The sequence below is a fragment of the Bacillus sp. NH11B genome (genome assembly GCF_001884205.1).
Lineage (GTDB): Bacteria > Bacillota > Bacilli > Bacillales > Bacillaceae_G > Bacillus_A > Bacillus_A proteolyticus.
In genome coordinates, this window is the sequence record NZ_MAOG01000125.1 from 1 (window position 1) to 40,799 (window position 40,799).

The 40,799-nt window shown below is 32.8% G+C and carries 28 protein-coding genes and 5 pseudogenes; 22 read left to right on the forward strand and 11 right to left on the reverse strand.

Features of this window, described 5'->3' with window-relative positions:
• A partial coding sequence (locus BAU27_RS22945; protein ID WP_139254677.1) for an IS4 family transposase occupies positions 1–732 on the reverse strand: 732 nt, incomplete at its 3' end.
• Positions 733–1,151: 419 nt separating this feature from the next.
• Between BAU27_RS22945 and BAU27_RS22950 the strand changes: the two genes are divergently transcribed.
• Positions 1,152–1,895: a siderophore biosynthesis protein gene (locus tag BAU27_RS22950; protein ID WP_071772050.1), complete on the forward strand. Its 744-nt coding sequence runs from the start codon at positions 1,152–1,154 to the stop codon at positions 1,893–1,895.
• Positions 1,896–2,398: 503 nt separating this feature from the next.
• Here the strand turns inward: BAU27_RS22950 and BAU27_RS22955 are convergent.
• From BAU27_RS22955 to BAU27_RS22980, 6 genes and pseudogenes are all read right to left on the reverse strand, one after another.
• Positions 2,399–3,382, reverse strand: a complete 984-nt coding sequence (locus BAU27_RS22955; protein ID WP_071772051.1) for a hypothetical protein — start codon at positions 3,380–3,382, stop codon at positions 2,399–2,401.
• 8 nt (positions 3,383–3,390) lie between these two features.
• Positions 3,391–3,588 (reverse strand): hypothetical protein, encoded by a 198-nt coding sequence (locus BAU27_RS31950; RefSeq protein WP_139254678.1) that lies wholly within the window; start codon positions 3,586–3,588, stop codon positions 3,391–3,393.
• A 227-nt stretch (positions 3,589–3,815) separates the two neighbouring features.
• Positions 3,816–4,712 carry a hypothetical protein gene (locus BAU27_RS22965; protein ID WP_071772053.1) on the reverse strand — a complete coding sequence of 299 codons (897 nt, stop codon included), beginning with the start codon at positions 4,710–4,712 and terminating at the stop codon, positions 3,816–3,818.
• Between the two features lie 16 nt (positions 4,713–4,728).
• A pseudogene (locus BAU27_RS32965) lies at positions 4,729–5,163 on the reverse strand (MerR family transcriptional regulator).
• A gap of 27 nt (positions 5,164–5,190) precedes the next feature.
• Positions 5,191–5,854: pseudogene (locus BAU27_RS22975) on the reverse strand (C40 family peptidase); the annotation flags it as partial.
• Positions 5,855–7,088: 1,234 nt separating this feature from the next.
• The gene (locus BAU27_RS22980; RefSeq protein ID WP_071772054.1) at positions 7,089–8,780 is read right to left on the reverse strand and encodes a hypothetical protein; all 1,692 of its coding nucleotides are present in this window, start codon (positions 8,778–8,780) and stop codon (positions 7,089–7,091) included.
• Positions 8,781–10,326: 1,546 nt separating this feature from the next.
• On the opposite strand from BAU27_RS22980, the gene BAU27_RS22985 reads away from it, so the two are divergent.
• The 5 genes from BAU27_RS22985 to BAU27_RS23010 all read left to right on the forward strand — a co-directional run bounded on the left by BAU27_RS22985 (position 10,327) and on the right by BAU27_RS23010 (position 17,170).
• The gene (locus tag BAU27_RS22985; RefSeq protein ID WP_071772055.1) at positions 10,327–12,024 is read left to right on the forward strand and encodes a helix-turn-helix domain-containing protein; all 1,698 of its coding nucleotides are present in this window, start codon (positions 10,327–10,329) and stop codon (positions 12,022–12,024) included.
• Between the two features lie 141 nt (positions 12,025–12,165).
• Entirely contained in the window at positions 12,166–12,849 is a 684-nt protein-coding gene (locus tag BAU27_RS22990) for a GntR family transcriptional regulator (protein WP_071772056.1), read from the forward strand.
• A 21-nt stretch (positions 12,850–12,870) separates the two neighbouring features.
• Entirely contained in the window at positions 12,871–13,503 is a 633-nt protein-coding gene (locus tag BAU27_RS22995; RefSeq protein ID WP_071772057.1) for a sterol desaturase family protein, read from the forward strand.
• 1,775 nt (positions 13,504–15,278) lie between these two features.
• Positions 15,279–15,692, forward strand: a complete 414-nt coding sequence (locus BAU27_RS23005; protein ID WP_071746641.1) for a hypothetical protein — start codon at positions 15,279–15,281, stop codon at positions 15,690–15,692.
• A 23-nt stretch (positions 15,693–15,715) separates the two neighbouring features.
• On the forward strand, positions 15,716–17,170 hold the full coding sequence (locus tag BAU27_RS23010; protein WP_071772058.1) for an FtsZ/tubulin family protein: 1,455 nt from the start codon (positions 15,716–15,718) through the stop codon (positions 17,168–17,170).
• 36 nt (positions 17,171–17,206) lie between these two features.
• On the opposite strand, the gene BAU27_RS23015 is transcribed toward BAU27_RS23010, so the two are convergent.
• Positions 17,207–17,944, reverse strand: coding sequence for a terminase gpP N-terminus-related DNA-binding protein (locus BAU27_RS23015; protein WP_071772059.1), 738 nt, complete (start codon positions 17,942–17,944; stop codon positions 17,207–17,209).
• Positions 17,945–19,949: 2,005 nt separating this feature from the next.
• Here BAU27_RS23015 and BAU27_RS23025 point away from each other — a divergent pair.
• The 8 genes from BAU27_RS23025 to BAU27_RS23060 all read left to right on the forward strand — a co-directional run bounded on the left by BAU27_RS23025 (position 19,950) and on the right by BAU27_RS23060 (position 30,775).
• Positions 19,950–22,349, forward strand: a complete 2,400-nt coding sequence (locus BAU27_RS23025) for a PAS domain S-box protein (RefSeq protein WP_071772060.1) — start codon at positions 19,950–19,952, stop codon at positions 22,347–22,349.
• 399 nt (positions 22,350–22,748) lie between these two features.
• Positions 22,749–24,965: a binary toxin-like calcium binding domain-containing protein gene (locus BAU27_RS23030; protein WP_071772061.1), complete on the forward strand. Its 2,217-nt coding sequence runs from the start codon at positions 22,749–22,751 to the stop codon at positions 24,963–24,965.
• A 373-nt stretch (positions 24,966–25,338) separates the two neighbouring features.
• Complete coding sequence (locus BAU27_RS23035) at positions 25,339–26,052, forward strand: response regulator transcription factor (RefSeq protein ID WP_071772062.1); 714 nt, start codon at positions 25,339–25,341, stop codon at positions 26,050–26,052.
• Positions 26,049–27,098, forward strand: a complete 1,050-nt coding sequence (locus tag BAU27_RS23040) for a sensor histidine kinase (RefSeq protein ID WP_071772063.1) — start codon at positions 26,049–26,051, stop codon at positions 27,096–27,098. The genes BAU27_RS23035 and BAU27_RS23040 overlap by 4 nt, the downstream gene beginning before the upstream one ends.
• A 106-nt stretch (positions 27,099–27,204) precedes the next feature.
• The gene (locus BAU27_RS23045) at positions 27,205–27,702 is read left to right on the forward strand and encodes a DM13 domain-containing protein (protein WP_071746654.1); all 498 of its coding nucleotides are present in this window, start codon (positions 27,205–27,207) and stop codon (positions 27,700–27,702) included.
• A 354-nt stretch (positions 27,703–28,056) separates the two neighbouring features.
• On the forward strand, positions 28,057–28,260 hold the full coding sequence (locus tag BAU27_RS23050; protein ID WP_071772064.1) for a hypothetical protein: 204 nt from the start codon (positions 28,057–28,059) through the stop codon (positions 28,258–28,260).
• Between the two features lie 38 nt (positions 28,261–28,298).
• Entirely contained in the window at positions 28,299–29,405 is a 1,107-nt protein-coding gene (locus BAU27_RS23055; RefSeq protein WP_071772065.1) for a hypothetical protein, read from the forward strand.
• 545 nt (positions 29,406–29,950) lie between these two features.
• Complete coding sequence (locus tag BAU27_RS23060) at positions 29,951–30,775, forward strand: alpha/beta fold hydrolase (RefSeq protein WP_071772066.1); 825 nt, start codon at positions 29,951–29,953, stop codon at positions 30,773–30,775.
• A 473-nt stretch (positions 30,776–31,248) separates the two neighbouring features.
• On the opposite strand, the gene BAU27_RS32970 is transcribed toward BAU27_RS23060, so the two are convergent.
• Both BAU27_RS32970 and BAU27_RS32425 read right to left on the reverse strand, forming a co-directional pair.
• Complete coding sequence (locus BAU27_RS32970; RefSeq protein WP_071772067.1) at positions 31,249–31,518, reverse strand: hypothetical protein; 270 nt, start codon at positions 31,516–31,518, stop codon at positions 31,249–31,251.
• A 518-nt stretch (positions 31,519–32,036) separates the two neighbouring features.
• A complete protein-coding gene (locus tag BAU27_RS32425; RefSeq protein WP_170961062.1) occupies positions 32,037–32,174 on the reverse strand; it encodes a hypothetical protein in 138 nt (45 codons plus the stop codon).
• 562 nt (positions 32,175–32,736) lie between these two features.
• On the opposite strand from BAU27_RS32425, the gene BAU27_RS23070 reads away from it, so the two are divergent.
• Together BAU27_RS23070 and BAU27_RS23075 are read left to right on the forward strand one after the other, a co-directional pair.
• Positions 32,737–32,916 (forward strand): hypothetical protein, encoded by a 180-nt coding sequence (locus BAU27_RS23070; RefSeq protein ID WP_071772068.1) that lies wholly within the window; start codon positions 32,737–32,739, stop codon positions 32,914–32,916.
• 69 nt (positions 32,917–32,985) lie between these two features.
• Positions 32,986–33,195: pseudogene (locus BAU27_RS23075) on the forward strand (protein kinase); the annotation flags it as partial.
• A gap of 430 nt (positions 33,196–33,625) precedes the next feature.
• On the opposite strand, the gene BAU27_RS23080 reads toward BAU27_RS23075, so the two are convergent.
• Positions 33,626–34,747: a PepSY-associated TM helix domain-containing protein gene (locus BAU27_RS23080; RefSeq protein ID WP_071772069.1), complete on the reverse strand. Its 1,122-nt coding sequence runs from the start codon at positions 34,745–34,747 to the stop codon at positions 33,626–33,628.
• Positions 34,748–34,826: 79 nt separating this feature from the next.
• Between BAU27_RS23080 and BAU27_RS23085 the strand changes: the two are divergent.
• From BAU27_RS23085 to BAU27_RS23115, 6 genes and pseudogenes are all read left to right on the forward strand, one after another.
• Positions 34,827–35,973: pseudogene (locus tag BAU27_RS23085) on the forward strand (recombinase family protein).
• A 313-nt stretch (positions 35,974–36,286) separates the two neighbouring features.
• Positions 36,287–37,777 (forward strand): FTR1 family iron permease, encoded by a 1,491-nt coding sequence (locus tag BAU27_RS23090; protein ID WP_071772070.1) that lies wholly within the window; start codon positions 36,287–36,289, stop codon positions 37,775–37,777.
• A gap of 14 nt (positions 37,778–37,791) precedes the next feature.
• A complete protein-coding gene (locus tag BAU27_RS23095) occupies positions 37,792–38,214 on the forward strand; it encodes a hypothetical protein (protein WP_071772071.1) in 423 nt (140 codons plus the stop codon).
• A 152-nt stretch (positions 38,215–38,366) separates the two neighbouring features.
• A pseudogene (locus BAU27_RS32975) lies at positions 38,367–38,609 on the forward strand (protein kinase); the annotation flags it as partial.
• A gap of 506 nt (positions 38,610–39,115) precedes the next feature.
• Positions 39,116–39,535: a VOC family protein gene (locus tag BAU27_RS23110; protein ID WP_071772073.1), complete on the forward strand. Its 420-nt coding sequence runs from the start codon at positions 39,116–39,118 to the stop codon at positions 39,533–39,535.
• A 302-nt stretch (positions 39,536–39,837) separates the two neighbouring features.
• A complete protein-coding gene (locus tag BAU27_RS23115; RefSeq protein WP_071772074.1) occupies positions 39,838–40,575 on the forward strand; it encodes a class I SAM-dependent methyltransferase in 738 nt (245 codons plus the stop codon).
• Positions 40,576–40,799 lie beyond the last annotated feature (224 nt).

Sequence of the window (40,799 nt, forward strand, 5' to 3'; positions counted from 1 at the left end):
CAATTGAGCGGGTTTTGTTTTAAATACCACTGTTTCGAACTCTTTTCTATATATTTTAGTTGGTAACTTAAGACGTGATAAATAATATCCCTGCTTGTCTTGAATAGACTTAAAGTCTTGTAGACGAAAATATCCTAAATCACGAATATATAGTTCATTCTTTTGTGCCATACCTGTTCGAGTCGCACCATACGCCTGATCACTTCGTTTTCCTGGTTCAATTTTCACATCAGAAAATTCTCCACTCAACAAGTCATACTCTAGTTGAATTTTTACACCAGCTTTATGACTACATCCTCCGGCACCAGGATAAGTAGATGCAAATCGATCCGGCACTTGAAATGTTGTAGAATCAAGGATAAGAATACGCTCAAAGTAAGCAGAAAGAGCATGAGAAATCTTAGATAATCCCCCAATTTTAGCTTGTAGAAGTGAAGTAAATACAGTTCGAAAGAAGGCTACAGAAGCCGAGTTAAATCGCCGATTAAGTCCCTCAGGACTTAATAAAATTCCTGTTGAAGTTTCTAATTGACTACAAAGTTGAGTAAGAGAGGTAGTAGCGATTTGTTGATTTAACCATACACACAAAGATAAAAAATGGTGCCCATGGCACTTACGTTTTCGTTTCATTCCGCCTGCGTCTATAGCTAATTGATTAAGTGTAGCGGGAGACAAATAGCGATATAACTCTTCGGCAAATAAAGACAACTCTTGTTTTTGATGGATATTCATAAAAAGCACGTCACCCTTTCTCATTAACATAAGAGAATAGTAACGTGCTTTCACCTTCAAGAATAGTCTAAATCCTTAAGTTGATGGATGTGTGGTGCTACCCCATCGCTATCAACCTAATAAAAAGAAAAGCCCCCTAAAATGAAAACATACGTTATTCTTTCTGTAGAATCATAGGTGTATAATTAAAAGAATGTTTTAGACTGAGTATCGCTGAATTATTGGGATTTCTCCATTCTTATTCTCCTGTTTTAATAAAATAAGGATTTAGACTGATGAATAGTTTTTATTTAGAGAAACGAGGTTTTATTAAAATAAAGTATTAGACTAGATAGCCAATTTATATAGAAAATTTGTGTTTACATTTCAGATAAAATGATAAAATTAAACAAAAACCTCATATAAAGGTGGGGAAAAAGATGAACATTTCTAAACAATTCATTAAACCGTTTCCTGCATATGAAGAAGTATTTTATGATAATTTGGAACAGCATAAAAAACACTTTTTACCCATTTGCTCCATAAACTTACAATGCATTGAACCTGAATTGAACGAATGGTTACATATTGTGTCAGCAAAGGAAATTCACGACGGGTGCGTTGGCGATTTTACCCAACCGTTTCACACGAATTTTACGAAAGAAGATACGTTAGGCTTTGATGTCGTTGAAGGAAAGTATAAATTTGAAGCAGATTGGAATTACTTTGAATTTGAGAAAAATCCTTCCGACATTGTAGAGAAAGCCTATGTACGTAATGAAAAAGACTATCAAATCCGTAAAGAATTTTTCCGACGTAATCAGAAAATTCATCCTTATTCTAGCTTTGAAAAAGAATTTACATCCGTAGAAGCATTAGAGCAAGAGTTTGTCGAAAAACAAACAAATGGTTGGGGATTAGATTATCCCAAGGTAAATGGAATCCTGGGTGATATACGTTTTATGACAGAAGAAGGGCAAGAATTATTGGAAGATTGCGTTAGCGAAGACGAAATTTTTGACTATACCAATCTACTGTATGTGCCAAAAGATGAAGATGGCCATCCATTTACATATGTTGGATTTGCTACAGGCTATTACTTTCAAGCTTATGGTGCGGATCGTATATACCTATTCTTTAATAAAGAATTAAGAAAAGCAGTAATTTGTTTTGAATATACATAAGGTACAAGAAGCAGGAGAGACGGGACAGGGTTGGCGGCAAGCATTTGATAGTAAATTAGGCAATATGCACGATTCTGGAACAACACATTAAAGGGATTAAAACAACTTACAGATCCTTAATCTACAGAAAATAAATTCAAAAAAGTCTAATTAAAACACATTTAGAATTCTTTAATCGAAAAGGAATAAAACAATGTAACTTTTTTGCAAGCGGTATTACTTTCTTTAAAACGGTACAACTAATCAATGGTGTTCAGAATTGATAAATTTTTGTTTCTAGAAATGAAGTAACCTCCTACTTTTTAGCTTGTTGGGAGGTTATTAAGATAAAATATACTTAACTTATTACTACTGATTTTAGCGAATCCATTAGAAAAAAAGAGCATATGCTAAAACATGCTCTTACACTCTTAAACAAATGATTTTTTTTACTAACTTATATTATGCTTTCACACCAAATAACAAACGTAAAAAGTGCTTTAGATTTATTCTTTAGGAGATTGTTATTTTATAAGTTCTTCGATGTTATTACTTTTTTTGATTGTTTCTGATGATAGCCAGAGTGAATATCTTGTTCCATCCTTGTTGGTTAAAAATATGTCAAATTTTTCATTATACAGTTCTTCTTTAAGGATAGTGACTACCTTTCTCAGATCCTCAACTACATAGGGATTGTTATAATATTGCATCGTACTGTCATTAAAAACTAAAGTCACCTTATACTTCGGACACTCCCCATCTTTCGGATCTGAACAAGTAATACCTTCAATTACAAAACGGTCGTTTTGAATTTCTTTTAACCTTTCACCTACTTTTGTTTGAGTTTGAATCAAATATGTCCAATAACTTCTTAAAGTGTTTTTCATTGTTAGTAGCAGTTCTTCTTTCGTTATAACTTTTTGCACATTATTGAAAGGTAAACCTATAGATTCTCCATTATGATCATTAATATCAAGTTCTGTTATCTTTCTATTACTCTTCTGAATGAGTTGAAATAGAGCATATAAACGATCTAATTCTGTTGATTCAAATTGACTATAATCAATCTTGTTACTCGATTTTAAAGTTAATAACAACTCATCAGTGGGTTTTCCTCCTGTATTATCATAAGCCAAAATATATTGAAGAACATTTTCATTTTCAGATTCCTCGTAACCTAACTTTTTAATTTCTTCTAGAATTGGTTTTAATTTCTTATATTCCTCATATGTGTTTTTTCCGTATTGGTATTCATCACCTTTTATTTTTGAATATAAGAAACCATCTACCTCTACTCTAAATTGAATATTTTTGTTGTTTTTTACTTGAACAGTATGGTATGTATGTCCCATATTCCCTTCATGCATAGCGCCCCAATCTGTTACAACAACATCGATTCCATGTTTTTCTTTTATATATTTTTTAACCTGATCTTCATTAGTATTAACACAGCCACTCAAAAATAAGAAACATAACACTAACAACATTACATTTTTCATTCTTTTCATATAACCCCTTAAACCCCTTCCTTACGTAAGAAACGTTCCCTGGTTGAACACTGTATAAAAAATTTAAAGGTAAAGCAATCTTTTGAATAGTGTGCTTCATTAGTATGGTCTTTCAAAAATTTCTGCCTGGATAATCCTTTCCTCTTTGCAATTTCATCTATTTTCTTTACGGCAATTGGATCTACTTCTCTAATTCTAATTTCCACTTTCCCCTCTCCTTTCTGCAATTTTGGGTAGAGATCAAAAAATAGTGAGAAGAGCATAAGGGGTTTTTGTTCCCACCTAGGGTGTGAAGCTAGGCGGAGCCTAGCAAAACGATGGGAACAAGGAAAGAAGTTGAATGTCCCCATTACGTCCCCATATTTTTCGTTAATGTCTCCATCACGTCCCTATATTTTTCCTCAATGTCCCTTCCGTGTCCCTATGTCTTTTTTCAATTTTTATTAATTTCTTGTGCCTTTTGCTCTAATTTTTTGATCTTATCTCGTGCAATTTTTTGTTCTCCTATAAACAATTCAACGTTCTTTTCTGATGATTTTATTTTGGATTCTAAGGATGCTATTTTTGATTGTGTTTCCGTTTTTTCCGCTTCAGTTTGGTACTTCATTTCATCTTTTAGTTCTTTTACTTTCTCATAAATTGTCTTTGCATTTTCTTCTTCAAGTTTGATTGCTTTTCCATAATTTTCGATCTTTGTTTCAATATCTTTTTTGTCTCTTTCTATAAAATCTAACTCATATGTTTTTTTATCTTCAGCTAACAATTCATCATTTGCTTTTGTTTTTCTTTGATCGGTAAAAATCGTCTGAACAAGTTTATTTGGACTCTTTGTACTTGTATTTTCATCTTCGTACTCGTTAACATCTTGTGTAAACTTCCGAATATCCATTTGTTCTTTTTCACTGTTTTTATTGTAAATATCTAAAGCTAAAGCTCCCCAATTTGGAGATAATTCTTTGACTTCTATCACGTAATTTCCGTTCTCTTCATACAACAAATTGACAGGTAATTGAACACCTGGCTTTCCTTTTTCTTGTGCCTTAAACGTAAAGCCAGTTTCCTCATATCCTTCTATCCAAAATCGAATTTCTATGAAGTTTTTATGTGGATTGTACTCCCTCTGTTCTACAATCAATTTCCCCATTCCCGACAACTTGATTACTTTGTGTGTTTCCGTATGGAATAGTTTTTCATCGTTCGGCATGTAAATTTTAGATGTCAAGAAAGCGAAAAAACCGCAAAATAGAAAGCCGATAATTGCTAGGTAGATCCACGACTTATTTCTTCTCAAATTAATTCTTTCACTCTTCTTACTGATTGCACCTATCACATCCTCACCTTTTTTGTTATAAAACTTTCATATTGAGCTCTTCTACACTTGTAACTCGCCATGTTTCCTTTTCTTTTTTATGATGATTCGTAACACATTGTTGACTTTTTCTTCTCGATTTTGTGTTGAATCAGTCGTGACATTTATAAATTCAGCTAACACATTTACTTCCTTTTGATCGGGTTCATTTTCTTGTAAATAAAACTTCATTTCGATTGGTTTCGGCTGTCGATAAATACGCTCTTTTCTGTTGTTCTTGTGCGGAGGCAAGCACCTTATTAAGTCGTCTTTTTAAGTCTTCATTTTGTTTTGTTAGTAATTCATTTGAGAGTTTTAACTGTTTTTCTTTTCCATCACTCATTGATTTTTTGCTCAAATAGATATTAAAAGCTGTCACACCTACAACTAAAATGACAAACACAATAAACAAAGATTTGCGTTTATCTTTCATTCTTTCAGTCTCCTATTCTTTAGGTTTTTAGAACCTTCTTACATAACCAGAAAAGACTTTTTTCAATACGGATTATTTAGATCTTCAATGGAAACACCTTTATTCGTTTGGCATCCAATGAAAGTATTTTTATCAATTACAATGCCAACGTGTCCGGCATGTTTGTAGGTATCAAAGAAAATAACGTCACTTGGTTTCATATCATATACCGATACTTTTGTACCGATTTTATTTAATGTTTCAGTACTTACAGCTCCCATCGGACTGGTATACATCCCTACTTGTTCGAACACCCAGCGCACAAAACTTGAACAATCAAAAATCCCTCTTGCAATGTCATTTGTGTTATGTCCTCCACCAAATACATACGTAGAACGCCCTATCCATTGGCACCTACATCGGCAACTTTTGAACCGCTACTTCCTCCACTTCCTGCATTTCCTCCACCAGAAACGACAGAACCCGGCTGATAATATTTTAAAACTACGTCAACGTACAAAATATCGCCTTAGCACGCTTGATACAGTACGGCTTCTGGTCTAAGACAATGATACATACCAGTATGTTTTACTTTTTGATACTGTTGTTGCGAAAATTAGATTGCTAATTCTTTCGTATACTTGCCACCATTTGCACCAATAAAGTCAAAAAATCCAGTCCCGAAATTGTAAGCTTGAATAGCTTGCTGTAGTAAGTATGAAAGGTCAAAAATTAATTCTAATGTTTTTATTTTTTTTAGGAAGCTTAGCATATTTTCAATATGTAAAAAGAATCCTGTAAATTACTAGTTTATAAAGCTAAACCAAACACCTTATGTATAAAGTATTTTCAATCTTAGGCAGACTTGTTCGACAAAATCAGTTGTCTTTTTACTCTAATATAGGTCTTATCGACTCCTCATGAGTTGTTTGTTCATTTAAGATGATATTGTATTGTCTCTTCCAATTAAGGTTTATATGGATAAACTCAGCGTATAATTGTTATCTGAGCAATTAATACATCTCTTCCCTTTAGTTCATACTGATAATGCTTCTATTTGAACTAATTTTCCTTTTCATACTGATTACACATCTTTTATAAAATAATACCATCAGTATCTTCAAGTATTTAAATTTATTTTTTACTTAGTGAAAGACTATTACCTTTTAGATAATCAAGAAATGCGCATTTTTCGGATAGTACTTTAAAACCTAATATAATATATATCTTTTATATAAAAAGAATATAAAGATAAAACTATTATACTCATGAAAAATGGCCTACAAACTCAGTAATAACAGTGTCTGCAGAGCTATAGAACCATAAAAAATCGAAAAAAACACTTATTGGAAATGTATTTATTGCGTTTTACGTCGCTCTAAATATACAAAATATCATAAAGTTGAATTAATTAACCTACATATAATCAGCATCATTTTGATGCGTAAAAGTGTATATAAGATTAATGATAGTCTAGCTTAAATTAATAATATGATTTCCACATACGTTATAAAATAACCCACATTTTATTAACATTTAGAAGTAAGTTATAGACATAATTCAGTAAATCAACATTATTAACAAAAAACATTCTGATTTTAAGTAGCTTTATATATAAAACGTTTATATATAAAGCTTTGAGCTATTTTATTGTACACATTTGGACAATATTATTAAGATATCCACTGAATTAATATATATATTTACGATTTTTAGTAGATTAAATGCCAGTAAGAGAACGAATGTTCAGAAAAAAGTAAAGTAAAATTGTGAATTACTGATTATATTTTAGGAATTTTGTATAGAAGTGTATAAAAAAAGAGAGGTATTCTAACTCAAATTTCAGAATCTCTCTCTTTTATGTTTGGATAGTACGAATATAATTTCTAATTTCAGCACGAATAGCCCTCCTTCTTTGATTTTTCAAAAAAGGAGAGCATGTGATTTTACATTGCAGGAAGCAGCTGATCTACCGTGCATGGTATTTCACTATTTTTACGGTAATAAGCTTCTAAGGAATGAAGAAAATCGATTAAATTAAAGTCTTTAGGAACTTCAATTACGCGGATTTTTTCCTTAGGCAATCTATCTATTTTTTCAATGAACAGTTCGCGAATATCACTTGGAATATGATGTTCTTTATGGCCATGAGATTTTAATAATTCACGAATTTTAATTTCTAATGCAATATATGCGTTAACATTTACGCCTTGCTCAAAAGCATACTTCCTAAATAGTGTTTCTTCTTGATACTGCATATAATTACGATGGTATGCTTCTTCAGTCACAGGAACCGCATATGTAGAATGAAGAAGGTCATGCGCTTTACAGAATAACTTCTTAACATTTTGTAATGAATAAATAGCAAAGTGAGTACCAAATTTAAATACCGCATCTTCTTGCTTTTCTTTCGATACATTATGTGTAATCAGAGAATAAATACCTGTTTTAGCAGCAGTATCTAATACGCGATATTGAGAAGACTGCTTTAATAATTTGCTTAGTGTATAAACAAGATTTTTAGGGAAACCCTCTTGTCTATCAATCATTTCTCGTAATCCACGAATCACTTGGCGGATTTGACGATGACAGGAATGTTTTAAGACATTTACAAATTGGTTTATATCTTTTGTAAATTCTGCAATATTCATTTCAACTAACGATTCTTCAATGAACTGAGCTTTACGTTTATATGTAAGTCTTGGTGTAAATGGATCACGATACTCTTCCCCTATTTCCTTATTACACAAGAAATCAGGGTGTACAGATAAATACAGTGTTGTATACTGTTTTTTATTCTTTTTCCCTTTTTCTAATTTGCAAATTTTAAAAAAAGAAGATCCAGTAGCAGTAGATTTAGTTGTTAATTCAGCCATTACAGAACGTATTTGATGTGGGTATTTCTTATGTAAGAAGCGATACATACCGCCAAAATGAGTCTGTTGTCCTTGTTCATCAAATTTGTATAGTGAACGTTTCAAAGTAGTTTCTCGTTTTTGCTGCATTGCGATATCAATAAATAGCTTTTTAGCAGCAATGGATAAATCGAAGAACTCTTTTGTAAATACAATTGGGCTGATAAACGTGTAAGGATTCGCTTTATTCGTTTCCTTGTTCATAAAATCAGTTAATGTAATTTTATATTTACCACTGTACTCATTCTCAATTTCAATGATGTTGTGTAAGCTAAGCTTTTTCAACGCAACATAGAATTGTGAATGATGAATATGTGAAAATGCTTCTTTATAGTTTTTGTAGTCCTCCCAAAGCATGTGAATGGAAACATGAGAAAGTTCACCATAGGTATTACATTTTTTATGTAGAAATAGAAATACTTCTAGATCTGCATTAGTAATACCATATAGCTTATGCTTTCTACCATTTGCTTTAGTGAAGAGATTTTTCATTTGAAGTGAAAAAGATGGTTTGGCTTTTTCAACAAACCCTTCTTCATCTGCAATTCGTTCCTCGTAAGACATTGAATTTACGATATCTTCTAGATATGTATCTTTAAAGCTATAGTATTTGCCTTCTAAAGCTTCCACTAATTTTTGCCATGCTTTAATTGTTACTAATACCGGAGTTGTTGTTTCACCATTTAAACTACGTTTGTTCTTTATAACGAAAGGTTTAGCCATCTTTTTCACCTCCTCTTATTATGAGTTTCAGTTTTTATCTAAATAGGATATAAAAATTCAATTTTGATTATATCAAATCGAATCTTGGTGAAATGTGTCTCTTTAAGAGGAAAATCAAAAATGTGAAACGCAGCCTCATCCTTAGAGGCACAAGGGATTCAGCGTTTCACAAAAAAAATATTTTGGCCACCATAAAGCTATAAGGTATTTTGAATATGAAACGTATCTGAAATTAATGAAACAGCACCTAAACCTTGATATACTAGGTTTTTTAGCACTTTGGGTTAAAAGTTGTTGCCACCATATAGCTATAACGTTTCAAGTTTTGAAATGACTAAATAATGTTTAGAATTCATTCATAAATATTGTGGTATAGCGTTTTCATGTTAATTTACGTCAAGGAAGTATTGCCATCATATAGCTATATGCGTTTCATGTTTTTTTTGGATTGTTGCCATCATAAAGCTATGCCGTTTCATGTTTGAAATCAATGTTTCATTGCGCTTGAAATGTACCTAAACCCTTGTTACATATGGATTTATAGGTTTTTTTTAAAAAAAGTTGTTGCCACCATATAGCTATAGCATTTCATTGGGGTTTTTTAGTTTTTTTAAAGAATGGCTTTATATCAATGTTTAGCACTAATTTAAATAAAAAATATTTTTTTTATATGAACAGATTTTAGTGCGTTAATGTTTCATATTTAAAGAGTTGTTGCCACCATAAAGCTATAACGTTTCAAGTTTTCAATAGTACCTGCCACAATGTAGCTATGATGTTTCATAAAAGTAAAGGTATTCGTGTCGCTATATGGAATAACGTTAATTCTTGTTAAATGAAATTCAACAATCTATTAGCATTTCTTGTTCAGAACATACTTGCCACCATAAAGCTAAATCGTTTCAAGTTTTCGATAGAACTTGCCAAAATGTAGCTATAGGGTTTCATAAAAGTAGAGGTATTTGTATCGAAGTATGAAATACCGTTAATTCTTGTTAGATAAAACCCGACAATCCATTTGCATTTTTGTTGAGAATATACTTGCCACCATAAAGCTAAACCATTTCAAGTTTTTAATAGAACTTGCCACAATGCAGCTATGGTGTTTCATAAAAGTAGAGGTGTTTGCATCATTGTATAGAGTGACTTTCAGAATTTTTTAGATGAAACCGACATTTCATCGATGTTTCTTGATCAGAAAGTAATTGTTATCATACAGTCATAATATTTCATTTCATTTGTAAGAAAAGGGACAATTACGTTTCACTTTAAAAGTATGATTTACACTATTTAATGCCAAATGGGTTTCCCGCATGGAGATTGTGGTGTAAAGTAGTAATTTTACAAATAAGTACAGTCTTATATAATACAAGTACAAGAATGTTTACTTGATAGGACAAATACTGTTCGATAAATCATTTCTCGATATAGATTATTCTGATAACGTTTCAACTTATATGCTATGTTGCCACCATATAGCTATAACGTATCAAGTTCTATAATTAATATTTCTAATTGGTGGGAATTTAGTAAGGAGGTTTTTAATATGGAGAAAGTATTAGTGTTGTTTAGCGATGCCCTTTTACTTGCTGCTCCAATGTATGAAAAGAACACGCAGCTATGGGAAAAGTGGAATAGATATTATGAGGAAGTACAAGGAAATCATGACAAAGTAGTAACTTCAGCTAATATATCCCCTTCATTTTCAGCACTTGTCTCTTGGTTAGGTCAGAGACAAGAACAAGGGATTTCATTATTGCATATATACGCAAATCTAGATAAATATAAAATTGAGATTCGGAATGTACTCGATAAAATAATAGAGCAAGAATTTGGAAGTACATCTGAAGAAGTTGAAACGGCTATAATATCTAATACAACAGATGAAAAGTTAAAAGAGCATTCAAGTGATCTACAAGAGGATTACTATCCTGTAAGTAATGATGCGGTATATTATCAACTACGAGATGGTATAGCCAAGAATCACTTTGAAGAAGATGAAGTAGGAGCAGTGCCTGTTTTACCATTAGAAACTAAAAATACAAGCGGAGTTGCTCAGCTATCATCACACAAGGATGAAGATTTAAGGCTAGTAAACACCAATGAAGCAGAAAGATGGTCAATACTAGTCGATGGTGTTATTAGTAACATGGATGATCTTACCGCAGACTGTTTAGATACAATTACAATACAGTGGTTGAATCAAGCGAAATCTCCAGATGATTTTATTGATTTCAGCTATGAAAATGTACTAGATATGTGTAATATTCCAAAAGCATCAGCAAATGGTATAGAGTATTATCGTGCAGAAGATAAAATTAAAATTGCACAACGTATAGCTGCTTTGGCGAGTATCTTTATTTATTTAAATGACGATAATGAAGTCGTGGTTTTAAATGATCGTGCAGAAACTGGTGAGCAATTTGAAATGAAACGTGAAATAATTAAAAGACTTTTCGTTTTAGATTCTGTAGTTCTTTGGAGAGATAAAAATACCAATGATTACGTAGGTATTGAATCTTGTAGAATAAAGCCAGGTAGCTTTTTGTCGATGTATTTATACGGATCTAGTAGCACAACAGCGTTATTATCTAAAAAAGCATTGGAGTATAATAGTTATCGACACAAATTCCATAAGCGACTAATTCGCTATTTATCTTGGCAATGGAGAATTCGACAACAGTACAGTAATTTAAAAAGACCATATTCAATTGATGGAGAAAAAGGACTATTGTCTGTTATGGGGATTAATATAGCTAAGGGACGCCCCCACCGTATTCGTGAGCAATTAGAAAATGTATTAATAGATTTAGAAAAAGAAAAAGTTATTTCACATTGGGAGTACGCTGAGGAAATTGATGAATCAAGAATTGGAGAACGGAACTGGTTTAAGAATTATTACTCAAAATTAGGAATCATCATTTTACCACCAAAAGAGTTAATGGATAATATCGGGAGTTTGGCAAAGAAAAAGGTAATTGATACTCCGGATAAGCAAGAAAATAATGTGATTATAAATACGATAGCTCATAGTACAGTAAGTACTGAGGAGCTAATTAGAGAGAAAATTATGCACCAACATATGCATCAAAATAGAACAATGCGCGAAATAGCAGATGAGTTAGGCTTATCCCCTGCTACACTATCGAGATTCTGTAATAAGAAAATGAAACGGATTTCAAACAGTGTTAATGATAAGTTAACAAAATGGTATGAAAGACAAATGATAATTGAGTCTATGTAAGCAAAAAAGAGGAAACCACTTTGAAAATGGTTTCCTCTTTTTTAATGAATATTATTGACAGAAAATTCAAACTCGTTATATAATTTTTGGTATTACCAATATCTTTAACATGTATTACCAAAAAATAAAGGGGACGATGGCTTGAGAGAAAAGGAACGCTCCTCAGATAAAATTGAGAATGAATTAATTAGATTCATATTGGCTGGTGTTTATTCTGTAGGAAGTACTTTACCGCCGGAAAGAGAGCTTGCGAAAGAATTTGGTGTTGGTCGCCCAACTATTAGGGAGGCGCTTCAACGTTTAGAAAGGAGTGGATGGATAACAGGTAGAAAAGGAATGCCATCGACTATTAATGATTATTGGAGCAATGGTAATCTAACGACACTTATAAATATTGTTGAGAATCATCATACCATTACAGATGAATTTATTATGTATTTATTAGAATTTAGAAGTTCGTTGACTCCGACTTATATTCGTAATGCTGTTACGTTTAATCAACCTAAAGTGGTTGCTCTCCTTGCTAATCTTGAGCAACTTGAAGATAGTGCAGAAAGCTATGCAGCATTTGATTGGGATTTGCAAAAAAGGTGTGCTGGGCTTGCTGCCAATCCGATCTTTCTACTCATTTTAAATAGCTTCGATTCCATTTATGTAGATATGGCAAAAAGGTATTTTTCTGTAAAAGATCATCGTGAGTTATCCTTCAACTATTATCACGACTTATTAAAAGCTGCATTAAAGGGAGATGCAATTGAAGCGGAAAGATTGTGTAAGACAACATTGGAGAAAAGCTTGGCTCTCTGGAAAGATAGAAAAAAATAAAGAAAGCTGGAGGCGTGATAAATGAAACTAAAATATTTTAAAGAATATTTTTCCTATCCTGATATTTTGATCATGAGCTGTCTTTTCCTCGCTAGCTTTGGATTTATGATTTTACATTTAACCTCTATCGGAATTTGGGGTGCTTTTATTTTGGGAATGATTATGTATTCCTTAGCTGAGTACGCTACTCACAGGTTTATTTTTCATCTAAAGCCACCAAAGAATGCATTCTTATTAAAAATGCTTAAGCGCCTACATTATGATCACCATACAAATCCGAATGAATTACATTTATTATTTTTACCCTTATGGTATAGTGTGCCAAACATTGCAATTTCAGGAGCGATTTTTTATTTTCTTTCATCCAGCTTTGTCATGACAAACGCATTTATTGCAGGTATTATGCTCTTTTTATTATTTTATGAGTGGAAGCATTATATCGCGCATCGCCCCCTTCAACCAATATCACCATGGGGACGATGGATGAAAAAAGTTCATTTATGGCATCACTTCAAAAATGAAAATTACTGGTATGGTGTTACGAATCCAGCCTATGATTTTCTCATGGGCACCTTTAAAGACCAAAAGGATGTTGCCCAAAGTAAAACTGCTAAAAACCTAGAAAAACGTGGTGACCAGAAAATAGAATTATGAAAAATAATCCATTGTCATTATCCTGGAAATGTCGAATGAATTTTGCAGCTTCGACATTTCCAGGTAGTGACAGGCATTTTTTTCTATTGAGTAGTAAGTATGTTAATAGATTGGATAAGGCTCGTTTGAAAGTTTTCCTTACCGAAAAATGCATCCGCTTTGTTCTCTATTTCTCTTAGCGTTGCTTCATTTTTCACGAAGTGTTTGGCCAATCCTATCTACAATTTGTATCGTGTTTGCTCCAGTGATTTCTTTAGCGGCTCGTTCCAGGAGAGTCTTTGTATCAAAAGAAAATTTCCGCGTAAAGCTATAGCACCTGACAATGTTATTGCGGAGAAACTCGGAATATTCAGGCGTGAAAGCACGACGAATACAGCCCCTCATCATCTCTTTCATCTAGATACCTTTTTAACCAAATGGTGCAACACATCCCTTTCTTTATCATCTTTCCCTTGTACAAGGACAGAATTCGTTAAAAAAGAAGAGGTGAGACTAACAGTATGCTTTCTCTAATAAATAAATCAATCTTTCTTTTACTGACTCCCATTCATCACTAATAATACTGTAAAATATATTGTCTTGAATGGTTCCGTCTGCCTTTACTCTATATTTACGAAAAGTTCCCTCTTTTGTTGCTCCTATTCGTTCAACAGCTTTTTGAGAACGTATATTCTCTACGTTAACTGGAAATTGTATAAAATCTACTTTTAACTCTTCAAACTAAAACTTAATAACCATTGCTAGATTCACAGGTTCCAATGTACAAAATTAGTCTATTTAACATTTCTTCACTTTCTGATGTATCCTGAGTCACTTTCCACCTTGTCAGCTATCCCCCCTTCCCCTTTCTTGCCAGAATATACAACAGGTCCAATTTCTTGAACAGAACTAATCGTCATTTAATGTATCTATTGCTTTGTTAAGTTGGTAGCTTACAGTAATATGTATAATTCAATTAGTAAATCTATACTTACACAAAAATATAATAAATTTAGTTAAATTTATTAACATTGACTCTATATGTTAATTATAAAGATGGTGTACATATGAGATTAACAAGTGAATGTGTAGAGCCTAATACTTGAGATATTGAACTTGCAATTATGTGAGTTAATAACTGAGAGGAGAATTTATAACATGACATTGACAGATCTCCGTTATCAATGGTTTTAAATAGAAGAAAAATCGTTAATAAATCTAGTTGAATACGAAGGTCTCTTTATTAAACTAAAATGTTCATATCAAACCATATGATATGAAAAGAGCAATGATTTTTGCATGTTTTATACACGCTGTATATATACACCTTATATATAGGTTTTATATATAAGGTGTACAGAAAAGAAGTATGTTAAATATGTTGATATGAAATTGATATAGCAGCCACAAAACCTTTATTTTAAAGGGTTTATATATACAGTGTATATATAAAGTTTATGAATAGAGCGTATGGATGCTTTGTGAAGTGTTTTAACATGAAATGTTTGTAATTTGATATTTTTTATAAAGGATTATTCAAAAGAATGTCAAATTAAATATTAAATTTATAGTTTTATAGAATGTATTGTTAATTATATGAAACCTAAAATTGATATATATTATATACAGCGTGCATGTACGCTGTGTAAATTCGTGTTTATATATCAACATTTTAACTAACTTTAATACTTGTACGCTTTATATGTAAGTTCTATATATAATCACTTGATATACGTCTTATATTAATGTAATATATTCGTAGGAATAATTAACCAACGTTTTAAGGGGGAGGAAACTTGAACGAGGTATTGAGCGAAAAGTATAAAGTAATTAAATTTCCTGATGAAGTTGTGAACATGTTTGCAGACATTCTTGAAGAGGACGAAATACTTTATAATGTATTTCATTACATAGGATCTGAGGTAAATAAACAATACCAAGAGACGAAATATATGAGAGGCATCTCAATAAATGAAATAGTAGGTAATGTTGTAATTGATAGGAGAGTTAAGAAATTAAAGGGAAAATCGTACTCATTAGAGGTTGAACGAACCAATATATCAAGAAGATCAGCTGAAGTAAGTGTTAGTACATTATCTTCAATGTCATTAATAACTGAAAAGATTATGCATCCTTATAAATTTTTAATCTCAACAATTAGAGGACAACAGGTGTTAATTGAACTAGGAAGACGTAAACAAACCAATTGATAAGAAAAAGGAGAGATAAAATAATGGCGAAGAACTTTCTGAAAAACGAAGTAGCAGTAAAAATGACAATGGTTGGTTTTGGTCAGGCTGGAACTAGAATGGTAGATAAATTTGCTGAATATAAGCATACGGATGGAGCATCTGTGTACAACTGTCTTGCCCTAAATAGTAACGATGGTGATTTAGCTGAATTAAAAAATGTGCCTACAAGTAATCAAGTATCACTCAAATTAGGCGGACTAGGGAAGAATCCAGAACGTGCTGTAAAAGTACTAGAATCAAATGATGAAGCGAAAGAAAAGTTAAAAGAATTCATCACAGAGCGTGTAAGACCAACAGATGAATTGGTACTATTTTTTGCTGGTTTAGGCGGTGGAACAGGTACTTCTACAATCATTAAAGCAATTGAAGAATTCTCGGCTTTTCATAATAAACCTATAATCGCTGAAGAACTTAAAAGTATGGCAATGAAAATTCCTAGAGAGGAATTAATAGCAAATCAACAAAGGTATGCAAAAATTGCATTCAATAATGCAATTGAACGTAAAGATTTTATTAAAATGGGTATTGTTGTAACACTGCCTGTAAGAGCTGATGGGCCTGATGTACTAAGACAAGTAAATAAATTCTCTCAAGAGATTTGGAAGTTAGCAAATGACCCAGCAAAAGGTGTTGCATTCGTTGTTTTCGCAGATAACCAACATTTCTATGATGAATTTAAGGGATTAAACGAAAATGAGAAAAAAGGTATTGCTAATTCACGAGACTATGCAAATCAGCGCATTGGTGAAATCATCCATGAATTAAATACAGCCTCTAATGGCGCAGGAACATCTGTTATTTTAGATTCACAGGACTTTAAACGTATTTTATTAGAGAAAACTGGTTGTCTAGTTATTAATAAAATTTCTCGCAATATGAATCAAATTGAAAATAGTAAAGAAATAGTAGATATGTTCTCAGAATCGTTGAAAGGAAGCTCTTTCCACCATCCTATAGAATTAGTGAAAAAGAACGATGATGGTGAGTTGGAGGCCTCTAAGGTGCATCATTTTGGAATGCTTGCAATTCTAGACGAACAAAAGAATATTGATGATTCATTTATGGATGATGCAAAAGTAGAAGTTACGAATACATTACCAATCAACGGTACGGTATTTAATGGGTATTTAATTAGTAAAAATGATTTTATGGGCAGTGTGTATACGTTCTATAAAACTGATGCATTACCGTCCCGTTTGTCTAAGGGTTTAGTTGAAGAATTCAATGAATTTAAAGAGAAGCAAAATCAAATTCAGTTCAAAAAATCCCAAATTAGTACAATTGAAACGCAAGATCAAGACGATGATTTCAGTATTAATTTCGGTGATTACATCGATATGGGAACAAGTGATGAGGAACCATCAGCAGATGCTGAGAATGATGAAGAATTAGCTGCATTTATGGATCCAGACAAAATGTTTGGTACATCAAAATAATAAAAAAGAGGCCTGGAAATATCCCGGGCCTCTTTTTTATTCGGATGTCATAATAGATTTCATATACTCTATCATATTTTCGTTTAAATAATTCTCTATAAATAGGTGTTTTTTTGCTAAATCTTCCTCTTTTTTAAACCAACCAACTTTTTTCATGCGCTCTTCCTCAGGTTTTTCATTCCAGAGTTTTTCAGCTTGTCTTCTTAATTCTTTACGAGCTCTATGTTCAATTATTATGTTATCCAGTCTTTCTTGTCTTTGACGTTCTTTAATAGCAATTGGATCTTCAGGCTGAGGTAATGCTTTTAATACATTTTCAAATTTCTCTTGAAATTGTATTTCGATGTTTTGTAAATATGCTTGAACCTTTTGTTCCACCAATTTTTCGATTGTCTCAGCTGCGTCCTGAAAATCAAATTGAGATAATATTTCGTTAGAGTGGTTTTCAGGAGATACGGGCCTTAGTTCGAATTGATGCGGTAAAAGTTCGATTATGGCATCTAAAGACCACTTTTCATCCCTTTTCTGCTTTATGAAAAGAGCTATATTTAAATCTAATGAATTATAGAGCTTTTCATTTGTATTATTGGTTCTAAGAGTCCCGTGCAATCCCTTCTCTTCTAACGTATTAAACCAATTATAAACAGTATTATGGTGTCTACCTACTAACTTAGAAAACTCTGTTATTCGCCAGGCCTTTTCAAAAGCGTCTTCGTGTAATGAGTTCTCATCATCTACCATGGTTTGTTCTGAGTGATTTTCCTGCTTAATCATAGTATTACCTCCTTAGCAGTATGTAATTTCGCTGATAAATGACATTAACATGAAATGTGAGATTGATATGTTAAGTGTTTTTCGACGGTACTAATAGGAATCCCTTTCTTATCTGAAATTAACATGAAAGATAAGATTAACATGTTATACTCAAAGTGTTAACAGAACATTAACAGATCGGTATCTATCCTCACCAAATATTGATGTTTTGTTAACTGGGACTTGAAATGCATCAATGTTATATAGGATTAATGAGGTACCTTTGTCACCCATATTCTTATAAATGGTTGCTATGAGATTGACAGTTTTATTCATATAACATTAATGATAAGTAAATATAACCGATTTGTAAATAAATTATGAGGATATAGCATCAAACTTTCACAAAAATAGGTATAAATATGATTAAAAGGGTCCATATTATTAATAATTGTAGTATGAGCCTTTTCCATAGATAACACTTGAGAATATATAACAGATACCTGTTTGACTAATAGAGTGTAGTATCTCTTTTTAACTGATTCCAAGACTAGTAAAGTAATTTTAGATAACAACTATTATAGGTTCATATAAGCGTTAAATTATAATAGTTAGACGAGTTATTGGCTATTATAATTTTGAAACACTACAAGGTCCCATTCGCTTTGTTGTTGAATAGCTGTAATGCTTAATTTCTAAGTGTTTGCGATAAAGAAAAAAGTTTTTATAGAAGGATCTATTCAGTCTCTAATTATAAGCAATAAAGACTGATGTGAATCTTGGTTTATTAACGCTTTTATTAATAAGGACGTATGCCTATTGATGTTTTGTCAATGTCTTGTTATCACAATAATCAAGAATAGTTGATATGAGATTAACAATATTATCGTTCCGAGGATTAACATGTTAATGTTTATTGATATGTTAATCTCATTAATGATGAGTATTTTGATCCAACTATGCACAATGTTAATCTCATGTTAATACTTACAGAAAGGATTGATACATTTAAAATAACGATCTTTTTATTATTTGCCCAAGAATAGATTTGAGACCTCTAAGCCGTATATTACAAAGTAATTTTGCTCAAATTAATATTATTTTATTGATTGAATTAACTATAATGAGAACTGCTTTGTTTGATAGTCTGTATTTCTTAGTGATTTTTCTACTTGAAACTTCTAGTAGTTTATAAAGCGCAATTCTTAACTAGTGTGGATTTTCGTATTTCAATTTTCGGCCTAATAAAGCCATGGTTTTATAGATGTTTTGTTAATGTCTTGTTTTCATTATTGCTAAGTATAGTCAACATGAGATTAACATTCTTATTTATTGTTAGCTAACAAGTTAATACCTATTGATATGTCAATCTCATTCCTGCTATGTATTTTAATCCGGATTCACGAAATGTCAATCTCATATCAATAATCTGCGGGAAGAATATCTTTGTAAGAAGTATTAAATCTTTAATTGGATATCTAATAGTGGATTGAGAATCTCTAAGTTACATGTTACCAAAAACTATTTACGCTAAATATATTACTTTATTAAAATATAAGGAAACATTCTTTGTATTTTAATAGGGAATCATTGTATTTATTGATGTTTTTAACCTCTACAAATTATATATTTCAATTCTTGTTCTAATAAACTTATGGTTTATCCATGTAGTATTAGTTTCTTATTATCAAGGGGAGTTGACATAAAGTTAACATTTTTATTCTTTCGAAGGTTAACATGTTAATGTCTGTTGATATATCAATCTCAGTTTGGGTCTGCATTTTGATACTTTTTGTGAAATGTTAATCTCATGTCGATATCCTTTAAGAAGAATATCTTTGTAAGAAGTACAAATTCTTCAATATTTATGCCGATTGCGCATCTTTTTAGAGTAACAGTATCAGTATGTCCAAGATTTAGAGATTACTTACATGTATTTTGAATTTTTTGCACCTGAACCGTTTATATTTTTTGTAGGAATTTTTGCTTTTTTGTCGAATACACTTAATGCAAGGAGGGACATTACATGATTATTAAAGACTATTTCATCAATCTATCTATTTTTTCTTTATTAGTTAGCGCAGCAATATTCATTCAAGTATTTACAATTCATTCCAGGTGGTATTTCGAAAAATTCTATGGAGGGATTATCGCAATTACTTTGATGTTCTTTTCTTTTCCGTACATGGGATTTTCCTACGATCTTCGAGTTGTTCCTCTTATTCTATCTTTTATTTACTTTGGTCGTACTGCTGGTTGGATTACGTTAAGTAGCATTATTATAATGCGTATCTTTTACATTGGTGGGTATTGGGAACCACCTGTGATCGCTTATTTAGGTATGGGTATCCTATTTACTACTTTTAAAATATATTTTAAAAACCTTCATCCTTTTAAAAGTGCATCTTTATATTTTTCTGTTTTTGCCGGAATAAAGTGGTTAGTTGGTGTATTCTTTAATACTACATTGCTTTACACTGAAGGCTTATTATATATATCTTTAGGACTTTTAATTGGGCTATTTCTTATGGAAGCTTACCAAAAATTGTATTATTTAACACGGGACTTATCTAAAATGAATCGGGAATTAAAAAAATCGAAGCAAGAACTCACAGATACCGTACATGAGCTTCAAGGGGGGATTTTTAAATTTAAAAAAGTGGGTAAGCACTTTATACACACTTTATGTGATGGACAGTTCTATTATCAAAACGGATTCTATTCTGAACAGGTGGTAGGAAAAAGCCTACGCACTATTGATGCTTCTATTGTTCCTCCACATTTAGTTCCACAATTGATGAAGTATTATCTTCAGGCATGGGAAGGGAAAGAAATTATATTTGAATTACCCTGGCCAAATGATAAAACAATTATTCTTATTGCGCTTAGGCCGATTAAACGGAATGGACAAGTTATTGAAGTTGTTGGTTCTACAGTAGATATAACCGAAAGGAAAAAGGTAGAATCAGAATTAAGAGCTACCAAGGAATTACTAGAATCATTTATAAAGCATAATGTAGATGCTATTACCATATCTGATCGAGAAGGGCATATTTTACAAGCCAATAAAGCTTATGAAGATATATTTGGGTGGTCATCACAAGAAATTATTGGTAAGAGATTACCTTGTGTACCAGATTTCTTAATGGATGAATCACTCATAAACATTCAGAAAATTCTAACAAAGGAATCCGTAGTTACTAGATTAGAAACTGTTAGACAACGTAACGATGGAAGTCTTCTTGATGTCAGTCTGACGGTTTCTCCTATACTAGATGTAAGAGGAAATGTGATAGCTTTATCAGCAATATGTAGAGACATCTCTGAAAGAAAACAAGCAGAAAGAGAACGGCATCGATTACACCAACAATTAAGAGATAGTGAAATGAAGTACCGTGCACTAATCGAACAAGCAACTGACGCGGTATATGTAGTGGAGCTGAATGAGGATCGTGTTCCAAGTCGATTTATTGAGGTAAACCCTGTTGGTTGTGAAAGGTTTGGATATAGTAGAGAAGAACTGCTCTCGTTACCGTTTCCAAATGCTGTACCACAAGATTCACCAATGATTGTAAGGTTGTTAGAAAAAATTAGAGAGGGACAAACTTCCTTCATTTTGCAAGATGAATATGCTTTTCCAACAGGAAAAATAATAACAACTGAGTTTAGTGTCCGTGTTTTTAACTTAAATGGTAAAGAAGTTTTCCTAAGTATTTCTCGTGATATCACTGAACGGCTAAAAACAGAAGAATTACTACGAAAATCTGAAAAACTTGCTGTCGTAGGACAATTAGCGACTGCAATGGCTCATGAAATCAATAATCCATTAACAGCAGTGAAAGGGTTTATGCAATTACTAAAATCAACGGAAAATGAGAATAATCAGGGGTATATAAATATAGTATCATCAGAGATTGAGCGTATAGAAAGTATTACAAATGAATTTATGGCGGTAGCCAAACCACAGGTGGTAAAGATACAACCTAATGATATTAGTGTGCTAATGGATCAAGTTTTAATGCTAATGCAACCTCAAGCAATGATGAATAATATACAAATTAGAATCGATTCTACACCTGGTATTCCATTGATTCCATGTGAGGGAAATCAATTAAAACAAGTGTTTGTTAATATTTTTAAAAATGCAATTGAATCCATGCCAACAGGAGGGGAAATTCTGATTCAAATTGATAAACTTGAAAATGATCAAATAAGCATTCGTTTTATCGATCAAGGGTGCGGGATTCCAAAAGAACGTATACCATATCTCGGAGAACCTTTTTATAGTATTAAGGAAGAGGGGATTGGTTTAGGATTAATGATCTGTTATAAAATTATCGAAAAACATCAAGGAAAGGTATTTATTGAGAGTGAAGTGAATAAGGGAACTATAGTTGAAGTCACGCTTCCTATTTGTACATTTTAAAATCAATAGATTCTTTTGCTGAAATTTCATAATAAACCATATAATGGAATTGTGAATAAAAATGAGTAATGAGCAACAAAAGAGTTCTGCTACGGTAAACACTTTAGAAGATTATCGAGTTAAGGACATATCTAAAAACTAAATTTATTTTTAGTGAGCAGTTAGCTTTGGCTAGCTGCTTTTTTGTATATAGTGTAATCGATTGTTCATTTTACTGCTTTTTTGATGTTTTATATACAGATTATATAGCCTTACAAAGCTCTGTAAGTGTTTTGTAATATTTACGAGAGACTTTTTTAACAGCTATGAGAGAGAAATGAAAGATTTGTTATATATGATGAAATTAATCTTACTAGTAGGTGTTCTAACGCACTTAGAAACCAAGGAGGAAAAATAACAATGAAAAAATTGAAGCCAGCACTTAGTGTATTAGGTAGTATATCGATGGCACTGACTTTAGCATCTCCGGCTTTAGCAGATGTGAAACAACCGAATCCAGGAAGTACAGTTGAAATATTCAAAGAGAATACAAATGCAAAAAAGGAAGATAAGAATTTCACGCTCGGATCTGATGGGGAAATAGGTTCGCTCATTACACAAAACATTGAAATGGCAAACAACGATTGGGACAAAGATGGTATTTCTAACGACTTAGAGATTAATGGATATAAAATTGAATTCAATTCACAAACTGGAAAAAATGAAGCGAAAGCATGGGATCCCGAGAAGGATAAAGGGAAACCAAAATTTATATCGAATCCTATGAATGCAAATACGGATGGTGATCCTTTTACTGATATGTATGAGGTTGAGAATTATAATAATGATTCTGATACTAATTTCAATCCGATAGTTGCCAATATGCCAAATTTACAAATTGGTGTCAAAAGAATTGAAGTAATTCCTATTGCAACCATTACGGATAATAATGGCGGATCTGTTAGCAGAGGTTGGGAAAAAAGCGTATCAACACAACATTCATTTAATGTAGGTCTAAGTGGATCAGGTGGTGTAGAAGGCTCAGCAGCCGGTCCTGTTCCTTCCGGAGGTGTTTCAGCAAACGTGGGATACGGATATTCAAAAACAACTACTGAAACGGAGAGTTATACAAATAATTTTGATTGGTCTACCGCAACAACTGTGGATACAGCGAACGCAGCAAAATTACGGGTACATTTGGAATATAAGAATGTAGGCACAGCATCCGCTGAAAATGTTTCGCCTCATTTTAATATTCGTTTAGGAAACAAAATTATTAATACTGTAAAGGCAACACAAGATCGTTATAAGGCAAACTATTTAAGTACAGAAAAAGGTGGACGGAATAAAACAGAAGTAGTAATTGACAGTTTAGAGGGACAAGCAGATGCGAATATTGTCTTATCACTGGATGAATTGAAAGCTGTTGAACAAGGGGAACTTCTTTCGATTGAAGTTTTACCTACAAGTACAATGGATTTATCCATCGAAAAAGGTGAAGAAGTAATGCATTTAGGAGATTCAGGGAGATATGAATCTAGAGTAAATGCAGCTACAGAACAATTAGAAACAGATATAGGAAATATACCAAAGTTTAGGATATATACTCCTAAAGATAAACCCCTTGCTGATAAGCCAGTCTTATCCTATAACGAAGTTTTTCAACATATTAATATAGATATGAATAAAGTAAAACATATTGTAAACAAGGCTAAAAGTAATAATCAAGTATCAGTGGTTTCAGATAATAATGGAACTGATGCATTGAACGCATTAAAAGCGGGACAGGGGGATCGCAGTTATTTACATAAAGACTCTGTACACGGTGCTTTTGCAAAACTACAACAACCAACATTAGTAGAGGGTAGTTATGATCCTGTTACGCAAAAGATTCGGGCATCAATCTTACCTGGTTTATTTGGTGTGAGCAAAGAAATTCCTACTACTTATAGCAAGAAATGGAATGCTCCTTCACAAACAGTAACACTAGTTAAACGTGAGAATGGATATACATATGAATCTAGAGAAAATATACACCCTATTAAATCTGAAATTGCAGCGCACAGAAAAGTTACATTTGAAATTAATGACGCACACAATCTAACGCCTACACAAAAGATTGATGCAGAGATTAAAGCTAATAAAGAATTCGAAGATTATGTAGTAGATAATTCAGGTGAATTTGTTACAGAAGGAGTTCCTTATACTGTAGCTTCATATGGAAATACAGCTTATTGGGGAAGTCATCACGCCGGGAATAAATGGGAGTATCTTTGGGCTGAGAAATCTAGCGATGAAAAAGTGAATGTAATTATTGAAAGAGTAGGTCAACCTAAACCTGGAAAACCAATTAAAAAGGATGAAGAGGTATTAATTAAATTCCAAGGTCCTATTTATTCAGATTACGCATATTTAAAACTTCAAGATAGTTATATCCATTTAGATCAAAAACAGAACGCAAGTACTTTTAAATTTAATCATGCATATCCAAAGAACTTCACTGGACACCATAAGCAATGGAACATACTATCTAATGGTAACAAGTTAAAGGTGGGATATTTAATCGATTATATGAAATATGGTAATGGAGAGAATGGAACTGATACTATAGCATGGAATCTATCAAGAGCTCAGTAATAGGTAACAGTTCTGTTGCTAAGTTTGAAAAAAGAACCGGTAATGAACTGAATCCGAAAAGTTAGATACAAAAATTTAGGCTACTAATAGGGAATGAGTTCGATATTGAATCGGACTCATTCCTTTTAATTTATATGATTTAGATACTACTATTTTAATTACTTATCTAGTCATATAAGTAATCAAATGTTAAGATTACTATCTGAATTACATAAATGTTATTCAGAATTTTCGTTCGTTTAGAGGCCGAAATCTGGAATTCTGATTTATTGATGCGATCAGTTTTTACATCTTTACCTATAAAGATATATTTATTGGATAATAGAAAAAATAAATTTTTTTGTTATTGGTGAAAAAGAAGTGAGGATAGTATATGAAGAAAAGAATTTTAATCGTAGAAGATGAAGCAAATATTCGAGAAGTCTGCAAACGGTATTTAGAAAGAGAAGAATATGAAGTATATACCGCTGTAAATGGCAAAGAAGGTTGGGATGTATTTCTTACGCATCAACCAGATTTAATTATATTAGATTTGATGATGCCGAAAAAAGATGGATGGGAATTATGCGAGGAAATTCGTCAACAATCAAATGTCCCTATTATTATGTTAACTGCTAAGGGAGAGGAAAGGGATCGAATTTTAGGCTTAACAATGGGGGCAGATGATTATTTAACAAAGCCATTTTCTCCTCGTGAATTAGTATTAAGGATCCAAATTATACTTAGAAGAGGAAGCCAGGTACCGATACAAGCAAAAGAATCTCTATTGGAAGTAATAGAATTTCCAGATTTAAAAATATATCCAAAGACAAGATATGTACTTGTTTGTGATAAGGAAGTGGAGTTAACGGTGAAAGAGTTTGAGGTACTTTATCTCATGGCAAAGCATCCAAAACAAGTATTTTCTCGCTCGCAGCTTCTTGAACTAATTTGGGATTTTGGACATGAAGGGGCATCAAACACAGTTACAGTGCTAGTGAGTCGTTTACGAGAAAAGCTCGAGAAGCATACAATAAAGAATCGTTGGATTCATACGGTTTGGGGTATAGGATATCGCTTTGAGCCAAATGGGGGAAATGAAGCGTGAGGTTACGTATTCAATTGTTACTCATGAATTTATTAAGTACCAGTATTATGGTAATTGCTATATGGTATAGTGAGACGAAAATGTTACTTGAACCGGAACAAACGCGGTTATTAACAGTAATCGCATTTGTGGCATTCATTATTTCAACGTTTATTTATTGGTTAATGACACGTCCTATCATGAGATCTATACAAAATTTAATAAAATTGACGAAACAATTTAGTGATAGACACTTTGAAACGATGTATATAATTGGGCAAGAACCACGGGAGTTTAAAGAATTAGCAACTGCCTTTCAACAGATGGCAAAAAAATTAGAAGAAGGGTTTACTAAATTAGAGGAACAGGAAAAATCCCGTAAGGAGCTAATTACCAATATCTCACACGATTTACGAACTCCTATGGCTAGCATGCAATTGATGATAGAAGCATTACAAGATAACCTGATTGAAGATCCTGAAATGAGAAAGCAATACTTAGCGACGATATTAAAAGAAATAGAAAGGTTAAGTGGATTAATTAACGACTTATTTGATCTTTCAAAGTTAGAGTTTGAGCAAGTAGATTTTCACCCACGTTTCACACATTTAGATAAAGTCCTATTAGATGTATTAGAGTCACATTCTGTCTTATTAGGAGACAAACAAATCCATGTGCAATTGGATGTTCCAGATATATTACCTCGACTTTTGATTATGCCTTGTAAAATAGAAAGGGTCATAGGTAATTTATTACATAATGCAATTCGATATTCTCCTGTATCTGGAACAATTGAATTGACTGTAGAGGAAAATAAACAAACTCAGCAGGTCCAATTCACTTTGCGAGATGAAGGGATGGGAATTTCTCCAAATGATCAATTACGCGTATTTGAACGTTTTTTTAGAACAGATAGATCAAGAAGTTCGCAATCTGGAGGATCCGGTCTTGGATTAGCTATAGCAAAATCATTGATTGAAATGCATAAAGGAGAAATTGGTGTGAGGAATCGCGCAGATGGTAAGCAGGGAAGTGAATTTTGGTTTACTCTTCCCATCACATCATAAAAAAATAAGACGGCTGAAAGACTTTTGTAACATTTACGTTAGAAAAATGAAAGACCTTCTTGTTAACATACTACTACACAGTATGTTACAGGAGGTTTTTTACTTTATGAAAAGAAAATATGTATGGTTTATAGGTTGTTTGATAATTATATTGGGGATTTTATGGTCATTGTTCAGGCCAGAGAAATTATTTATTGATAAGCACGTGAATGAAGCATTGCCACAAACAGAGGTACAATCAACTGAAGCAAAGCAACAAAGTGATCGAGTAATAAGTGAAGGACAGTTTCAAAACGGTGTCCATGAAACAACTGGAACGGCAAAAATTCATCAATTAGCAGATGGAAAACGTGTTTTAAGGCTTTCTAATTTTGCAACATCTAATGGGCCGGATGTGCGAGTTGTATTAGTTCCTACGAATCGTTTGAAAAATAATGAAGATGTGAAAAACTATCAGTATATTGAATTGGGAAAATTAAAGGGAAATAAAGGAGACCAAAACTACGAAATTCCTGAAGGGGTAGATGTAAGTGTATATGGTTCAGTTTCTATTTGGTGTAAGAGATTTAATGAAAATTTTGGTGCTGTTTATTTTAAAAAATAAATATGAACATAATAGTGAGTTTGTGTAACACAAGTATAATTCTATAGAGAAAGAAAGTAATTAATATAGATTAGAAGATTTTTCGTACCAATTCCATTATGCGGAATTGGTATTTTTATCGCTCAATATTTCCAGTTTGTTACCTTACAACTGTGATTATGGAATTTCTTTTCTAAATGGACCTCCAGAACTGTTTATAAACAGTTCTGGAGGTCCGTTTCAAATTAACTTTCTTATCATAATATGAACTTATTCATCAATATACACTGGGGAGTTGAAGAATATGTTTTTTTTAATTAAATCATATACGACGGCCGAATGATCACTATTCACAAGGTGCATTGAAAGATAGGAATGAAAAGCGGGATTTTTTGCTATCAAATTGGTATCAGTGAATTACCTATATGCGGTGCCATTCTGACATTGGCACTTATCCAAAAATGGGGAGAATTAGAGGCTTCACTATTTTGGCTTCCATGGGGAATAGCATTTGGGCTAGCGACTATCGCTTACTATCAAAGAAGGCGAGGACAGTGTAAATATTGTAGAAGGCTTTAGCATTATTACTTTTTATTAAAAGGAGTTGTTCATTCGCGATGTCAAATACTGAGAAAAAAAGCGAAACCGGAATTCATACTTTTAGATGGTTATCATTTTGGCCCAAATGGATTGGATATACGGCGGTTGTTTGGTCGTTGATGTATTTGATATTAGGTCAGTATTGGACCTTGGAAGGAAAGGGTTTTCCATTTGGAATCGGAGATCCACAATCTGAATACTCAATGCTAGCTGGTCTGAGGCCTGAAACTGGTGCACCTATAATGGTTGGATTTGGATTAATGGGAGTCATTGTAGCTGTCATGATGATTTGTGGCTGGGGCAAGGGACTTTTACGAATAGTATTACTTATGTTTGTGTATATGTTAGTAGCAATTCTATTATTTGCAGTTATTGACTACCGTGTCTTGGCGTCAGCAGCATATGGATTTATTTTTTTGATTGGAGCACCATTTGATTTTCCACATGGAGTGAAATTTTTTGAACAGATGATGTACTGGACGATTGTAAATCAATATATTAGTATGTTAGGCGCATTTCTATGGAGTGCGACTGCTTTAGTCTATCAACGTCAAACGCGAGATGCTTGTCCTTATTGTGGCCGAAATAGTAATCCCTCTAAATGGGCATCACAATCCTCAGCAGCATCTTGGGGGAAATGGTGCACTTGCATTGCCATTATAATTCCTATCTGTTATTCCATAACAAGATGGTGTTGGGCGCTAGGCATTCCACTGGGAACTACCAAAGAATTACTTGATTCCTTTGAACGTGATTCACCCGGAATTTGGTTAATGGGCGCGTCTTTGGCTACCGTAGCGCTCGGAGGGGCGATTCTTACGCTGGGTCTTATTCAGCCTTGGGGCGAAATTTTTCCACGTTGGTTTCCATTTATTGCTGGCAGGCGTGTACCTCTTTCATTAGCGATTATTCCTGCTTCACTGGTTTCCATTATGATTACTTCAGCAGGTTTGATGTACATCCGGGGGTTTATTAATAAAGGGGGTCTAGATCTTAGGGGATGGGCATTGGAAGGTCCAGAGTTATTATGGCCAATTTGGGGAGTGGCTCTGTTTGGTGCTACGATTGCTTACTATTATCGGAGGCGTGGTACGTGTAAATATTGCAAACAGGTTATAAAGTGAAACTTTAATCAGTACGGGAGCGTACTGATTGCGAATAGCAGGATAGATAATGTGTTACAGGAAAACAAAACTCTTTTATAACTTATTTTTGAAGGAGCAGACACTCTTTTCTTTTTATCGACTCGTGAAGAAGTATGAAAATCAGAATTTATAATTTAAAATTCAGCTTAAAGCAATTGCAATAAGCACTTTGAATAGTAATCTTTAGTAAATAAAAAAAGAGAAGAACTCACCAATGTTCTTCTCTCTTTTTATATGTAATTAGGGTTTCCATAACTATAGATATGGATAGGGTAAATTAATGGATGAATAATTTACTCTTAAAATTATAACAGACCCAATAAAGATTTTTATATGTAATATTGCATAAGGAGGGTTAATCTTTAAACTACAATAATTTATGTCAATAAAAAGGAGCCACAGGTGAAATGATGAGTAACGCCTTTCCATATGGCGAGTTTGTTTCATAGTTAATCCTTATATTTTATACCATTCGCCAATCGTGTAAGGTTAAGGGAGATGACAGAAGAAAGGAAGATCTACAAATGAGCGTAGTAAAAAATGGAACATTGCAAGTACCTGGAGCAAACATCTATTATGAGGTACGAGGTGCAGGTCCGCTCCTTCTTTTAATCCATGGTGGAGGTGGTGATGCTGATAAGTTTCATAACGTCGCCAATTATCTTGCTGACCGGTATACTGTTGTTACTTACGATCGACGTGGCCATTCGCGTAGCAATCTAGCTAATCGAACTGAGGATTATCAAGTAGAGACACACAGTGATGATGCTCACCGCCTACTAGCTAAACTGACCGATGAACCAGCGTACCTATTTGGAAGTAGCTCTGGTGCTATCATCGGACTCGATTTATGCATACGACATCCGGAACAGATTCGGATGATTATCCCACACGAACCGGTTTTATTGCAACTTTTATATGACAATGAGCTTGTACAGGCAAAACAATTCTTGGAATATCTTAAGGAGAATCATCGAAATGAGGTTGTAAAGTTACTATCAATTTCAGAAGTGGATACTAACAATTGTGGCCACTCGAAGGATGGGAAAACAGAGCGTCTTTTAAGTAATTCAACGTACTTTGTTGAGCATGAAATTCCAGGGATAATAAACTATTCGCTAGCTATTAATGCGTTGAAAGCTAGATTAAAATCTTCATCCATACAAGTGCTTCCAGCTGGTGGAAGTGCATCACGAGAATTTTTTGCTTACCGGTGTTCGGCTGTACTAACAGAACTATTGGGAACAAAGTTTGTGGAGTTTCCTGGGCATCATGGGGCCTACAATTCAGAGCTTCATCAAGAGTTTGCTGAAAAACTACACAATATTTTGAAGACCGAAAATGCTTAACATAAATGTCTTAAATAATATCATTTGGTGTGGGATTTCCCTTCTTGGAGTTAAATATCACGACAAAGATATTAACACTGAACTGAACCTAAGAGATGAAGCTATTCGTCTCTTAAAAGTTCTGCTGCGGATGGTAAGGCTCCACTTACAAATTTCAAACTTACCATTGCGATTTTCATTTTATTTATTCCTCTACTTATGTGTTCAGATGTAATCCAGCTTTACGTTTTTTATTATTGTGAGGATTACATCGTTATCGATACATTTCTATATGCAATATTGCATCTTAAAACCATCCTTTATACTGTTATAATGATAGATATAAATTCTACAGCATTTTTCGAAATACTAAACAACAAATGAACACGAAATTTCTCGTAAATAAAAAAGGAAGAGAATTATAAAAATTCTCTTCCTTTTTTATTTGTTCATAGATTTAGTGATATAGGAGATATGTCCGGATTACATTTCAACTACATAGTTCTTCCGATCACCCAAATAAAAGGAATCAAAAATACTACCACATTTAATATTATCCCGATTTTCGCTCTAATATTTTTATCCACTTGATAGGAAAAAATAGCTAGGATAAATCCCATTGGACAAAGAAATACAGGTAAAAATATAGAGACTCCAAAAAATTCAGTTAAAATAAATTTGTATGCAACATTAACAATGGACAAAATCAATAAAACCGGTATTGAAATCGATATAATAGTACCTATTCTATTTTTAAAAATCATAATATGCTCTTTTTGGGTTAAATAAAATATATTGCCTGGTAGATTATAAAGGAAAAAACACTGTCATTAAGCTAGTGTTTTTTCCTTGTTGATAAGAAGCTTATAAAGAATAAATTATTGCTGGTAAGATAAATATAAATAATACATAGTTATATATTTTTGCTGTGCCATTCATTATTTTCACTACATTACTTCATAATCCAATTGTACAAAGACTGAATATCACCATTGTGGATCCTTTAAAATTAATTGATTATCATTAATATGTAAATGTTCTATTTTAAATAATTTAAATAAAATTACAATAATTTCATGTAAATTATTTTCGTATCAAAGGGTACACCTTTTGAACTGGTGTGATTTCTATGAAAAACAATGTGTCAAAAAGTTCGAGATAACATATTGAAGTAGGAATACCGCCATATGCCTATCAACCTAGCAAAAGAGCTTGCCCAAAAATGATATAAACGAACTTTGTTATTATAAAACACATAAAACAATAAACACGTACTTCATATTTATTTTTGTTGTGGACGATAAAAAGCATCTACCAATTGATTATACTCGCTTCTTGTAATTTCTTTATTATACAGTTTAATTAATAACTCCTTATGCGCTTTCGAAAACGCTATTTTATCAATAAATTTTGGATACATACAATTATTTTCTCCCCGTCTGATAAATTATTCTGTTGAATTTCGTCTATTTCCCCTGAATATTTTTAAAAATAAACCTACAATGTTTTATGAAATATTACATATCGAAATGATTGGATGTTTTATAAGCGCTTACTAGTATGAAAATGACAACAACTCTTTATTTCTCCTATGAGGAGGGGGAAGCAAAAATATAAAACCATCATATTTAAAGTTTAATCTACATCAATCGACATTAAAAGACTTTTTTAGACGGAATAATACATATTTTCATGTAATAGTACATATCCAAATAAAGTAAAAATGAATTTAAGGTACCATTATATTACAATGAAGGACTTTGAAACTATTTTACTGAAATGAGTATGGTGAACTTTAAAGTATTAATGAAGATGATGACGTTGACTTTGTTTTCGATAGAAAAGTTAAGCGCCCATAACGGGTGCCTATTTATTATGTGTAAATTACATAATAAACAGTAATATGAATGAGGTAGAAAATTGGGTTAAAAAGTGTATATATCTCTCGGGTGATTAATTTAATTCAAGGGGAACACAGTCCGATGCGAAAAAAAGATTTAATAAGACAATGGAAAGCGGATTTACAGGAGATTGCTAAAGAAAAGGAGAGAGAAAAGAAAAAAAGAAGTGTAAGAAATACTATATTCCTGGTAGCTCATTTCATGACTAGCAAGGATACTTATCACAAGAAGAATGGGGTTTGGAAACAAAAAAACAAGTAAATGTGAGTGTAAATAAGTTTCGATTAAAATTAAACAAAAATGTATATGAAAAATTGTAGGTGAGAAACTTTGGATTTAATTCGAAAATTAACTCGTATTTATGGCTTAGGGATTTGCTGTGGGTTGTGGAGTAAAGCTGAAGTAATTCAATGGTGTGATAAATTGATTGAAGCAAGTGACAGTCCGCCATATGAAATAATGAAGATTGGAATGTCGAATAGCGAAGAAGAAGACAATTTATTTAATGTAGACCAGGAAGAATCACAAAAATTACGTATCCAATCTACAAGGTTATTAATTTTCTGCTATGAAAATATTATTTTTGGACAAGCGGTATTCGGTTTTGGGGAAGATTACTTAAAACTCAATTGCTTATATACTCGGTCTAGGGTTATGAGAAAGATAGTATGTTAAAGTTTTAACTCTTTTCATTTTCTATAAGGATATAACTACAAATAGCCTTATAAAAAATGAGATTTGCTAATATAAGCTCATAAGGAAATCTCACTGTAAAAAGGAGATATCAAATAAAAAAGGTACCCTGCATTGCAAGGTGCCTTTTTTATTTGATATCTAGATATTCAATTTAGAAACGAAAAGTGATTGTTACATAAAAAAAGTAAGTATTAAGCAAAGGATTTAGTCGCTTTATGTGTGTGGCTTTCGCTCTTCATCAAATCATGTTTTTACTCGTATATGAATTATATAATTACGCTGCAGATACTGAGGCTTTTTTCCCCTTTCTCTTCTTCTTTTTCTTATACCACCACATATACACACCAGTAAACATTAAAATAGATGGAGTAAGCCCACCAATCACATACAAGATCTTTGTAAATAGTCCCCCAAATGTTCCTGTATGTAAAGGAAGACGCCATATTTGATATGTAAGTCCGCTATCTACTTTTGGGTCTAGCTTTGCTAATACTTTTCCACTATACTGGTCCATCCATACCTTTATATTCCCATTCCCCGGATCATATGAACGGCTCATCCGGATTTCCACAGCACCTTCTGCCTTGCCTTTTTTCGCTTTCTCCGGTATTCTTACTTGCATAATTATTCCTTGTGGTACTGCTTTTTCCGCTTCACTCAACAAGTAATCAAGGGGAAGTTTCTCTCCTGAAAGCGTTTTCGAAATGAGTGTCTCTTTTGATGGTGCCATACTAGCTTTCGCTCCAAACCATCCAAAAATTGTTTTATCATACACCAACAGACCACCTGTTAATGAAACGATTAGCAGAAACGGAACTGAAACACCTCCAATGACTCTATGTAGATCATATTGTTTTACATACGAATTCTTGCTTCGGCGTATAACAAATCCGCGCATCCATTTCTTAATCCCCGGCCACCATAAATATAAACCTGATAAAATAATAAAAAAGAAAATAAATCCAATAATTCCAACAATCTCTTTCCCCTTAAAATCCTTAAGAAGTAAATGATAATGAAGTTCCTCAACCTGATTAAAAAATGATTTTTCACCTAACTCTCCATTGATCCTACCATTTCCTGGATCGATATAAACTTCTTGTTTTGCCTTTCCTTCTTTCAAATTAAATAAATAAACACCTTGAGCACTTGGTTCATCCGGGGTATATACTCGCTGAATCTCACCCTTTGGATGTACTGCCAATACAGTTTGAAGTGCTTTCTGATAAGTAACCTTTTCGCCTTCTGTTACTTTGTATAAATCAGGATGTAACACACGATTTAATTCGTGTTTAAAAACAAGTAAGCTCCCTGTCAAGCCAATCAGCACAATAAACATCCCAGCTATCATACTCAGGTATAAATGAATCTTTCCAACAACCTTACGAACTTTCATACATATCCCCCTCAATTTAATGAAAAATCAAATTAATATTAAAGATAATAATTATCATTGTCAATGGAAAAGTTAGACTATTTTCATTTGTTATTTTTATTCTATAAAGGCTGGAAAAAATGATATGGCATTTGAGCTATGGTCTTTATTTTCAGCTCAATACAGTCGAACGCTTTCGTCTAGTATTACGGCAGCTTTAGCAGTAAAAGTACGTCGTGGGGAACATATTGGGAAAGTTCCGTATGGATACAATCGTGAAAATCAAAAATTGGTGATTAATGAGGAAGAAGCCCAAGTTGTTCAAATGATGTATAAATGGTATCTCGAAGGTTGGGGATATAAAAAGATAACAAATGAATTAAATCGATTGGGTATAAAGTCGAAAACTAAAAAGAACTGGCAAATGACATCAGTTCAAAGAATCCTTCAAAGTTCAATTTATAAAGGAACCTTTATTTTAAATCAATATACTTCAGTAAAAGTTGGTGGTAAGAAAAAACAAATTCGAAAGCCAAAAGAAAAATGGTTTGTTTTTCCTAACCATCACCCTAAGATTGTTGAAGAAGAGATATGGAATCAAGCAAATCGAAAAAAAATAAAAAAAATAAAACGAAAATCACAACTTGGATTGAATTTCGTAATTTAGCAAAATGCGCAGTCTGTGGTTCTAATATGGTAATTGTGCAGTCTCATGTGAAAAAGAAAATTGGAGAGCGGACAGAATGGAAATATTTAAAGTGTTCTCAATATCGTCGGGCAGGAAAACATGGTTGTGTAAATCAAGTGCCAATTCAATATGGAGAATTTCGTCAGTTCATTATAAATTTATTAGTGGAAAAAGGAGAGTCTGTTACTTTAAGGCTTCAAAGTAATGTTGAGAAGGGGCAAGAGAAAAAGACAAAAAAGTTACAACAGCTTATGAGTACAAATCAGCAAAAGAAAAAATCACTCTTAGATTTGTATTTAAAAGAACTTATTAATAAAGAAGAATTTGAAAAAAACGGAACGATCTTGAAATAGAAATAACGCAAGCGACTCATAAATTGCTTATTTTACAAAATAGTGATGCTGTGCAAATGGATATTAAAACAATAAAACAAGCTTTTGAACAGTTGCAACACCAAGAGCAAGATTTGATTCATGTATTTCAGGCGTTAATTCAAAAAATTAGTATTCATCAAGATGGGACGGTGGATATTATGTATACTTTTGAAGGTCCATTGTAAGAAGGGGATGTACATATCCCTTTTTATTTTTGTTAGGGATAGAATTGTACAAGTAGTTACATATTGTTTTAAGTGGCATAGAAAGAAAAGGGATATTATAGCTGTTTATTTTGAAAGATATAAAATTACATACACGTTAAAAATGAAAGATTCGGATAGTTTTGTGGTAATTTCATACAAATAACTTTTTGTATTGACATCAAAAATATAAAAACATATAATTTCGTTAGCGCTTTCAGTGATAATGAATTTCAATATTAATTACATTAAATTTAATGGAAAAATTGTTTATATCTAGAAATGAGGGGTTAGCATGAGGTGGAAGGTTCATACCTTTTTACTAATTGTGTTATTAGGTTTTGTAAGTTTGCCGTTCCATGGGTTTGCTGCAACATCGGCAGATGATTTAGGAAAAGCAAATAAATCCGTTATACAAGCACTTCAGCTTGTACAAGAAGGGGATATAGATGGGGCTTCCAAACAATATGAAGCTTTTAGGTCCACGTGGCTTTCCATTGAAGAGGGAATTAAAAAACAATCTTCACAAGCGTATCGCGATATTGAAGATGCAATGGGGCAGGTGCAATTTGCGTTTGCTCAACAACCAACAAATCAAGAAAAAGTAGAGACGGCACTTCAAAAGTTAAAGGAAGTTGACGATAAATTTATTGCCGGTAAGTTCTCTGCTACATCTACTCAAAAAGACGAGGGAAGTGTAAAGAAATCGGATGTGGCTAGCTTGATTGCTCTTTTAGATCATTCACTTTCCAAAATCGACAAACATGATGTTCAAGGAGCGAAAAAGGATATTGAGACATTCCGCTCCTCATGGTTGGATGTAGAAGGTGTAGTGCTGACACAGTCCTCCAAAATATATGGAGATGCTGAGCGTGATATGGTTACTTCGTATGCTATGCTTGCTACCAATTCTCCTGATATAGCAGGGGCTAAACGAACAATTGAAGACATGCGTAATTACTTAGCACCGCTTGTTGAGAAAACGAGCTACAACATGTTAGATGCAACTACTATTCTATTGCGAGAAGGATTGGAAGGGCTATTAGTTGTTGTAGCGTTGCTCGGATTTTTGAAAAAGGCTGGACATGAAGAAAAAAGCAAATGGATTTGGATTGGTGTTGGAACAGGGATTGGGATTAGTATCATTCTCGGTGTGATTGTAAATATGCTTTTCTCCGCAGGGGCATTTGGGAGTAATAACTTTCTCATTGCTGGATGGACGGGGGTATTTGCTGCGGTGATGCTGATGTACATGAGTTATTGGCTTCATAGTAAATCTAGTATCGCAGAATGGCAACGATATATTCGTACCCAAAGTACAAATGCATTGAATACGGGAAGTCTATGGTCATTAGCGATCTTGTCGTTCCTTGCAGTATTTCGTGAAGGAACAGAAACTGTATTGTTTTTCATTGGTATGGCATCTTCCATTGAACTTTCAAGTCTGTTAATGGGCATTGTGATTGGAGTAGTGATACTCGTCATCCTATCGTATTTAATTTTAAAGGTAGGCTTGAAAATTCCGATGCGTCCATTTTTCTTAGTTTCAAGTATTCTTATGTTTTATTTGTGTTTTAAATTCACAGGAATGGGTATTCATGGCTTGCAACTTGCTGGTTTATTGCCAGCTACGCACCTTTCAATCCGAACGATAGACCTTTTCGCGATTTATCCATCATGGGAAAGTACGATTCCGCAAGTAATTCTTCTTGTTGTCGCAGTAATACTTGCAGTGAGAAATAAGAATAAGGATACAAAAATAGAACAACAACAAAAACAGGCATAATAGGAGGAAACAATATGAAATCTCGTAAACTAATTTTACCAGTTATAGTAGCAACTTCTCTAGCATTAGGGGCTTGCGGAACGCAAGGAGAAAAGAAAGATGAAAGCAAGAAAACTACGGAGCAGGCATCTGCGAAACAAGCAGTCTCTATTGCTGATGGAGCAACAAGCATGAAAAAAACAGTGAATGATTTAAAAGCTCAATTACAGGCAAATGATACTGCTAAAGTAAAAGACAATGCGGAGCAATTAGAGAAAACATGGGAAACGTTTGAAGATGTAGTAAAAGAAAAGAATGCTGATTTATATGAAAAACTAGAAACACCGCTTCATACAATCGAAGCAGGTGCAAAGGTTGAACCGCTTGATGTACAAACTTTAAATAAAGCAGCGGAAGATTTAGAAACTGTGTTAACTGAAGTAGGAAAACTAAAATAATAAAACAAAAAAGCATCTTATTCAATAAGATGCTTTTTTGTTTTATTAAATAGTAAATGCATATAGCTAGGGAATAAAGTTATTTTACCGTTTGTTCCATTTGTTTTAATCGCTATTCTAAAACGCTAATCATAAAGAGGAAATGATTAGCTTCTCTTAAATTAACTCTTTCCGTCATTCATAAAAAACTAAAAAAACAAGAACTGACGATTGAAGAATCAATTAAATGTACCACTAGACTTTTAGTTAACAGGGGATTGTATTGGGAAGCTAAATATTTTGATTTAAACGAGGTTATTCATACATATATTGAAACGTTAGGCGTTTACAGTAAGTATTTTAGGGGATTTGAAAAGCTGTATTTTAAAGTAATGAAAAATAAGTGGGTTAGATAACAAGAATTGAAGAAACATTATTTAGTAACAAGAAGGCTTGTCCGTAATCATATTAATAATGTGATGTGTAGTGATTACAAAGAAAAGAAGTGCGTTTCGCGCTTCTTTTTGAGGTCTCGCCAACAAAACGTGGATTTTATACGCTAAGGATATACAGGATTTCATGCAGGCTACGAGAACGGTTTGAACTGCCAAATGCTGTTGTGACAGGGCTGTATGAAATCTTGCATACAGCGGAAGGAACGGAATACTGGAAAAATCTTGGCATAAATAGCTTTCGGGGATTTGATAACTGCTAATAATTGTGCGTTATGTGAACTAGATTTGTATAGAGCATGCATTCAACCATTTTAGATCTTCTTCAACTAAAGGGTCATTTAATGGAGCAAGTCTGTGGAACTAGCGAAACATCATAAAGAAAATTGTGGGATTTTCAAAGGCAATAGGTACATAAAAAGAGAACATATTTATTAATGTTATTTGAATGACTGAAAGGAGAGAGTAGAATGAAAGATAAATTATTGAGGGTTGGAACTATTTATATTCCTGTTATCAATGTAGAGCTTTCTTCAGAATGGTATGTAAACAAATTAGGTGCAGAGTTAAGTTATAAAGACGAAGACAAGGCTATTCTTAACTTCGCAAACCAAAGTTTTTTTCTGGTTAAATCCCAAGTAAATCAAAGCTTAAATTTTTACGATTTTTGTGGTGAAGAGCGCTTCTCTTTAACATTTGAAGTTAATGGTTTAAATGCACTTGAATCAATTCATAATGATTTTATAAAAAAGGAAATAAAAGTTGGAGAGATCGAGAACAGAGGACACACTGGAAAGAACTTTGTTTTTTATGATTTAGATGGTAATAAATTTGATATTTGGAGTGAATTAAGTCCCATCTTCAAAGAAAAATATTTAATATCGCAATAAGAGAGTTTGATTATTCAATAAACAGTGGATTCTCAGGAATAAATATGGTGCCAACTAAGTTAAATCATTATTCCGCAATCGGGCGCGATTGTGGAAGATAATAAGTACAACAGGATCTTCAATCGAGGATCCTTTTTCAGTACCGATAATGAGACGTTATGTCAACCTAACATGTATAGGATATACACTGTTCCTTATTCAACTAAATGGCAGGTTAGTTGAAGTGTATTTTGGTTAATATAGGAATTTTTGGATGCCCGCTAGAATATAAAAAATATAGATTGTATTATAGGAGGTATATAATGAAACAAAACATTTATGATAATCCGTTTTTCTTTAAAAAGTATAAGTCATTACGTGAAACTGGATTTACCTTTAATGATTTTGTTGAACAGCCAGCAATTAAATCTATAATTGCTAATCTTACAGATAAGTCTGTATTAGATTTGGGATGTGGAACTGGTCATTTTTCTATGTACTGTGTAGAAAATGGTGCCTCGAAAGTTATAGGAGTGGACATCTCAAGAAATATGATTGAACAAGCTGAAATTTATAACAAAAATGAAAAAATAGATTATATGTGTGTACCAATAGAAGAACTTAATTTGCCAAATCAAAAATTCGACTTAATAACAAGTTCTTTAGTTATACATTACATAGAAGATTACTCACATCTAATTAAGAAAATAAGAGGTCTGTTAAAAAATGATGGTGAATTTATCTTTTCAACAGAACATCCAATAGTAACAGCTCGAAAGGAAATGAATAATTGGTTTGAGGATAATAATGGAAACAGATTGCATTGGGCATTAGATAATTACCAAGAAGAAGGAAAAAGGGAGGAACATTGGTGGATAGATGGTGTTGTTAAATATCACAGAACAATTTCAACATTAATTAATACTCTTATAGACAACGGTCTTGTAATTGAGAAAATTATTGAGCCAGAGTCAACTCCAACAGGACTAGAAAAAATGCCAGAATTAATAAATGAAAAACGGAGACCATCTTCTATTATCATTAAATCAAGAAAATATTGAGATTGAACCCTCGTTGATTAACTACTGGCTTTATTTTTAAAAAAGAGTAAAATCTTTTTTAAAAATAAGATTGTGAAGAAATACAATTAAAGTAACGGGTGCTTTAATTGAGCAAGAAACTAAAAACTTTTAACTTCCGCTTTCAAGAATTATGTAAATAAGCTGTCCATATGGGCAGCTTATTGTATTTTTTGCTTAGTTTTGTTTTTTTTTTTTTTTTTTTT

Bases quoted from the DNA above. Each gene is read 5' to 3' on its own strand.
- BAU27_RS23010 (WP_071772058.1), top strand. From the start codon at position 15,716: ATGGCGAAGAACTTTCTGAAAAACGAAGTAGCAGTAAAAATGACAATG.
- BAU27_RS23025 (WP_071772060.1), top strand. From the start codon at position 19,950: ATGATTATTAAAGACTATTTCATCAATCTATCTATTTTTTCTTTATTA.
- BAU27_RS23080 (WP_071772069.1), bottom strand. From the start codon at position 34,747: ATGAAAGTTCGTAAGGTTGTTGGAAAGATTCATTTATACCTGAGTATG.
- BAU27_RS23035 (WP_071772062.1), top strand. From the start codon at position 25,339: ATGAAGAAAAGAATTTTAATCGTAGAAGATGAAGCAAATATTCGAGAA.
- BAU27_RS22995 (WP_071772057.1), top strand. From the start codon at position 12,871: ATGAAACTAAAATATTTTAAAGAATATTTTTCCTATCCTGATATTTTG.
- BAU27_RS23095 (WP_071772071.1), top strand. From the start codon at position 37,792: ATGAAATCTCGTAAACTAATTTTACCAGTTATAGTAGCAACTTCTCTA.
- BAU27_RS22955 (WP_071772051.1), bottom strand. From the start codon at position 3,382: ATGAAAAGAATGAAAAATGTAATGTTGTTAGTGTTATGTTTCTTATTT.
- BAU27_RS23045 (WP_071746654.1), top strand. From the start codon at position 27,205: ATGAAAAGAAAATATGTATGGTTTATAGGTTGTTTGATAATTATATTG.
- BAU27_RS23090 (WP_071772070.1), top strand. From the start codon at position 36,287: ATGAGGTGGAAGGTTCATACCTTTTTACTAATTGTGTTATTAGGTTTT.
- BAU27_RS32425 (WP_170961062.1), bottom strand. From the start codon at position 32,174: ATGTATCCAAAATTTATTGATAAAATAGCGTTTTCGAAAGCGCATAAG.
- BAU27_RS23110 (WP_071772073.1), top strand. From the start codon at position 39,116: ATGAAAGATAAATTATTGAGGGTTGGAACTATTTATATTCCTGTTATC.
- BAU27_RS23115 (WP_071772074.1), top strand. From the start codon at position 39,838: ATGAAACAAAACATTTATGATAATCCGTTTTTCTTTAAAAAGTATAAG.
- BAU27_RS23030 (WP_071772061.1), top strand. From the start codon at position 22,749: ATGAAAAAATTGAAGCCAGCACTTAGTGTATTAGGTAGTATATCGATG.
- BAU27_RS23060 (WP_071772066.1), top strand. From the start codon at position 29,951: ATGAGCGTAGTAAAAAATGGAACATTGCAAGTACCTGGAGCAAACATC.
- BAU27_RS23015 (WP_071772059.1), bottom strand. From the start codon at position 17,944: ATGATTAAGCAGGAAAATCACTCAGAACAAACCATGGTAGATGATGAG.
- BAU27_RS22985 (WP_071772055.1), top strand. From the start codon at position 10,327: ATGGAGAAAGTATTAGTGTTGTTTAGCGATGCCCTTTTACTTGCTGCT.
- BAU27_RS32970 (WP_071772067.1), bottom strand. From the start codon at position 31,518: ATGATTTTTAAAAATAGAATAGGTACTATTATATCGATTTCAATACCG.
- BAU27_RS22950 (WP_071772050.1), top strand. From the start codon at position 1,152: ATGAACATTTCTAAACAATTCATTAAACCGTTTCCTGCATATGAAGAA.
- BAU27_RS22980 (WP_071772054.1), bottom strand. From the start codon at position 8,780: ATGGCTAAACCTTTCGTTATAAAGAACAAACGTAGTTTAAATGGTGAA.
- BAU27_RS23070 (WP_071772068.1), top strand. From the start codon at position 32,737: ATGCGAAAAAAAGATTTAATAAGACAATGGAAAGCGGATTTACAGGAG.
- BAU27_RS23050 (WP_071772064.1), top strand. From the start codon at position 28,057: ATGAAAAGCGGGATTTTTTGCTATCAAATTGGTATCAGTGAATTACCT.
- BAU27_RS23055 (WP_071772065.1), top strand. From the start codon at position 28,299: ATGTCAAATACTGAGAAAAAAAGCGAAACCGGAATTCATACTTTTAGA.